Genomic DNA, 56,159 nt, shown 5'->3' on the forward strand with positions numbered 1-56,159 from the left:
GTGCCAGTCAAAGCCTTTGATGATGAGGGGTTGGTGATTCACTGCAGTTCCTTCTCAAAGTGCTTGGCACCTGGCTATCGGGTCGGTTGGGTAGCAGGCGGCCGCTATGCTCAAGCTATTTCGCGGCTGAAGCTAATGACCACTATTTCCCCTTCCGTGCCCGCACAGGCAGCGATTGCCGACTACCTACAACACGGCGGTTATGACCGCCATTTGCGAAAGCTCCGCCACGCTCTGGAAGCCCAGCAGGGCAGCATGCTGGCAGCGGCAGACCGCTACTTCCCTGCCCAAACTCGCATCACCCGCCCAGCTGGGGGCTACTTCCTATGGGTGGAGTTCCCCGAACAAGTGGATTCGCTTCAGCTCTTTAAGACAGCGCTGGACCAGGGCGTTAGCTTGGCGCCAGGGCCGATTTTTTCCGCGACTCAACAGTTTCGCCACTGTGTGCGCTTAAGCTATGGCCATCCCTGGACCCAACGCAGCGAACGCGGTATGGAAACGCTGGGCAAGTTACTGAGCCTGTTTTAACGACATGAAAAATCGCACGCTCAAAGAGGCGTGGCAACGGCTGATCCAACACAGAGGCTCTGTTTCAGTTACCGAGGCCGACGGTCGCCTTCCAAAAAGTTAGCCGTAAATACCGCCTTACCATGGGTCTCAAACGACCACTTCATCACATTACTTAACGCTGCCATTACCTCATCGAACTCGCCAAATACCTGAGTGCTCATGCGGTTCGGGTGCACTTCCAGCCCTGTTGCCTCCAGGCGTTTCACCACCTCTTTGACCACCGGTTTGAAGTCATCGGCCAGTGGGTAATAGCTAAGCTGTACGGAAAGATACATAACGCCTCCTTACGCTGTATGAAAAGCCTGACGGGCGCTGGCGATACGCTGCCAAGCAGCTAATATGGCGGCACGCGTTTCATCCGGCTGCTCCATCGGGAACATATGCGTGCCGGGAACCTCGCTCACCGATACCCCCTTGCGCCTCAAGCGTTTAATGCGCGATGCCGTCAGCAGGTGCGATTCGTTACCGGCCACCAGCTCAATCGGCACGCCCAGCCGCTGCGGCAGGCGCGAAAGGTGATCCGGCAGATGGCGGAAAATCTCCACCTCGATACGCGGGTCAAAGGTCAGCTCAGCGCTGCCGTCATCCAATAAACGTGTTCCTGCTTCAATGTAGTCGTTGAGTGCTTCCGGGGTAAAGCGGCGAAACAAGCCCCGACGACCCAGCGAATTAGCCATTGCCTCGCGGCTTGGCCACACGGTGCGCCGCCCCAGGGTTTTACCCGCAGGTGTTACCCGGTCCACAAAGCCGAACCGTTTGGCGGCTTTCATCGCCCAGGCATCTGTTCCCAGCATCAACGGCGGGTCTAGCATGATCACCCCGCAAAAGCGCTCGGGCTGTTTATCGGCCGCCATGGCCATCAGCGTGCCTCCCAACGAATGCCCCACGCCTAAAAGCGGCGCATCGCTCTGGGGCAGATAGCTCAACAGCTCATCGACCAAGTTGCCCCAGTTGTGATTGACGGGGTAATCCGGATGGTGGCCCAGTCGATCCAGCGGGTGCAGGTCAAACATCTCTGCCAGCGGATTGAGCAGGCTGCGGTAGCTAAGCCCAGGAAAACCATTGGCGTGGGCAAACACTAAACGGGGACGTTGGGCAGCATTAGCAGACATGGCGGGCTCGTGGGTAATCAAACGTGAGATACATACATCAGGCTATCATACGTCTGTTTTATCGCGGGCCTGGAGGAGCGTCAATCCATAAAAGGGTTAACCGGCTAATTAAAACAGCGACAGTTGATGCTCTTGGCTGTTTTCCGCCAGCCGATAGCCCACGCCCAGCAGGCGCACAGGGCGCTCGCCTCTGGCCCAGCCAACGTTCAGAAGCGTCTCGAATTGCTCCAGGTTAGGCGCCGGGTCGGCGTGTTCGACGGTGGTTTGGGCAAAGTCGCTGAACTTCACTTTGACGATCAGCCCGCGCACCGCCAGAGGCGGATCAAGCCTGGCGTAGCGGCGCTCCAGGTCTTCGATCAGCGCGGGCAGCTCTCGGCGGCAGGCGTCGAGGTTAGGCAAATCCTTGGCGTAGGTCTGCTCGGTGCTGACCGATTTTCGCTCGCGGTGAGTCTTCACCGGACGCTCGTCCCGCCCCCAGCTCAGCTCGTGTAGTCGCCGCCCAAAGCGGCCAAAGTGTTCGGCCAAGTCGGTCAGCGTGCGGGTACGTAGGTCAGCGCAGGTATGAATATCCAGCCCCGCCAGTTTCTCGGCCGTGCGCGGGCCGACGCCGTGGATTTTCTTGACCGGTAGCTGTTGCACGAAGCTATCAACCTTATCCGGCGTAATCACGCACAGGCCGTCGGGCTTGTTCCAATCACTGGCGATCTTGGCCAGAAACTTATTGGGTGCAACGCCCGCTGAAACGGTGATCCCCACTTCGCGGCTGACCCGTTCGCGGATCGCTTCAGCCATGAGCGTCGCGCTGCCGTGATGCACCGTGACTTCCGAGACATCCAAAAAGGCCTCATCCAGGGAGAGCGGTTCGATCAGTTCAGTCACATCACGATAAATCGCGAAGACCTGGCGGGCGACCTCTTTGTATTTGGCCATCTCACCGCGAATCACGGTGAGATGCGGGCAACGCTTGAGTGCCTGGGCCATGGGCATGGCCGAGTGAATGCCAAACTCGCGGGCGGGATAGTTACAGGTGGCCACCACCCCACGCTGCTCGACGCTGCCGCCAATCGCAATCGGGATATCCCGCAGCGCGGGGTTATCGCGCATTTCCACTGCTGCATAAAAGCAGTCACAGTCGCAGTGAATGATTTTGCGCACCGGCTACCCTTCTACCTGTAAAAAACCACAGTTTATCACAGGGGATGCGAGATGGATCATAACCTCTATTACACCCTAAATCGGCCGGAACAATCCTACACGGGGGCGCTGTGAACCCCTCCCTGGGCGCTACTTTCGCCATCCATGGCGAAAGACCCCCGCTACGGGTTGATTCCGTCCTCAGCGCAATGGCATTAGCTCGTTATGTTCCACAGAACGTTCTCAACACCTGTTCATTTTCCGTGGCAGGCGCCGCCAAACGGCGCGCTTCAACAGATTCATCGAAGGGCTGTGTTACCACCGCCAGTAGGGTATGAAAAGGCACAAAATCCCCCTCGTAAGCGGCATCAATGACCTCTTGAACCCGATGGTTGCGGGGAATGATCACCGGATTGGCGCTCCGCATGGCGGCCGAGCGCTGGCTGTCTTGACTGGCGACCTGCTCGGCTTGCCAATTCTCCAGCCACGCAGTCAACTCGTTAGGCTGAGTCGTCAGCGCCAGCAGCGCCTCGCGGTGCTCATCACTGGGTGCAAGGGCGTAGTGAGTGAGCGCATCAAAGGTCGCGGTCATATCCATTCGCCCCTGATGCATCTGGCTTTCCAGTGCTTCCATCAATGGCGCGGCTTGGGGGCTTTCCGAGGCCAAGCCGAGTTTATCGGCATGCAGGCGAAGCTGCTCGGCGCTGAACCGTGATTCAAACCGGCGAATGACGTCAGTGGCCTGCTGCACCAGCGCGTCGCCCTCTTCACGCATTAACGGCAGCAGCGTTTCAGCAAAGCGCGCCAGGTTCCACTGGGCAATCGCTGGCTGGTTGGCAAAGGCGTAGCGGCGGCCTTGGTCGATGGAGCTATACACCTTCTGCGGATCGAACTGCTCCATAAAAGCGCAGGGGCCGTAATCAATGGTTTCACCGGCAATGCTGCAGTTATCGGTATTCATCACACCGTGGATAAAGCCGACACTCATCCAGCGGGCGATCAGCACCGCCTGGCGGGCGACCACCGCTTCCAGCAGCGCCATATAGGGGTCTTCCGCGTTGGCGGCTTCAGGATAGTGGCGCGCAATCACATGGTCCGCCAGGGCTTTGAGCAAGGCGTCATCCCGCTGTGCAGCGGCAAACTGAAAGGTGCCCACGCGAATATGGCTGCTCGCCACGCGGGTAAAGACGGCGCCGGGCTCGGCCATTTGCCGCACTACGCGCTCGCCGCTGGTGACGGCCGCAAGGGCACGCGTGGTGGGAATGCCCATCGCCGCCATAAACTCGCTGACCAAGTACTCACGCAGCACCGGGCCTAGCGGTGAACGACCATCGCCACCGCGGGAAAACGGCGTGCGGCCGCTGCCTTTTAGCTGCACATCACGGCGTACGCCGTTCTGGTCGATCACTTCGCCCAGCAGCAACGCGCGGCCATCGCCTAATTGCGGCACAAAGTTACCGAACTGGTGGCCTGCATAACCTAATGCGCCCGGCTGAGAACCCGGCATGGTCTGGTTGCCGCTAAACCACTGAGCCAGCGTCGCAGCTTCTGGCACGTCGTTAGCCCCCAGTTCACGGGCAAGTGGCGCATTAAAAGCGATCAGCTCAGGGTGGGCCACGGGCGTTGCCTGGGTGGCGACCCAGAGGGGTTCAGGCAAGGTGGCATAAATATGTTCAAATGACAGCACGATACACTCCGCTTCAATTGGCTGTGGTTAGCTAATACCCTAGCACTCTACTCAAGTAAACGCCGAGGCGATGATGTTAAAACCGTGCCCAACTTTGCCTAATGTTAAAAGCAGCGCGCTAACGCCCCTCCCCCGCGACTTTTATAATCGCGACACACTCGAAGTGGCGAGATGCCTACTGGGCTGTTGGCTGGTGCGCGAGCATAACGGCGAGCAGATGGCGGCAAGAATTGTCGAAACCGAGGCTTATTGCGGCGCCGAAGACACCGCCTGCCATGCCCACCGGGGCAGATCACCACGCACCGAAGCGATGTTCGGCCCCGCTGGCCACGCCTATGTGTATCTCGTTTACGGCATGCACTGGCTACTAAACGTGGTGACCGAGCCGGAAGGCTCGCCCTGTGCGGTGTTGATTCGTGCGGTAGAGCCCACCGTTAACGAAACCGCCATGCGCGCTATTCGTCAGGCAACGGGCAAACAACTCAGCAATGGCCCCGGCAAGCTCACACGCGCTTTAACGATTGATAAAGCGCTGTATGGCCATGATATGACCCAAGCTGACAAACTGTGGATTAGCGCAGCAACCCACGATGCTTCAATCGTCAGTGGGCCTCGTGTAGGCATCGATTACGCCCAGCCCGAGCACCGCGATGCCCCCTGGCGGCTTTGGTTGGAAGATAATGCGTGGGTATCGAAAGTGCACTAGCAGCAGTCTTTAAGAGGGCTGCAAACAGCGAACGGCCTGCTCAAGCACCGGCGTTAACGGCGCGCGCCACTGGTGGGTCAATAGCGCATCCGCCCTGGTAACGCCGAGCGAAAGCGACGCCAGCGGTATGCCACGCTCGTGGGCGGCGCGGCAGAAACGGTAGCCGGAAAACACCATCAACGAGGTACCGACAGCCAGCACCGCATCCGCCTCGGCCAGCGCGACCTGCGCGGCCAGCCGCCGTTCGGCGGGTACCACATCGCCGTAGAACACCACATCGGGCTTTAAGATACCGCTACAGCGCGGGCAGTCGAAAATGCGGAAGCTGCTGAAGTCAGTCTCTAAATCGGCGTCGCCATCCGGAGCATGCCCTGCCTGCAAATCAGTAAAACTTGGATTCATGCGCGCCATTTCAGCATGCATGGCGTGGCGCATCATTTGGTAGTCGCACACCATGCATTTCACCATGTCCGCCCGGCCATGCAGGTCGATCACCCGGCGAGAACCAGCGCGCTGATGCAGGCGGTCAACGTTTTGAGTGACCAACTGCTGGATATAGCCCTGTGACTCCAGCGCGGCCAGCGCCCTGTGCGCACCACTCGCCTGGGCTTCGCGCAGGGCGCTAAAGCCGATCAGCGCGCGCGCCCAGTAGCGCTGGCGAACGTGGTGAGAACTCATAAAGTCGCCATGCTGCACCGGCGGCGGGCGCTTCCACTGGCCATCCGCATCGCGATAGTCCGGAATGCCGCTGTCGGTACTCACACCGGCACCGGTAATCACCCACAGTTTGGGGTGCTGTTGAATAAACGCTGCCAGTTCCTCACCCGCCTGGGTAACGTTATTTGCTATTTCCACGGCCTGCGTCAATCGTTCACCTCTAGGCAATCTTGCTCAAACTCAACGATACTGTATGACAAGCAACGCCTGCGCAATGCGCAAAAGCACCTCATTTTAAGGAGCATATGATGCAACAGTCTGAGCAACACGACCATGATGTCATCATTGTCGGCGGCGGCATGGTTGGCGCCGCACTGGCGGCGCGCTTGGGCCATACGGGCTTCTCCGTGGGTTTGGTTGAGCAAGGCGATGCCCCCACCCCACCTAGCGGCGATTATGACCTGCGCATCTCATCACTCAATGCGCGCTCGCTGGCATTTATCAAGGCAAGCGGCACCACCCTGCCGGAAGAGCGTTGCTGCCCGTTTCGCCATATCGATGTTTCCAACCAGGATGGCACCGGCCACTCGCTGTTCTCCGCTGAAGATAGCGGCATGAAAGACTTCGGCATCTTTATCGAAAACCGTGCCCTGCAGTATGCGTTATGGCAGCGCATAGAACAGCTGCCCAGCGTTACCTGCTACACCCAGTGTGCGCCGTTAAGCACAGTCTCGGCGACGAACCGCCGCCTACTGGAACTGGATAACGGCAAAACCCTAAGCGCCCGCCTGGTTGTAGGCGCCGATGGGGCTAGTTCGACGCTGCGTTCGCTGGCCGGCATTAGCGTGACCAGCTACGACTATCATCAGCGTGCAATGATCATTAACGTAGAAACCGAACTGCCCCAGCAGGACGTTAGCTGGCAGGTCTTTACCCCCACCGGCCCGCTGGCCATGCTGCCATTGCCCGGCCATAACGCCTCCTTGGTATGGTACGACAGAGAAGAGACCACCAGAGCGCGCGAGCAGTTGGACGACGATGCACTGAAAGCCGCCATCGAAATGGCCTTCCCCAAACGCCTGGGCAACCTCATCCGCATCGTGGCGCGGGCCAGTTTTCCCATCAAGCGTCAGCATGCTCACCGCTATATCAGCAAGCGTTTAGCGCTGATTGGCGATGCCGCCCATGTGGTACACCCACTGGCAGGCCAGGGGTTAAATATCGGCCTTCACGACGCTGACACCCTGGCCGAGATCATCGTTCAGGGCCGCGACCCAGGTGACTATGTCAACCTACTGCGCTTTGAGTGCCAGCGCCGCGCGGCTAACCAAGCGATGATCGCCGCTACCGACACGTTTCATCACCTGTTTACCGGATCCAAACCGCTGCGCCAGCTAGGCGATCTAAGCCTGCAGATTGCCGAGCGTTTCCCGTTCGCCAAACGCATGATGATGCAGCAAGCCAACGGCTTAAATCCGTTCAAAATGCGCTAGAGGCTGATAACCACCTTCTATTCCCGCAAATGGAAAAGCCAAACATGAGGCGGCAGCCATCATGGCCGCCGCCTCAAGGGAGCGTGAGTGTGTTTCAGCCGTTTAAGTTTTCAGGTGTTTATCCAGAAACTCACGCATCACCGGAATAATGACATCGCCATGGGTTTCCAGTGCAAAATGCCCAGTGTCGTAAAAGCGAATATCCGCCTGCGGTAGATCTCGCTTCCAGGCCTCTGCCCCTGGCGGCAGAAAGAACGGATCATGCTTCCCCCACACCGCGAGCAGCGGCGGTTGCTGCTCCCGAAAGTAGGCCTGGAATTCGGGATACTTCTCAACGTTGGTTGCGTAATCCAGCAGTAAGTCGAGCTGAATCTCCGCCATCCCAGGTTGAGAGATCTGAGCCCCTTCCAGCGTATAGGCATCCGGGGCTACGATACTTGTATCGCTTACGCCCTCCACGTACTGCCACTTGATCGACGCCGGTGTCGGAAAGTCGCTCAAAGCCTCACGATTCGCCTGAGAAGGTGTATTCCAATACGTTTGAATGGGCTCCCACCCTTTTGATAGCCCCTCCTTATAGGCATTGCCGTTTTGCGAAATGATAGCGGTGATTTTTGATGGATGGGTCACCGCCAAACGCCAACCAACAGGGGCACCATAGTCGTGAACGGCGATAGCATAACGGTCGAGCTTCAACTGCTCAGTAAACTGATCAATCGTCTTTGTCAGGTTGGCAAAGGTGTACTCATACTCACCGCGTGCCGGTGACTGGGTAAAGCCAAACGCTGGCAAATCCGGTGCCACGACGTGGTAGCTATCGGCAAGCGCCTCAATCACATCCCGCCACATATACGAGGAGGCAGCAAACCCGTGGAGTAGCAGCAGAGTCGGCGCCGCAGGATCCCCCGCTTCACGATAGAAGACCTCCACATCGCCCACTTTCTCGAAGCGATAATGAACCTGCCCAGCTTTCGAGCCAGAGGACTGCACAGTGTTGACCGCCGGTGTCTCCTGGGTAGTCGCAGAGACCGAGGTATTTTCAGATGTCATGGACACTCCTTAGTAACCGTTAATGAACATTTTTGAAGGTTAGTAAGAATAATAGTAACCTGTCAAATACAAAATTAAAGGTTACTAAATATGACATCAAAAGTTACGCCTCTATTTATCGCAAGCAATCTCGCTATCGATTTCATCAACACGCAGTTTGGCGTTGGGGAGGAGCGGCAAGAGTGTCTGGAGGACGACCGCAGTGTCATTGCGTGGCTTCAACAGGCGGGCGTGTTGATGGAGGAGTGTGAAAGCCCCCCATCTGGAATAGTCCACCTTGCGCGGGAACTGCGCGACAACATGCGGGATCTCCTGATCTCGGCCCAGCAAGGGCGGGCCGCGGATCCCGCAGTGGTGAATCACGTACTGGAACGGGGTTATCCCCTAGAGAAAATCGAATGGCAACCAACGGTGTCCGCGTTCCAGAAAAAAACCTATCAGCGCAACATGGAAAGCGAGAGCCTGTTGCAGCCAGTCGCTTCCGCGTTAGTCCAGTTGCTTACCGAGGAAGACCTGCAGCTCGTGAAAGAGTGCGAAGCCTCGGACTGCGTTCTACTGTTCCACGATCAAACAAAATCGCACCGACGCCGCTGGTGTAGCATGGCCTCCTGCGGAAACAGAATGAAAGCGGCAGCCCATCGGGCTAGGAAAAAAACGACCTAGTTGCTTCGACGTTAACTACCCAAGCGCTTCCACTGACTATGCTAAGAGGGATGACCACTGCTGGTGGCCAATAACAAGCACAATTAACCCTCGTATAAGGCAACCCTATGACCTTCACACGACAAACGGTGATTACGGTAACGCTATGTTCCGGCCTTGGCCTGCTCTTGGCCTCTCCTCTTTGGGCTTGGGATGGCGTCGTCGAGAAACAGACCTTCGAAATGGACAGCTTCACTACCCAGAGCGGCGAGACGATTCCCAACGTCACGGTGGGTTGGGAAGCCTACGGCGAGCTCAACGACGCCCGCGATAACGTCATTCTGATTACCCACTTCTTTTCAGGCACTAGCCATGCGGCAGGCCGCTATGAGGCAGATGGGCAGCCGACCGGCTACTGGGATGCGATCATTGGCCCCGGCAAACCACTCGATACCGATAAGTACTACATCATCTCCTCGGATACGCTGGTCAATCTCGGCGCTAATGATCCCAACGTCACCACCACTGGGCCCGCCTCCATCAACCCCGATACTGGCGAGCCCTGGGGCATGGACTTCCCGGTCGTTACCATCCGCGATTTTGTCGAGGTACAGCGCGAGCTACTGGAGAGCCAAGGCATTGAATCGCTGCATGCAGTAATGGGTGCTTCAATGGGCGCACTACAGGCCATCGAGTGGGCCAGCACCTACCCCGAACGAGTCGAACGGCTAATCTCAGTAATTGGCGGCGGCGTTGCCGACCCATGGCTGCTGGCCACCCTAAGCGCCTGGGCAGCGCCGATTCGGTTGGATGCCAACTGGAACGAGGGTAATTACTACGACGCCGAACCGCCCACCGACGGCCTAAAAGAAGCGCTGAAGCTGGTGACGCTCAACGCCAACCACTGGCAGTGGGCCAACGAGACATTTAACCGCGACTGGGCCGATGAAGCGCGCGACCCGGCTGAGGATATCAATGCCCGCTACGCCATCGAGCAAACCCTGGATGACGTTGCCGCCGCCCGTGCCGAGACGTCCGATGCCAATCACTTGCTCTATCTGGTGCGCGCCAACCAAACCTTTATGGCAGGCCACGGCGACTCGTTAGAGGCAGGACTTGCCGCCATCGAAGCACCGACTCTGATGCTGTACAGCGAAAACGATCTCGTCTTCGCGCCCCAAGGCGTGCGCCGCACCGCAGAGCTGATTGAAGCAGACGGCACTGACGTGACGCTTAAAACCTTGGAAGGTAATCGAGGCCACTTGGATGGTGTGCTATCCATTGACCAGGCGAGTGATACGTTGCGGGCGTTTTTGCAGTAAGGGGGGAGCGCTGGCTTTTAGACTAAAGCCAGCGCTATTTAGGCGGCTTCAAAATCCAAAGGGTGAAGATCGTCCAAATTAATTGTGCTGCGAGCCATCCATAAGTCATATGTATCCTGCATTGCCAGCCAGCTCTCCGGGGTACGTCCAAGAACCTTCGACAAACGCAAAGACATTTCGGGGCTAATGCCGCTACCCCCTTTCAGCAACCTTGAAAGCGTAGAGGGTGAAACACCCAAACTGGAAGCAAGCTGGCGGGAGCTAATGCCAAAGGGCGCTAGGTAAACCTCCCGAATAAATTCGCCGGGATGCGGTGGGTTATGCATCGTCATTAGTGGTAATCCTCATAATCAAGAATGTAAGCGTTGCCGTCCCGGAATTCGAACGTCATGCGCCAATTTCCATTGATCCAAATCGACCATCGCTCTTTGTCTTTCCCCTTCAACGGATGCAAACGAAAGCCGGGGATATCCATGTCTTCCACTGAAATAGCCGTATCCAGAGCAGCAAGCTGCATACGCAACTTCTTAGCGTGATCTGCCTGTATGCCAGCAGTGCTGCCACTAGCGTAGAACCGTTTCAGTCCTTTGTGACGAAATGATTTAATCATGAGGATATTGTAGCGCGTTGCGCATCGAGCACCAATAAAAATTTAAGCTCGTAATAAAAGCAAAGTTTTGAAATGAGACTTACCCTATCGAAGCACCAACACTGATGCTGTATAGCGAAAACTATCTTGTCTTCGCGCCCCAAGGCGTGCGCCGCACCGCCGAGTTGATTGAAGCAGACGGCACCGACGTGACGCTGGAAACCCTGGAAGGTAATCGAGGCCACTTGGATGGCGTGCTATCCATTGACCAGGCGAGTGATACGTTGCGGGCGTTTTTGCGTTAAGTGATATTCAGCGCTGGCGTTAGGTAAAAGCCAGCGCTCGATTCTGATGTCGTCTTAACCACTTAGTTCGCCCACTATTGGTTTTGAAAGGCACTTAAAGCTTCTGAAGAGTATTAACAATAATGTAAGCACCCAGAATCAGAAGTGAAATGAAGAATACCTTGCGGAACACCTTCTCGGATAAGCGTTCTCTAATTCGCTGGCCAATAACCATACCAGCGAGCGCGGGCAACACCGCCACTGCCGACATTACGCCCGTTTGGAGTGTCAAGAAATTGGCGTGTTGCAATGCTGCCGCGAGAGCCACCGTGGATACCATAAATAGCATGCCCATCGCTTGAATCAGCATGTTCTTCGGAAGGCCAATGGCCTGAAGAAACATCACGCCCGGCACCGCAAATGACCCCGTCATACCGGTAAGCACCCCATTCGCCGAGCCGATTAACGGCCCTGCCCAAACCTCATGGCGGCTGGGTACAACAATCTTGATCCCGGCCAGGTTCACGACAGCGTAAATAATCAGCAAACTGCCCAGGAGCGCCGTCAGATACGTGAGATTGACGCGAGTCAGTGCGGCCGCACCAATCCAGACAGTAAGAGTCGCCATCGCCAGAAATGGCCAAATGCGAGCCAAGATTGCTCTTGCGTTTCCGCCCACCGTTGACTGCCAAATGTTCGTAACAAATGAGGGAATAAGCATTAGCGCCATGGCCGTTGGCAGATCCAGCGCGACGGTAAGCAGCGCTAGGCTAACTGGCGGGAGTCCAAGGCCAATGACGCCCTTGACGCTTCCCGCAATCAAGAATGTGCCCGCCACTATTAGCAGGGATGCGAAATCAACCATGTCTGCCTCCGATACATTGCCACTAGCAATATATCGGATAGCCCACTCAGTCGCAGCAGATTAAAGGGTATGGGCCGTTAGCGCGCTAGTCGCTGGCATCTTTCTTGAGCATCGCCTCAGCATACTGCTGATGCCTTGTATTCGTGTACTCAACATCTGTCGCTCGCTGCAACTCTCCCGAATCAAATGCGTCCAGAATATCCTGCTCTTCTTTATTTAATCGACTCATTTTGAACGTTCCAAATAGGCTTTGGTTGCTTTCCGGGGTACGCCCGAGAGCCTTCCTACAAGCTCAACCTTAAAATCCCAAAAACAGCATATCCAACGCCGCAGAAATTTCGTCTTGCTGCTCAGCAAGGCTACCCGCCATAAAACGCAATTCGCTTTCAGGAACAGCAGCCATGTACTGAGTCGCCATGACAACCTCTTGGCCCTTAACGTTGAACACCGGGTTTAGCCTCTGAGCAGGAGACGGTGCCGAGGATTTGGGTAGCAGGGGCACGACCACTCGAGTGTTCAAGCCACTGAGAAGATCTGTCTGAACATCCAGCAGATAGCCATCCCCACCCTTGTTTTCAAAGAGATCGAAACGGGCCATTAGAACTGACGGTGCCGTGCAAGAGGCAATCCATTCGCTTCAACGTATGCATTCGAGCTTGCCAGGGCTGTGGCATTATCCTCCAACCACTGCTTCTGCTTATGCAGCTTCACCGCCTCCGCAATCCCTGCCTCTGCTGATCGTGAAACATTGATTCCCAGCGCTTTAGCCTCCTTTAGAAGAGCACTATCTAGCGATAGGTTCGTCGGCTTGCGCATGGATTTGTTTACTTCGGCGGCTTGCATGATTCACTCCTCGCACATAACAATGCACTTACTATATGCGCATACTTATAGCACATCAATTTGCTATTCTAGTGGCTGATGGAAAAGCAAAACTGCCTGGTAGTGAAATCAGGTGAAGGCTATTGCCGCGACTGACCTGCTCGGTGATCATTAAAGAGCGGCGGAACGTTAGCGGCTAGCGTTTTCCTCGGCCACCTGACGAAGCGCATCGACAAGCACGTCGGCAGGCTGGGCGCCCGAGATCAGGTAACGGCCATCTAGAATAAATGCGGGAACGGCGTTTACCCCTGCCTCCATGAATTGCTGTTCTGCCGCTCGAACTTCTTCAGCGTACTGATCAGAGCGGGCAATGGCCTCGACGGTATCACCGTCAAGCCCCACCTCAATGGCCTTCTCGCGAAGCACCGCTGGGTCGGCGGGTTTTTTCGCTTCCCCGAAGTAAGCCTCGAATAGTGCCAACTGCAGAGGCGTCTCTAAGTTTTGTGTTCCGGCCCACGCCAGCACGCGGTGAGCAGAGAAGGTATTGTTCGCCCGACGCTCCAGTGCACCACGGAAATTCAGCCCAAGCTCTTCGGCCACCGCCATAATCTCGCGCTGGGACTGCTCCATGCTGGCAGCATCCTTACCGTACTTGCGGCACAAGTGCTCAAGAATCGGCTCGCCCTCGGGCGGCATATCCCGGCTCAGCTCAAAAGGCTGCCAGAACAGCTCGACGTCGATCTCGCCATCAAGGGTTTCTAGCACTTGCTCAAAGCGCCGCTAGCCGATCGCTCACCACGGGCAGGCGACATTGGTACTAGGTCGACTCTTACCTTTTATGCCTTTTGGGTGGCCGGCGAAGATGTGCAGAAAACGATTCTCGCAAAAGCTGGGGGCAGCCGGGACATGCCTCAGCCTGGGAAGATGAAGCGGTTAATAAACCGGTATATGGCTTTTATCGTAATACATTAGCGACTCTTGAAAGAGCCTGGGTGCGGCCACGCCACAACGGCTACATGGACTTTCAAGCCGAAGGGTCAAGCATTTTGGCCACAGGGCTACAAGCCGGGCATCCCGCAAAGAGAATTATAAAACAGCTTAATGCAGCTTATGCCCAAAACAGGTAAGGCAATCGCAGACACTGGGATGGCGTGCTACCCATCGACCAAGCGAGTGATACGCTGCGGGCGTTTATGCAGAAAGGAAGAAACCCGACTAGAAATTAATAGGTAGCGCTATGTTTACGAAGGGAAAACTACCACGTCATCCCCCTCTTGCCATGGCTGAAACTTGGTCATGGCCTGCAGAAAGAAGGCGTGCTCCAACCAGTCTTCTAACCACCGCTGCAGGTGCGGGTAAGGTAGGCTATAAAAAACATCGCGATCTACATGGGCGAATTGGCGGATAAAAGGCATGATGCCAATATCAGCAATGGTCGCGTTATCCCCCAGAAGATAAGGCTTTTGAGTCAGATGCTCCTCTAAAACCTGTAAAAAAGTCTCACCCCGTTGCCGATATTCTGCCTGAGTCATTTCGAGATGTCGGTCGGCATATTTATAACGATCCAGCCAATGTTTAAATTCATTATCGTTTTGGTCGATCAGGGCATTGGCCTGATCCCTAACCTTCGCATCTAACAGCCCCTGCGGATCTTGTTGCTCAAGCGACCACACCATTATTTCTCGGCTCTCTTCGATCACGGTACCATCAAAAAGCTGTAAAACAGGCACAGTACCTTTCGGGCTAATCGCTAGCATCTGGGCCGGTTTGTTTTTCAATATGACCTCCCGCAGCTCCACCTTTAACTCAGCAAACAACGTGCCGAGACGGGCACGCATGGCATAGGGACAGCGACGAAAAGAGTAAAGGCGATGAAGTGATGTCGTCATGGGCATTTTTCACAGTTGAATTGAAATCAGTAGGCTCGGCGTCTCTGGTTTCAGTGGTTACCTCATTTTACGGTTAATCTCTGTTTAAGATTACCGATCAATGGGTCGGAACATGATCCGGTGTAGAAAGTCTATTTTTGGATCTCAGCAAAAACGAGTCGGCTCGGTGACCACTAAGGCTTGACGTTAGCCGTTCGCGCTTTCCTCAGCCACCTGACGAAGCGCATCGACCAGCACATTGGCGGGCTGGGCGCCAGAAATCAGGTAGCGGCCATCTAGGATTATGGCTGGCACGGCGCTTACCCCTGCGTCCATGAATCGCTGCTCTGCCGCTCGCACTTCGTCCGCGTACTGATCCGATCGGGCGATGGCCTCGGCGGTGTCGCCGTCAAGTCCCACCTTAGTGGCCTTCTCGCGAAGCACTTCTGGGTCGGTCGGGTTTTTCGCTTCACCAAAATAAGCCTCAAACAATGCCAACTGCAGGGCTGTCTCTTGATTTTGCGTTCCAGCCCACGCCAGCACGCGGTGGGCAGCGAAAGTATTGTTCGCCCGACGCTCAAGAGCACCCCTGAAATTCAGCCCAAGCTCTTCGGCGGCGGCCATAATCTCGCGCTGGGACTGCTCCATGGTAGCCGCGTCTTTGCCGTACTTGCGGCACAAATGCTCCAGAATCGGCTCGCCTTCCGGCGGCATATCGCGGTTTAGCTCAAAAGGCTGCCAGACCAGCTCAACGTCGATCTCGCCCTTGAGTGTCTCTAACGCCTGCTCTAAGCGCCGGTAGCCAATGGCGCACCACGGGCAGGCCACGTCGGATACCAGGTCGATTCTTACCTTTTGCATTTGTATATCCCTTTGACATATCCCAAAATTCGATCAAACTAAAGCAAGTATGTTACGCGTATAGATTGAGTAACGGCAGTTCTTAAAGGAGACAGCTATGGAAAAAGCAGCGGTGTTTAAAAGTAACCGTAGCCAAGCGGTGCGTATGCCGAAATCCCTCGCGCTGCCTGAGAACGTTACACGTGTTGATGTTATTGCCTTGGGTCGCGCGCGCTTAATTACCCCTGTAGGTGAAGCGTGGGACAGCTGGTTTGATGGCCAAAGTGTCACTGCAGACTTTATGAGTGAACGTGAGCAGCCAAACGAACAGGAACGAGAGGCGCTTTGATGCTTAAGTACATGCTTGACACCAATATCTGCATTTTCACCATCAAACATAAACCTCCCCATGTTCGTGAGACCTTTAACCAGCATAGCGACCAGCTCTGCATCAGCACCGTGACACTCATGGAGTTGGTGTATGGTGCTGAAAAGTCCGCTTCTCCCGAGAAAAACTTGAGCGTGATAGAAGGGTTTGCAGCTCGGCTGGAAGTGCTCGATTACGACCCCAGCGCCGCCTATCACAGTGGCCAGCTACGTAGCGAGCTGGCCAAAGCGGGCACACCCATCGGCCCATACGATCAGATGATTGCCGGGCATGCTCGTTCAAGAGGCCTGATTCTGGTAACCAATAATCTAGGTGAGTTTAGTCGCGTACCAGGGCTTCGAGTAGAGGATTGGATATAAGACGACTATTTATCCCCAACGGGTATCAATACCGATGATCAAAACAGCGTTAGCGTTAAGCACCCTCTTACTTATCAGCGGATGCGCCCAAAACAGCAACACCGCCGCATCAGGCGTGCCGGGCTCAGGTACGTCAACCGAACAAAGCGAGCCCCACCACCAGATGACCGACCAATGGGTCGGCCGATGGATTGGCGTTGAAGGGTTATTTCTGGACATCAGCAAAGACGAACCTGCAGGCCCCGGCCACTATCTACTTGAAATGCAGTATGGCCTGGATGCTGATCAAAGCGGCACCTTCGAAGGGCAGGCCACCGCCGAGGGCATTCGCTTCAACCGCGAGGGCGGCCCACAGCTGCTTCGCGCGGGCGACGGCGAAGCCACCGGTATGAAATGGCTATTGGAAAAGGAAGACTGCCTAATAGTTAAAACAGGTGAAGGCTATTGCCGCGACTGACCTACGCGAATGACTTGCACGGCATACACTCAAGGAACGGCGGGATGAAAGCAGTTATTCACCCGCCACTTCAGTAAACTGACCCGATTTATCCAGGGTGTATTCGCCAAAATCCCACGCCAGGTAAAGCGAGCCCGAATAGACGCTCTGGGCCTCTTTGCGGATATCTTCAATAGAAGGCGAGGCAAGGGGGTGGAGCTGGTAACGGGGGCTAAAGTGCGTCAGCACCAGATTGGGCAGCTGAACCGATTCGGCAAACGCGGCGACAAGCTTGGCGTAGCTATGCCCAACATCACCTGCTTTCTGGGCCATCTCTTCGGTGTAGGTGGCTTCATGCACCAGCACCTGCGCCCCCACGCAGGCATCCATCAACAAGTCAGGCTGGTCATTGTCCCCCGCGATCACCACTTTTCTCGGCTTGTGCTTGAAGATCAGGTAGTCATGGCTTTTTAACCGCTCACCCGCAAACTCAACATCAAACCCTTGCTTCAACTGCCCCCACAACGGCCCTCTCGGAATCCCCTTTTGCGCTAGCTTATCCACGTCCAAGGCAGCATCGACCTTTGTCTCCGTAAACCCATAAGCATAAGAAGGCGCCCGATGTGAAAGCCTGTGAGTGGTCACCGCAATACTCTCAAACTCAACGCTGGGCAGCTCGTCCGAGTCGACAAACTCCAGGGCAAAGGGCAAGCATAGCTGCGTAGCCTCACAGGTGGCCTCCAACCACGCCTTGATACCTACGGGCGCCACAATGGTAAGCGGCGCTTTCCGGCCACCCATTCCCGCACTCGCCAGTATGCCCGGCAGCCCATAGCAGTGGTCGCCGTGCACATGGGTAATCAAGATGGCTTTCAAAGAATGGAACGACAGCTTCGTGTGTAAGACCTGATGCTGAGTGCCCTCACCACAATCGATCAGGTACCAGCCTTTTCCCTTGCTCTCACGCAAAGCGACCCCGGAGACGTTTCTGCTTTTGGTGGGCACACCGGCTGATGTGCCGAGGAAGAGTAGGTTCATATCCTTTTCGTGTTCTCTTATGTACTCGCTTTGGAAAAAGACGATGAACTGCCAGCTAGCTAAGGTTTAAGGATTAGCGCTCCTAGCTCATAACACCTCAATCCACCGCAGCGTCAGCGATCGGTTGCATTGTTAGGCATTGTTTGGCTTTTATTCGAACCAGAGATCCAGATCTGGCTCGTTGCCTCTCTCATTATTCAGATTCACTAACGAAAGTGACAGGACCTCGTTTAGGTAGTCCTTGAAGAAATCCTCAAGATAGCGATTGAGGTCTGTAAGTCCCAATTGGCACCGAGTAAATACCTGCTGCGCAATGGAGGTAAGTTCATCGAAAATTTCGCCGATAAGGTGTCCGCGTGTGATCATGCTTCTCCATAAATATAACGCTGCCAACAGCGGTCGAGCGAAGCGAGGCCGATCGCCCGTAGGGTGCGATGCTGCTTGGCCTTGTTAAACACTACTTTCGCTGCAAGATAAGCCGTTCATTTTCATACGAAACTTGCTTATATTTTCGCAACTTATTTAGTGCTCCCACTCCACCGGCTGCCACCCCAATTGCAATCGCGGAATAAGTTACAGCGCCGCCCAGAATTGTCGTAGCAGTTGCCGCTGTAAAGCCAGCGGTAGTCGCAGTCACCGGAGCACTAGTTCCACCAGTCCCAACAGTTGCTACAACGCTATAAATAGCAACTCCTATTGCACCAATACATACCGCCCAGGCTACTTTTCCTGTAGCTCGAATTTTGATAGTTTTCTTGGCCAAGTCTCCTTCGATCTCTATCGATTCCTCATTATTCTTTAGCGCCTCGCCAAGTTCGGCCTCGGTTCTTACTTTCTTGACCATAATCAACTCTCTATCCTGTGTTTAACTATGATTATAAGGAAGGCTGCATAGCCTTAATAAACGTGTCGGCGCATTCATTGAGGTTATGTAGCCACCTCGTCCTACCGAAACCACTAATGTTTTTCCAGAAGTAGAGGAAAACTCTACATTTAAGCACCGCTACATTTTCGGAGGAATCATCCTTCAATCTGGCTCTTACTCACCTAGCCGTGCATAATTACCTGATATACATTCAAGCCTTTCAAAAAGTTGAGTTACGATGCTACCACCAACTGCCAAACCATTAAGGTTCATCGACGCCTTTGCTGGCTGCGGCGGCCTATCACTAGGTTTGATGCAAGCTGGGTTGAAAGGATGCTTTGCGATTGAGCGGGACAGATTCGCCTTTGCCACTCTCAGCGAAAATCTACTGGCTGAGCGTTCACCGTATAGTTACGAATGGCCATCCTGGCTTCCTAAAGAGCCGATCGGTATCGTCGAACTCATAAACGACTACCAAGACCAACTCGAAGAAATTTCGGGCAGCATTGATGTTCTAGTAGGTGGGCCACCATGCCAAGGGTTTTCAAGCGCTGGCCGACGGCAGCACGATGATCCGCGCAATCAGTTATTCGCCTCTTATTTAAATTTGGTCGAGATCATCAAACCTAAAGCTGTTTTGATTGAGAACGTCCGAGGATTCACACTCGACTTCAGCGTCGGTGACGAGATCAAAAATTTTTCGCAGCTTCTAAAGGAAGAATTATCTGACTCTTACACAGTACATGAACAACTGCTGAACCTTTCAATTTTCGGTGTACCGCAGGCACGTACACGCTACTTTGTTCTTGCTTTCCGCTCTGAATTAAATGTGCCAGATCCATTCGCACATCTTCAAAACAGTCTTCCTTCTTTTTTGCGCTCGTTGCGCCTAACCGCACCAGTCTCGTCGGGAGCAGCTATTTCCGATCTTGAGGTTGCTCCAAATGGCACGCAACCGTCCAGTGAGAGTAAAGGCTTCAAAGAAACGTGCTACTCAGGCCCACTCACTCACTACCAAAAGCTGATGAATGATGGATGCAAAACTCCTACGGACCTACGCCTAGCTCGGCATGCTGAGCACATCACTGAGCGTTTCAAAGAGATTATCGCGCTAAGCCATGCCAGTGGTCGTTTAAATATAAGCATTGGAGCGGAGATGCGAGCACGCTTCGGTCTTAAGAAACTGGCTCTACGGGTTCTTGACCCTGATCGTCCATCGCCAACGATCACAAGCATGCCTGACGATCTTTTGCATTACTCAGAGCCACGCACACTGACGGTTCGCGAGAACGCAAGACTGCAAAGTTTTCCTGATTGGTACTCGTTCCACGGGAAGTACACCTCAGGCGGCTATCTTCGAAAACAAGAAGTGCCTCGTTTCACTCAAGTGGCTAACGCGGTACCACCACTTGCCGCACGAGCCATTGGAGAAACGCTGACAGAGCTACTCTGGAGCGAGATTATGACTACGGGGTTGAGCGATCTAGAGGTCGACTCACGTTTGCATGGCATCCAGCAGAGATCGGAAGTCTGCACGTAATCTCAAAATCAATTTGCGAAGCTCTCGCATCTGCTCAATATCAACAACTTTGCCAGCGTCATCAACTACCGTGTTTGGCTTTTCCTTAGGGACCAAGACAACATGCCCGAGAGTATTGCGGTTACGGACAACGCCATCGCGATAGTCTTTAACTGTATCTACACCAGCCGCATGTGCTGCGAACTCGTCCATATCCAGAATACTCGACAGCATTCGCAGCCGATGATCTGACGTAAAAAGCATGTGAGCTTCGAACAAAGCCTCAACGCTAGGCGTGTCTTTTAGCTTTGCTCCCTGTTTAGTGATATTTTGTACCTGCCTGTCCACACGTTTTATCGCTCTCTCCATGAACTCAGCTTTGCCAGCGTCATTGAGCTTGCCATGAGCCAGGGCTAAGCATGTATTGACCATATGATCGATATCACTTGTGGCCCCCATGACGATGCCACGAGTATGATCAAGGTCGAGAACCTTCTTGATCAGCGATTCAAAGACGCCTATAACTTCATCAATAAGATCTGCACGCCCCGCGCAGTAGACTCCTTCAAGTTGTTTCTTATAGACTTTCTCCCGCAATTGTACGACTGTGGCTTGCCCAGAATAGAAGACTACATCTTTGTAATGAACGATTCGACGAATAAGCTCGATTGCATCCTCGCCGTGTTCATCATTCCCAAGATCCCAATCGACAAGGATTAGGTCAATTTCATCCGTGAATACATGCTCCGAGATAGCTTCGCTCATCTGATCAATCGTTGTGCAGTAATGAGGTTTGAATTCGAAGCCTTCAGTAGCCATTTGCATTTTAATGTTCGTACCCTGAGCGGCTACACGGTCGGGCTGGTCATCCACCCACAGCACGTTGAAATCTAATCTCACGCCTTTCTCCCTTTCGCGGCGATCTTGATGATAAAGCCAAGACCCTTTTCTACTTCTTCATCGAGTTCGATACTGCCACCCATTTCACCAAGGGCTTGCCGGATATGATAGAGACCCAGGCCTGAACCCAGCGTTGTCGTGTAGCCCATCTCAAAAATTTGCGAACGGTTAGTACCTGGAACCAGCCCACGTCCATTATCACTCACATGTATCGTAAGGCCGCCTTTATTCTCGTTCTTTAAGACAAATTGAATGCGCGATGCCCTAGCCTTTCTTGCATTGTTAATTAAATTATCAACAATAATAGATGCGTCAATTGGGTTAAAACGTAGTTTCATACCAGGATGAGTATTTTCTGCTGCGATCTGTAACCGGGCACTGCCTGTGGTGCGGGCAATCTGTTCAATGTAGTCATGAATGAAAGCGGCCAGATCGGTCTCAATTTTTTCGGAGTCGAGTTTAAAATTCGCTTTCGCCGCAAATTTTGTCACTGACATCACTTTTCTATTAAGGAAAGCCATCTGCTCTAACGTTTTAAGAACAGTATCACGTGGAATATATGTCTCGTCGGCAGTCTCGTTCAGGAAATTCTCTATCTGTTGCGCAATATCTACGGCATAGATGGTCACCTGATGATGCAGATTTAGTATCGTAGCAGAGTCTACGTTAACAAAAGACTCGATAAAGTGCGCACGCCGCCGCTCTGTCTCTACTTCCGCTTCTGCTGTTTCAGCACGGAGATTTGCAGCTTCGGCTGCCGCCATCGCCGTATCGGCAACACGGCGCGCATCAGCCTCGGACTTCTTCAAGTCATCGAAACGACGTTCGGCAGAGTCGAGTCGAGCCAGCATATCCGCATCGTCTGTTTTCTCGGCAATCGCACGCAAGCTAACCAGCGATGCTTCAAAATCGTGAGACCGCTCATTGATCAGATCAACAAGTCGCTTGCTGTACTCGATTAGCCGCACCTTTTTATTATCGACGAGATTAGCGACCGCTGCTGTTACACGAGCACGTCCAGGATCAGTCAATAGTCTGGAAAGGTCATCGGTGTTTGAATCTGGCTTATCAGCCCAAGACACAGGAACAACGTACTTCTCTAAACGCTTCAGACAGTGCTCCATAACCGCCTTTTGCAGCTGATCCACGGCTGGCGTTTCTATTAACCCCTGGTTGCGACTTGATGCTTCCTGAAAATCTTCATCCGATCCAGAAACATCTACACGCCCGATGATTTCACGGGTGCCCAAAAAGCGCGCATAACCTTGCTGCTTACGACGCCCAAAGCCAAACCAATCATTCCCATCTTCGCCAACCGGATAGACACGAAAATTATTCCTAAAAAGGAAGACAGACCCGAACTGAACCGAAGGTAAACCAACACGCCGAGCAAAAGTGACCTTCGCTGACTGGTTGAGATAGTAAATCTCGCACCTAAAATCAGCTGCCGAGAGATGCTGATATGGATTTGGCTCGACAATTCGATAGATGACCTCACCACGATCCGTAAGCGCTGAGTGTAACTCATCACCATCAATGGTTACCCGAATGAAAGTCGTCTTATCTTGCAACGTAGTGAAGATGAAATTACCGACCTGACCATTGACAAGATCTTTGGGTAGAGGCGCATTCGCTTCATCGCTATGTAAATTAGTAAGCCGCTTATCTTCCGCGGCCTCGGCCGGTGCGGTAATGTGAATGCCAAAGCCGTCAGTTTCTTCACCAAAGGGGTTGATCAACTTCGCAATTGACGCTTTCAAATCAAGGATGCGCTGCCGTGGCCAAGACCGTCTTAGCTGATGAATACTGACCACAGTGCCATTCTTCAAGGTTGACTCGAACTCACTCAACTCTTGTGGTAGCTGAAATGCATTCTGCTCGGCATAGCGAACAGGAATCTTCTCGAAATGCTCTTTGGCATTTTTCTCAAACAGTTCCCAGTCAACGGTTAGCCGATGGACAACCCTAGTCGAATCTTTTGGACAACTTTGTATAACTACTTCCGAGCCCAGTCGATCGGATGAAAAACGACCAATTCCCTTGCTACCAGCATAGTGTCGGCGCTCGGCGGCGATGTTGCGAAAATCATCTTCAGGACGATCGCTGCGCTTGGAGGAATAAGCAACGAACAGCCACTTGTCGGTAAGATCTTCATAGGACATACCCGAACCGTTATCCGCGATAACAATCATGTCGTCGCCGAAATACAGGTACACGCTATCTGCGCCAGCATCAAAAGAATTCTTAACGAGCTCGAAGATCGCGACTTCGTCATCAGTTATGAGTTCCCGGCCAAGTACACGCTTAAGGCCAGTGCTGACGTCAAAATGTAAGTTCCCCTTATCAGACAAGCTCGTCTTCCTCTTATGATTTTGTGCAACGAGGAGATTAACATCCCTCGTTGTTAAAGGCTTTCAGCCATACAGTATCATGAGCACAAACAACCATTCATTAAATTTAATATGTATCTGGATCGCGTACTACTTAGCATAAAAAGACCCTAATTAGATCTTTTAGGGCAGCAACGTGGCAGCGACTTCCAATATAAATAGGAAATATAGCCGACTACTACAGATGCTTTGATAAACGGATTGAATTGCCTCTAACTCAACTCCACACACCCAATCTCCCCACCAAACCACTGCTGCCTGAGCCCCCGCTGCTTTTCCAGTAGCAGCATTAGGTAGTCACGCAATGGATGGGCGGAAGGTAGCGCAGCAAGGTGCTTACGCAGCCTGCGCTGATAAGGAAACTGTTCAGCAGGCACGTGCAGCGGCGTGGCGTTTTGGGTGAGCCATTTGATGGTGGGCAGAAGCAAGTGGGTGGCGTTGCTGTCCAGCGCTAACGAGACGCCTTTTACGTCGAAATCACCGGCGTAGATATGTGGCCTGCGGGTTTTATGCCAAGCATTAGCTAGTAACGCAAAGCCGCCGCCGTAGTGGCTGTCGCCGCGGTAGACGACCAGCGGGTTAGCGTAGCTGTTTAGTGCTGGAAGGTCGGGTGAAAACTCATAGAAGCTGTCCAGGTTTTCGACCTGAATCAAGGCGCTAAACGCGCTCAGCTTTAGCCCCAGCACATCCACATCGCGAACGGCGCGGGGCTCGTTGGCAAGCCCCGTTGTTGGCTGCGGCGGAAAGCTGACGAGTACCCGCCGTGCACGGGGGCTTTCGCGAGTTGCTTTGTCTTCTTCTACGCCCTCTTTTGCCTGGGCGCTGCTGCTCAGGCCGCTGAGTGAGCGGCCTAGCGGTGCTATGCGGGCGCTCTCTAACACGTCATTAATCTGCGCCAGCAAGGCGGCGTCAAAGCGCAGCGCTTTACTGTTGATTCGCGTGGCCAGGTCAATGTCGTGCTGGTGGCACCAGGCCACTACGTCGTCTACCCACTGGCGGCGCGGCTTCTCCACCGCGGGCTGGCGGAGAAGTTCGCGGGCGACGCCGTTAAGGCCATTGCGTGCACGGCTGGGTAGGTTCATACGGCCAGCTGCAGTTCTACATCGTGGATCAGGCGCAGGTGATTGAATTGGCTGGCCTGGCTCTCCTGCTGTTTGAGCCGAAACGCCTTCTGGTCGCTGCGCGGCAGGCCCTGGTATTCGGAAATCACCTGGAAGAGCCATATTTCATCCGGCCATTCCAGCGGGCTTTCACGCAGGTATTCAAGGGCGCTGACCGGCTCCGCCTGAGGCTGGTCGATCACGCTCAAATAGAAGTGCTCCACATCCTGCTTGAGCGCCTGCTGGCGGGCGGCGGCGAGGCTGCTTTCTTGCGCTTGGGCAGGGGCGGCGGCTTCAACGGTTTGGGTGGTGTGGCGCGGCTGGGGGAGCTGGTGCAGCAGGTCGGCGAGCAAGCGGCACTCCAGGTTGCGATCCAGCGCTGGGGCGGCTGCGGCGCTTAGCGGTGCGGCTTGATTGACCATCCCTGGTACCTCGCTGCGCCGTGCGTAGTTGCCCGGCACAAAGCCTGGGTGTTCGCGCATAAAGGCGGCCATGCCGCTGATCAGGCGACTGCGCGCCTGCTGCTTACGAAAGCGCGCCATCAGTTCGATCAAGCGCCGCTGCACTTCGCGCAGGCCGGTGTAGTGATTACTTAACTGCTGTTGAAGCTGGCTGATCAATAGCTTGCGCAGACTGCCGTCGCTGCCTACCAGCTCGATCAACTCGTCGAAGTCGATCAGCGCCAGGCCATCCAGCAGCCTCGCGATCTGCTTCTGGGCGCGGTCGTTTTCGCGGATCTTGTCGTTGAGCTGACTGACGAAACCAAAATCGCTATTCAGCCGCTGCCATAAGCTGTCGATGGCATCGGCGAAGCGTCCATTCAGGTCGTCGACCTCCTGGCGCAGGCGCATTAGCTGCTGTTCCAGCCGCCAGTGCTCGCCGCGGCTACGCGCCTCCCGGTAGCTGTGTACCAGCGCGCGAATCAGCTCCAGGGTTTCCGCTACATCGGCGTTCACATGGCGGCGGGTCTCGTCGGCAAGCATTTCGGCGATCAGTTCGCGCACCTTGGGCGCCAGCTTCACACCGCTCTGCTCATCCGGTCGCCATAGAATGCGCGCCGCCAGCAGCTTGCGCAGCGCGCTGTCGCTGAGCGATTCCAGCGGCACTTCATCGCGGGTGTAGGCTTGCATCAGCACATCGGCGTGCTTGCCCAGCAGCGCCAGCCGTTCACTGCCGGTTTTGAGCAGGCGGCTTTCCAGTGCGTGTTCTCCATTAGACCCCATGCTCACAACAGGGCCTCCTGGGAACCGGAGCCCTCCTCGCTGCCATCTTCGATGGGCAGGTTCTCTTCGTCGCGAATAAAGCGCACCAGATCCACCAGGTAGTCGATCTTGCCGGTAACCACGAATACCTGCCGCTCTGAATGGGGCTGGAGCAGGTAGCCGTGCTCTTTCAGGCGCTTGAAGACCTGCTTTACCTGGGCATCGAGCTGGTCACTTTGCGAGCCGAAAAAGCTGTCGGTGGCAAGGCGTTCCAGGCGTTCCCGCAGGCTTTGGTTGTCTTCGCACTTGGCGCTGAATTCGGCGGGTTTGAGCACGTCGCCGGGGGCGGCCAGGGTATCGCGGCCCAGCGCTTCCTGAACCAGCTGTAGCCACTCCAGCAGCGGCAGCAGACTATTGAGCGTATCGCCGAGCTGACGGGACAGCTGATCCCGAGCGTTGTCATTGAGCTGACGCCAGGCCAAAAAATAGACGCTGCCATCTTCGTTGCTGGCCAAGCGCCGGTTAAGCGGCCGCAGGTAGGTGTCGATCTCTTCCCGGGTCTCTTCATTGGTGAGATGGCGATAGCCGCTCTCATCGCTGATCGGGCAAATAAACTCACCGGCCAGCAGGCGCTCTAGCAGTGGGCCATGTTCGATCATACCGTCACCTCCTGCTGACGTTCCTGAAGCCGTTCGGCCAGGCGGCTTAGCCGTGGCTCGATGCGTTTTAACACCCGCTTGTTGGGGTTGGCCTCATCGCGATCGATCAGATAGCGATTGGCGAACAGCAGCAGCACATCGGATTCGGGGTTGGGAAACGCACCGACGATATGAATGCGGTTGCTGTCGCAGGCGTCGAACAGTTTTTCGACGTTGTGGTACGCCAGGGTGCCGATCTCATCGATGGGCCAGTGGATGGCGATTTCCGCATCGCCGCGCAGCAGGCGGGTAAAGGCGAGCAGGAACTTGCACAGAATCAAATACGCCATGCCGTGGCTGGAGGACTCCAGCAGCTGGCGGTCGTTCCTGATCACCAGGTCGGTGCCGCCTTCGTTGAGGTGCAACTCCAGGCGCAGCAGGCTTTCGAAGCTGTACTGCTGGTCGCTGCGCAGCAGATCGACCACGTCCGCCAGGGCATTGAGGTAGTCGTCGCTGGGTAGCGTCTGGCCGGATTCGCGCCACTCTTTATAGCGCTGGGCGAACAGCTTCAGCGGCTCCCAGAAGCCCAGTTCATCGATGGTGGACTGGATGCGCACTTCGGCCTTGGTGATGCCTTCCAGGCGCAGGTCATCGGCGACTTCTTCAGAGAGCCTACGGCTCTGGGCGCTGATGCGGCGGTTCAAATCGCGGAACACGGTGAAGAACTTATCCAGGTCGTCGCTTAGGTTGCGCCCTTCCTGAATCAGTTGCTGCTGTTGATCTTCGAGCAGTTTGAGCATGTCGCGCAGTAGCGGCAGCTGTAGGCGCGGGTTGTCACTTTGTAGCTTGCTACGCTCGCTCTCCAGCGCTTCGGCGAAGCCACTGCTGGCGTCTTTGATCAGTTGGCTTTCCACTTCCAGGCAGCCACGGCGCAGCTGCTCGATGAGCTGGTGGCGATTGCCCAGCGCTTGGCGGGCGCGCTCGATGCGCTCGTCCACATCGCCCAGCGGCGCACCGGGCGTTTGGCCGTCGGGCTCGATGGCTAGGCTTTCCAGTTGGGTAAGTAGCGGCTTCAAGGCTTCCAGGCAGGCGTACTCACTCTCCCGCTGGGTTTTCAGCGTGCTGACCGTGCTTTGGTAGGTTTTGCGCGCCGCCTGGAAGTCGTTCTTCAGGTGCTCTTTATCCCGCTGCAGCTTTTGTTCGGCTTGCTCCAGCTCTGCCTCCTGGGCGACCAGCTGCGGCTTATGCTGGCCCCATTCGACGCGCATAAAGCGGGTGTATTCGGTGAGTTCATCCTGACGGGCGGCGGTGACGCGGATGCGTTCATCCTGGCTGGCCAGCCGCTCCTTGGTATCTTTTAGCTTGGCGGGGTCGACGCCCTGCTCGGCCAGTTCCTGGCTAAAGGCTTCTTCCAGTTCCCCACGCTGACGCTGGTGCTCGCTGTTGGCGTCGCTCAACTGCTGTTTATACTGGCGCAGTTGGGCATCCAGGCTATCTACCTGGCTCTGGCCGTCGGCTTTTAGTTCCAGCAGTTGGCTTTGGTGAGTCTCGCTAAGGGCGGCGAGCGCCTGCTGCTTCTCTTCGCGCAGCTCTTTTTGCGTCTGCTCCTGGGTGGCTAACGCGGTTTGATGGGCGGCGCGGCGCTCCTGCTGGCGCTTGGTATGGCGCTCCTGCTGCTGGCGGCGGGCCTCTATCGCAAACTCGACTTCCTGCTCGGCGCGCTTGTGGGCCATGCGGCCCTGGTCTTGGGCTTCATCGGCCTGCTGCACCCGCTCGTTATGCTGCTTGAGCGATTTCTCGGCGGCTTGGCTCTCGGTTTGCACCCGGCGTTTGGCGGTGTCCGCTTCTTCAATGGCGGCAAGCAGGCTGGCTTCATCCTGGGCGTAATCCGGCAGGGCAATGGCGGAAAGGTCCAGCGCCAGCCCGAACAGGTCATCGCTAGCGCCTTCTGCTAGCTGTGGGGCGAGATCACGCCGCTCCAGCAGCTCCGGCGCAATCACCTTGCCCAGCTGCTGCTCCCAGCCGGGGCGATGGTAGCGCAGGAAGTGGCGCAGGCTGCCCTGCTCCGGGTCGCGCTGCTGATAGAGCGCGAAGCATCGCTGCTCGGCGCGCTCCAACTGCTGGCGAAGTTGCACCAACTGCTGTTCGGCACTGTCGCGTTCGCGTTTGCGGCTTTCAAACTCCCGGCGTAGGCCATCCAGAGTAGCGGCCGATGCATTGCGCTCCTGCTGGGCCTGATCCAGGCGTGCCTGGGCAAGCTCCGCCTCGGAAGCCTCTTCAGCAGTCTGGGTCGAGAGCGAGAGCTGTGCTTTTAGCTCGGCGAGCTGTTCGACACCGAGCTCCAGCTGCGCCTGGTACTCGCCCTCAAGGCGTTGGCGCTCCTGCTGGTAGCGCTCGTTGAGCTGCTGTTCGGACTCCCACTGCTGCTCCCGGCGCAGGGCTTTCTCTTCGACCAGGGCGTCGATCAGTTCCTGGGATTCACGGGTTTGGCGGGCCAGTGCTTCGGAAAGCTCGCGCAGCCGCCCGTCCAGACGCGCCTGGCTCTCTTTTACCGCGTCCTGCATCACGTTCAAGTGAGTGCGCAGCTGGTCGCGCTGCTCCCGCCACTGGGGCAGCGCGTTGATGTCACGCTCCAGGGCGGGCATATCCGCATCAGCGTATTGCTCGTACTGGGTTTGCAGGTCGTTGAGGCGGCGCTGGGTCTGCTGCAAATCGCTGACCACTTCGCTGTGGCGGTCGTTCAGCTTATCCCGCGCTTCTGCGTAGTCGCTCTCACGCTGCTGGAATTCGCGCTGGTGGCGGGCAAGCTCAGCATCCACATCGGCCATACGGCGCTCTGCTTTCTGGCGGTCGTCTTCTAGCTGTGGTTTCAGTTGCCACAGCGTGGCATCCAGGTCGGCGAGTTCACGGTCGATACCGGCAAGTCGGGCCAGCGAGGCCTGCAGCGGTTCCAGGCGCATGGATTGGCGCATCTGGGCGATCCACTCCCGCGCCTTGGTGTTGCGAATCCGGGTCACCGGGAGTTCAACGCCATCCTCTTCGAAAATCGCCGCCAGCATGGTTTTGAGGGTGTCCATCTTGCCCTCTTTGGCATGCACCGCAGAAACCAGCTTTTCGATATGGCGGATGCGCCGCTCGGGTTTGACCAGGCTGAACTGCGACGCGATCTGGCGCAGCTTGAGGCCATCGCGGCTGTTGCCGTGCAGTTGGGTAAAGTCGTTCTGGATCACCGAGCGGAATTCAGAGGTGGCGCCCAGCTTGGGCGACACCGGCGTGCCGTTGCGCCGCAGGCCGCTGGCCCACTGGGTGTAGTCCAGCGCCGCCACGCCCGCGTCGCTCTCCACCAAATAATCCTCCGGCTGGTAGGGCGCGCCGACAAAGCGGTATTCCACCCCGCCCTCGGCCTTGCGGGTCAGCACCGCTTGGCAGATGTTGCCCGCTTCGCGGCGGTATTCGTACACCAGGTAGCTGTTGCGGTGGGGCAAATAAAACGCGTCGAACTTCATGCGCGTCTTGGGCACGACCTTGTTGGGTAATTCGCCATAGAACACCGGCACCAGGCGTTGTAGCGTGGTTTTACCGGAGGCGTTGGTGCCGCAAATATTGGTGTGGCCGTCCACACTCAGTTCCACCACCCCTTCCAGGTGGCCGTGAATCATCACGATGCGTAGCAGGTGGGCCATGCCGTGTCCTTGATCGATAGAGATTCGAAAACGACTATCTTGCCAGACACTTTGATGGCTTGTCTTACTGATTACGCCTTACCCACCAACCCCTCAAAAAAACTCACTGCATTTGCTTCCAACCCTTCCAGGTAGTAGCCGCCCTCCTGCACCACCAGCGTGGGTACGTTCAGGCCCGCTACCCTGCGGCCAAGCTCAGCAAACCCGGCGGTGGAGACGGCAACCTTGGCTTGGGGGTCAAGTTCGTAGATATCGAACCCCAGCGCCAGCACGATGGCGTCAGGCTCGAATAGGCGAATGGCTTGGCAGGCTTGCTCCAGGCGGTCAAAGAATACCGCTTCATCTGAGCCATGGGGCATTGGCAGGTTGAGGTTATAGCCCAGCCCTGCGCCTTGCCCGCGCTCATCTTCAAAGCCGGTTACTGCGGGATAGAAGTTGGTGGTATCGCCGTGGATCGAGATATACATCACATCATCGCGCTGGTAGAAAATCTCCTGAATGCCCTGGCCGTGATGCATATCGGGGTCTAATACGACGATGCGGGGGTAGCGCGAGGTGAGGTGCTGCGCGGCAATGGCGGCATTATTGAGAAAGCAGAAGCCACCGGCGGAATCGATGCCCGCGTGATGTCCCGGCGGGCGTGATAGCGCATAAGCAAAATGCTCACCGGCTAATAAAGCCTCAGCCCCGGCGACCGCACTTTGCGCGGACCAATAAGCAGACTGCCAAGTGTACTGGCCCACCGGGGCGCTACCGTCGGCCAGATAACGCCCAGCTTCTGCCAAGATGCCGCGCAGGGCGTTGGGTGAACGCACGAAGATATTGGAGATCACCTCTTCACCCCAGTCCTCCCCAAGGGCATGCCAGCGCCGGTGGGCACTTTCGAGAAAGCGCAGATAGGGCAGCGAATGAACCGCTCTTAGCGGCGCTACGCCATGATCCGCAGGTGCTTGAATATCAAACCCTAGCTGATTGGCCGCTGCCAGCAGGTGCGTGGCGCGCTCCGGCACTTCCTGGGGCGTGCGCATCTTGCCGCGGGAGAAGTAGGTTTGCGGCTGATGAAGCAATTGATCATCGTGAAAGAACGTCTTCATCGGCACTCTATTCATCAGAACTATCTTCATCAGAACTATCTCCGGTTTCGCCCACACCCTTCACCACAAATTTGCGAGCAACGCCTATGTGGTAATCAATCGCCTCACGGCAGGCGGCTGGGCTGCCACTATCCAGCGCGTCGAGCAGCTTATAGTGGCTGGTAGCGATCGTGTCGGGGGCTTCATGGGTTTTGGTAATTAGCGTGATGCAGAGGCGCAGTTCATGAGTGAGGTCGTCGAAGGCACGTAGCAGCCGCTCATTGCCTGCGTAGTGCAACAGTAGGCGATGAAACTGCAAATCTTCCTCAATACGGCGGGTGCCATCGTCCCCCGCTGCCGCCTCACAAAGTACGTCTACCTGCTGTTTTAAAGCACGTTGGGCTTCTGGGTTATAGCTCTCGACCAGACGCTGAATAGCGTGACGTTCCAGGCACAGTCGCAAATCAAAGACATCTTCGAGTTCAACGGCATTCAACGCGCGGACAAAGAAGCCGCGGCGAGGTTTGGAGATCAATAAGCCACGGCTTTCCAGCAAGCGCGCGGCCTCACGAACCGGTGCGCGGCTAACGCCCAAGTCACGGGAAAGCTGTACTTCCGAAAGCCGTTCGCCGGGTAAAAAGTGTTGCTGAATAATCGCTTGGGTCAAATAGTCAGCCACCTGCTCGACAAGGTTCTGCTGCTGGATAAAGGGCCTGGGAGCCGCCGTTGATAAGGCCATAAAATTTACTCGTGGGGTGTGGCGCGTTTCCTTAAGTATGACGAAAAATAACCACTTGTCGACGAACGATTGCCGACTGTCGACAGTTTTGCCACATGCTGCTAAGTTCAAAGTGCAAGGTTCAAAAAGGCCCCCAACAACCCACACAACTGGGCCTAACACGCCACGCCTCGCTCGCCTAACGACTACGTAAACCCATTACGTGCTAATAACCGAGGAGCAGGAAACATGAAAAAACCTTTAGCTTTGGCTATTTCCGCTGCAGCACTTGCTTTCACCTCCGCCGCCCTGGCCGATGACCCCAAAGAGGGCGGTGTGGTTAACACCATTATCCAGCCGGAGCCGCCCGGCCTAGTGCTAGGCATGGTTCAGAACGCCCCTACACGCACCGTCTCGGGCAACATCTACGAAGGCCTGTTGCGCTACTCCACCGACCTTGAACCCATGCCGCAACTGGCGGAGTCGTGGGAGGTCAGTGACGATGGCCGCACCTACACCTTTCACCTGCGTGAAGGCGTTACCTGGCACGATGGTGAAGCCTTTACCGCCGATGACGTGGTGTTCTCCGCCGATGTCTTCCACCGCGAGTTGAACCCCAGCGCCCGCGCCGTGCTACAGCACGTGGAAAGCATCGAAGCTACTGACGATCACACCGTGGTGTTTACCCTGACCCAGCCTTTTGGCCCTTTCCTGCTCTCGTTTGAAGCAGGCACCTTTACCATGGTGCCCGAACACCTTTACGCGGGTACCGATTTCCGCAATAACGAACATAACGACCACCCCATTGGCACCGGCCCGTTCAAATTCGACAACTGGGAACGCGGCACCGTTATCGAGCTGGTCAAGAACGAAGAGTATTACGAAGACGGCCTCCCCTATCTAGATGGCGTGAACTGGCACGTTATTCCTGATGGCGCTTCCCGTGCAGTGGCGTTCGAGAACGAGACCATTGATGTACTGCCCAGCGGCACCGTCGAGAACTTCGATATTCCTCGCCTGGCCGAAATGGATAACGTGTGCATGACCGAAGAGGGCCACGAATACTTCAGCCCCTTTGCCATGCTGTGGATGAACAATCGCGAAGGCCCCACCGCGGATAAACGCTTCCGCCAGGCGGTGATGTACGCCATGGATCGCGAGTTCGCCAAAAATGTGCTGTGGAACGGCCTGGGCAATGTCCCGCTCTCCGCCTTTGGTTCCAATGCGCGCTTCCAGAACGATGACCTGGAACCCTACGACTACAACCCAGACCGCGCCCGCGAGTTGCTGGATGAAATGGGCTACGACGGCGAAGAGATCACCATCCTGCCCCTGCCCTACGGCGAAACCTGGACCCGCTGGGCCGAAGCCGTGCAGCAGAACCTGCGCGAAGTGGGTATTAACGTTGAAACCCAAGCCACCGACGTAGGGGGCTGGAACCAGCGCCTGGGCGATTGGGATTACGATCTGGCCTTTACCTATCTCTACCAGTACGGCGATCCGGCGCTGGGTATTTCACGCACCTACCTTTCCGACAATATTGCCAAGGGCTCGCCCTGGAATAACGTGGAAGGCTATGAAAACGAGCGTGTGGACGAGCTCTTCAACGAGGCCGCCACGGCTTATCCTGACGAAGAGCGCGAAAAACTTTACCGCGAAGTACAGGAAATCCTGCACGAAGACGTGCCGGTTGGCTGGTTGATGGAGCTGGGCTTCCCGACCCTGTACCGCTGTGATGTTCAAAACCTAGTCACCTCCGGCGTGGGTGTTAACGACGGCTTTAAAGATGCTTGGCTAGACCGCTAAACCCAAGCCACCCAGGTAGCGCGAGCTACCTGGGTTTTCCAGCCATGTCTTGAAGGTATTAGCCAGGAAACGACTTATGGTTTACGCGCGCCTCATCTTAATGCGGCTGTTAAAAGCCGTCATTGTGCTGTTTTTAATCGTTATTTTTAACTTTCTGCTGATTCAGCTGGCCCCCGGTGACCCGGCTGCCATTCTGGCCGGTGAAGCGGGTGCCGCGGATCAGGAGTTTCTCAACCAGTTGCGCGAGCGCTTTGGGCTCGATCAGCCGATGTACGTGCAGCTGTGGCGCTATATATCAGGTATCGCCGTACTCGATTTTGGCTACTCCTATCGATTGGGCGTTCCTGTCTTTGATCTGATTATGGATCGCTTGCCCGCCACCCTGCTGCTCACCGGCACCGCTTTCGTGCTCTCACTGGTACTGGGCATTGTGGCAGGCTCCATGGCGGCCGCGCGGGTCAAAAAGCCTTCCGGCTCGCTGATCATGGCATTAGCGCTTGTGTTCTACGCCACGCCGCTGTTCTGGGTCGCGCTGATGTCGGTGGTGGTGTTTTCCGTCTACCTGGGCTGGCTGCCCGCTTACGGGCTGTACACCGTGGGGGCAGGCCATACGGGGTTGGCGTTGGTGCTCGATGTCGCCCAGCACTTAGTGCTCCCGGCGACCACCCTGGCTCTATTTTTCATGGCGATTTACACCCGCATGACACGCACATCGATGCTCGATGCCGCGCAGCAGGATTACGTCAAAACCGCACGCGCCAAGGGCTTGAAGCCAGGCATTATTCAGCGTCGCCATGTGTTGCGTAACGCCCTGCTGCCGATCATCACCTTAGCGGGCTTACAGGCGGGGCAAATGGTCGGCGGGGCGATCCTTACTGAAACCGTGTTTGCCTGGCCCGGCATTGGTCGGTTGATGTTCGAAGCGCTGCAGCAGCGCGACTACAACCTGCTGCTGGGCATTTTCTTCTTCTCGGCAGCCTTGGTTATCGTCTTCAATATCATCACCGATTTGGTGTACAGCCTCGCTGATCCACGCATCAAGAAGGGGGCCGCATGAGCTTTTTCGCACGCTTCGCGCAAAACCGTGGCGCCCTTGTCGGGCTGATCATCCTGCTGCTGATTATCGCCATGGCGATACTGGCGCCGCTGCTGTTTCCTGAATCTCCCTGGCGCATGGTGCAACGGCCCTTTTTGCCGCCGCTCTCGCAAGATGGCTTTCCCCTGGGCACCGACACCATGGGCCGCAACGTGGCCTCAGGCCTGATGCATGGCGCCTGGGTATCGCTGCTGATTGGCTTGGTCTCCACCTGCGTGGCGCTCTTGATCGGCGTGCCGCTGGGCGCCATTGCCGGTTACTACGGCGGCTTGGTGGACGACATCCTGATGCGCTTTACCGAGTTCTTCCAGACCATTCCCAACTTCGCCCTGGCGATCGTGCTGGTGGCCATTATGCAGCCGAGCATCACCTCGATTGTGCTGGCGATTGCAATTGTCAGTTGGCCACCGGTAGCGCGTTTAGTGCGCGCCGAGTTTATGTCGCTGCGCAACCGGGAATACGTGGAAGCGGCGCGCCTGGTCGGCCAGTCCAACACCACGATTATTCTGCGTCAGATCCTACCCAATACCCTCTCGCCGATTATCGTGCTGGCATCGCTCATGGTGGCCACCGCGATTTTGCTGGAGTCGGCGCTGTCGTTTCTGGGTTTGGGCGATCCTAACGTGATGTCCTGGGGCTATATGATCGGCGCGGCGCGCACGGTGATTCGTCAGGCGTGGTGGCTGAGCTTTTTCCCTGGCGTGGCGATTTTGCTCACCGTACTGGCGTTAAACCTGGTGGGTGAAGGGTTAGACGACGCACTGAACCCCAAACTATCACGCGAGCGCTAAGGACTTTATATGCCTATTACAGAGAATCCATCGGCTGACACCGTCCTCAGCATTCGCGATCTGAACATTGCGCTCCCCAAAGGGGCGGATCGCGCCCTGGCGGTGGAGGACGTGAGCTACGAGGTGAAGCGCGGCGAAATCATGTGCGTGGTGGGCGAGTCCGGTTCCGGTAAATCAATGGCCGCCAACGCCGTGATGGGGCTGCTGCCCAAGGGCGTGAACGCCACCCATGGCGAGATACTGTTCGAGGGGCAGGACCTGCTCGCCCTGACGGAAAAGCAGCACCGCGCCCTGCGCGGGCTAAAAATTGGCATGATCTTCCAGGAGCCAATGACCGCCCTTAACCCCCTGATGCGGGTAGGCGCGCAAATTGCCGAGGTGTTCGAAGCTCACGGTCAGTTCACTCCCAAAGAGCGCCAGGCCCGCGCGCTGGAGCTGTTGATCGAAGTGGGCATTCCCCAGCCTGAAAAGGCCATTCGTGCCTACCCCTTCGAGCTTTCCGGCGGTCAGCGCCAGCGGGTCATGATCGCCATGGCCCTGGCGCTGGAGCCCATTCTACTGATTGCCGATGAGCCCACTACCGCGTTGGATGTCACCACCCAGGCGCAGATTCTGGAGCTGATTCGCGACCTTCAGCAGCGGCGCGGCATGTCGGTGATGTTTATCACCCACGACTTTGGCGTGGTGGCCGAAATCGCCAATCGCGTCTGCGTTATGCGCCACGGCAAGATCGTCGAGCTGGGTGACGCCAAGTCGGTACTTGAGAAACCACAAGACGCCTACACTCAAGCGCTGATTGCAGCGATTCCCAGCAATGCGGTGCCGCCCCACCGTGAAACCAGCCAAGTTGCCCCACTGCTGGAGATCAAGCAGCTCAATAAAGTCTTTCGCTCCCGGGGCGGCTGGTTTAAACCTTCCCGCGAAGTGCATGCGCTTAACGATGTTTCGCTCACGCTGGCCCGGGGTGAAACGGTGGGGATTGTCGGTGAGTCTGGTTCGGGCAAATCCACCCTTGGGCGCTGTGTGGTGCGTTTGGAGCACCCCGACAGCGGTGAACTGCTGCTCGATGGGGTGAACCTTTCCCAACTCAAAGGCGATGCGCTGCGCCGGGAACGCCACCGGGTGCAGATGATCTTCCAAGACCCTTACGCCTCGCTCAACCCACGCACCAAAGTGGGTATGGCGATCGCCCAGGGGCCAATTGCCAACGGCACGCCCAAAGCCGCGGCGCTCAAGCAGGCAGGCGAGCTGCTCGATATGGTCGGTTTGGGCGCCAGCGCCGTGGAGCGCTTTCCCCACGAGTTTTCCGGCGGCCAGCGCCAGCGGATCGGCATTGCCAGGGCGTTAGCGCTTAACCCCGAACTGATCGTCGCAGACGAAGCCGTCTCGGCGTTAGATGTGTCGATTCAGGCCCAGGTACTGGAGCTACTGGAGGAGTTAAAGCAGCGCCTTTCACTCTCGCTGCTATTCATTACCCACGACCTGCGCGTCGCCGCGCATATTTGCGACCGCATTGTGGTGATGCAGCACGGCCGCATTGTCGAACAAGGCAGCGCCGAGCAGATCTTCCTCGCCCCAAAAGAGGCGTATACCCAGGATCTGCTCAAGGCGATTCCCGGCCGCGAAGCGCCGGTGGCGGCGACAGCATGATTTACCGAACGGACAAGATAGGCTAAGGAAAACACATGCAAATAACCCTGGAAGCGCTGCGCGCCATTGTAGGCCCGGCCCACGTATTGACCGGCGACGATGTGCATAGCCGCCGCGTGGACTGGATGACCGGCGCGCCCTGCCAGGCCGGTGCGATTGTTCGCCCGGCGGATACCGAACAAGTCGCTGCCGTGATGCGTGCCTGCCATGAGGTGCAGCAGCCGGTAGTGACGCACGGCGGCCTCACCGGTCTGGTTCATGGTGCAGAAGCGAGCCCGGATGAGCTGGTGATTTCCCTGGAACGCATGACCGCAATCGAAGAGATCGACCAAGTAGGCGGCACCCTCACCGTGCAGGCCGGGGCACCGCTGCAGCGGGTTCAAGAGGCGGCTAAAGAGGTTGGCCTGCAGTTCCCTCTGGACCTGGGTGCCCGGGGTAGTTGCACCATTGGTGGCAATATCGCCACCAACGCCGGTGGCGTGCGGGTAATTCGCTACGGCATGATGCGCCAGCAGATACTTGGCCTGGAGGCCGTGATGGCGGATGGCCGGGTGGTCAGTTCCCTGAACCGCATGCTGAAAAACAACGCCGGTTTCGATTTAAAACAGCTGTTTATCGGCAGCGAAGGCACCCTGGGCATTGTGACCCGCGCGGTACTGCGCCTGCAGCCGCCGACACCCAGTGAGCAAACGGCGATGGTAGCCTGCCCTTCGTTTGAGGCACTCACCGGGCTACTCAGCCATATGGGCAAAGCGCTCGGCGGCAGCCTGGGTGCTTTTGAGGTGATGTGGCAAAACCACTACCGGCTACTCACCGAAATCCTGGGCCGCCACACCCCACCGATTGCCACCGAGCACCCATTTTATGTGATCATTGACTCTCTGGGCAGCGATGCCGAGCGCAATGCCACTCAGTTCAGCGAAGCATTAGAAAGTGCATTAGAGAACGAGCTGATTGTCGATGCGGTGATTGCGCAGTCGACTACCCAACGCGATGGGCTATGGGCCATTCGTGAAGATATTGAGGGGCTGATCAAGGGGCTCGCACCAGTGCTTACTTTCGATGTCAGCCTGCCGATTGCCGATATGCAGCGCTACACCGATGCCTTGGAAGCGCAGCTAACCCAGCGCTGGCCCGAGGCGCGCCTGGTAGTGTTTGGCCATCTGGGCGATGGCAATCTGCATATTTCCGTTAGCGTCGGAAGTGCTGAGATGTCGGTGCGCCGTGAAGTGGAAGCGATGGTCTATCAACCACTGGCAGCACTGGGTGGTTCAGTCTCTGCCGAGCACGGCATTGGCCTGGAGAAACGCCCCTGGCTGAGCACCTGTCGCTCCAGCGCCGAGATCGCGCTGATGCAGTCGCTCAAGCAGGCGCTCGATCCGCTTAATCTGTTAAATCCCGGTAAAGTACTTTAAATAAGTGTGTTTTAAATAAAAGTGCTTTAAATAAACGCGCTACGTTGATCGTTACTACTGATTTGAAAATCGTTTTTAGGAATCGTTATGCCTTCTCAAAGCACGCCCCCTTATCCCAACCACTTACTGAGTGAAGGCCCCGTTAATCCGTTTCCGGGCATCAAGGTGCTGGAGCGTCGACTTGGCCGGGAAATACCCCATCGGCTGGGCTCTAACGAAGGCCTGGACATGCCCCACCACGCCCTGCGCGACCACTTTGGCGATGCCCTGGCCGAACACGTTTACTGCTACGGCGATTCCGAAGCGCTGGGGGTGCGCCAACGCTTGAGCGCGCAGCAGGGGATTGCGCTGGAAACGATGCTGGTAGACGCCGGTGCCGATAGTTTAATCGCCCTGGCCCTGCGAACCACCTGCGAACCGGGCGACACCGTGGTGAGCACCGCCGGCACCTACCCCACCTTGGGCTATTTCGCCAAAGGCCAGGGCTGCCGCCTGATTGAGCCCAGCTATTTTGAGGCACCCGGCGTGCTGGCTCCCGATCTGGAAGCGCTGATCGCAGCGGCGCATCAGGAAAATGCGCGGCTGGTGTACCTGGCCAACCCGGATAACCCCAGCGGCCACTTACATAGCGACAGCGCCATCCTTAAGCTGCGCGAGGCGCTGCCCGACACCTGCTGGCTATTGTTAGACGAAGCCTATGGGGATTTTCGCGATGACGCGGGTAGCGAGTTTGCTGCCAAAGCCATACCGGGAGTGATTCGCCTGCGCACGCTCTCCAAGGCTCACGGCCTGGCGGGTCTGCGCATTGGCTACGCCATCGCCGACCCTGAAGTGCTGGCGATGATGATGAAGGTGCGCATTCACTACGCGGTATCGTCATTGACCCTGGCCGCCGCCGAAGTAGTGCTCGACCACCCTGACGAGGTGAACCAACATGTTACCGATGTAAAAGCCCGCCGTGAGCAGTTGGCTGAGCACTTTCGCACACTGGGTGCCGACGTGCTTCCCAGCGCCACAAACTTTATCGGCATTCGCCTACCCAGCGCCGAACTCGCCGCCGAGGTACATAAGCAGCTGCTCGACGAAGGCGTATTAGTCACGCGCCTAACGCACCCAGAGCTTGCCAATGTGATCCGTATTACGGCGGTACAAGCAGCGCTGGAGCCGGGAAGGTTGGCGGCGCTAGAACAGGCGATTAAGGCTTAAGCCTGCGTTAACCAATGCCTGAAATCGTCCAACTCGCCGCGCACCGCCTGGCGATATAGACCCTGCAGTTGAGCCGTCACGCTATCTGGGCTGATGGGTTCGTTGACGGGTGGTGCGCCCGCGCGACCGCCAATGCGGCGGCCATCCAGCTCGCGAAGCGGCAATATTTCGGCGGCGGTGCCGGTTAAGAACGCCTCATCGGCGGTGTAGAGCTCATCACGAGTGATCCGCCGCTCGCGCACTTCAATACCCAGCACCTTTTGCGCTAGCTGAATCACGCTGTCCCGGGTGATGCCTTGCAGGCACGAGGTCACTTCTGGGGTGTGCAGCACGCCATCGCGCAGTAAGAAGATGTTAGCCGCCGAGGCTTCAGCCACATAGCCCTCCGGGTCGAGCATGATGGTTTCATCGAACCCGGCCTTGATCGCTGTATTCAGTGCCAGTATCGAGTTGACGTAGTGGCCATTGGTTTTCGCCCGGCAGAGGCTGATATTGACGTGGTGGCGCGCCCAGGAAGAGGTCAGCGCTCGCAAACCGTGGGTAGCGGCCTGGGGCGAAATGTAGGGGCCTAGATCCCAGGCGGCGACCATCACATGGGTCGTTAGCCCCTGAGCGCGCAGCCCCAAGCCTTCCGCACCAAAAAACACGGTAGGCTTCAGGTAGGCATTGCTCAGGCCGTTTTTGGTCAGGCACTCGCGCTGGGCATTGATCAACTCCGCTTCACTAAATGGCAGCGGCATATCCAGCGAATGAGCACTTTCTGCCAAGCGACGGGTATGTTCAGCAGCACGAAATAGATGCGTGCCCGAAGGGCCAGCGTAAGCGCGTACGCCCTCAAAACAGCCCATGCCGTAGTGCAGCGTGTGGGTGAAGACATGCACCTTGGCCTCGCGCCACTCCAGCCATTCGCCATCGTGCCAAATCCAGCCATCGCGATCATAAAGCGGTGTCATTGTTTGCGTTGCTCCCACTGTTGGCACCAGTCATCAATCAGCGTCTGCTGGTGCGGTTGCAGGGCCTGATAGCCCCAAGCGGCAATTTCATCGTTCTGTGGGTCGGGCACGGCAATCTGACTACCTGCCAGCGTCTGGATCACTGCGTGGCCGCAGAGCGGTACATAGCCTTCTGAATAACCGCCTTCATGGACGAACACCAGCTTGCCCTCGCAGCAGCGCTCGGCCAGGGCTTTTAGCTGGGCGGTCATGGTGGAGAACGCTTGGCTGTTGAGCAACATCTTGCCTAAGGGATCTTTGGCGCAGGCATCGTAACCGCAGGCCACCACGATCAAATCAGGTTTGAACGCCTCAAGCGCGGGGAGCACCAGTTTTTCCATGGCGTACACGTAGGCACCCAGACCGCAGCCGGGCGGTAGCGGCAGGTTGAGATTGGCACCCAGGCCTGCGCCTTCGCCCTGCTCGTCAAATCCACCGGTTTCCAGCGGGTAGTTGGCCGCTTGATGCATAGAAACGGTCAACACATCAGGCTCATTATAAAACGCTGCCTGCTGACCGTTGCCGTGGTGAACATCCCAATCAAGTATCGCCACGCGGTTAGCCTGCCCCAAGGCCCGGGCGCGCATGACCGCCACCGGGATGTTGCCCAGCAGGCAGAACCCGCGGCCTTGATCGGCTTCAGCATGATGCCCCGGCGGGCGGCACAGGGCATAAGCATTGCTCACCTCGCCCAACGCCACGGCTTCGACTGCGGCGACGGCAAGCCCTGCGGACTGCGTGGCGGCTGCCCAACTGCCGGGCATGTAAGGGGCGCAGTCGCCACCATTGCCACCCCGCGCTTTATCTCCCGCCTGCAGCTCATCCAGGTAACGCGGCGTGTGAAAACGCAGCAGGTCAGTAAGTGAAGCGGCGGCTGGCTTCACCACGTGAAGCTCATCGATCAGCCCGCTGACTTCGAGAATGTTTTTCAGACGTCGTTTGCTTTCTGGGCTTTCCGAAGCGGCCTGGGGCTGTAGGAATTCGCCCGGTGCGGAGAACACCCCAATTGCACCCTGGTCGTGCCAAAAGCAGCGCTCGTGCCAGTAGAAACCAGTTTTGCTCATGCCGTAAAACCCTGCATAAAGGCGGTCAGGTTGGCGCTTAGGTGTTCAGTGGGGTAACCGCCTTCTTGGACAATCACCATGGGCAGCGAAAGCGCCGCCAGGCGTTTACCTACTTCAATGAACGCCTCGGTTTCCACCTTGAGACCCGCCAACGGATCATCCTTATGGGCATCCAGCCCTAACGCCACCACCACGGCACCCGGCTCATAACGTTGCAGGTGATCAATCAGGATCGCCAGGGCATCGAGATAAACGTCGCCATCACTGCCCACCGGCAGGGGCAGATTGACATTGGTTCCAACGCCTTCATCGCTGCCCTCTTCCTCTGCACCACCCCAGAAAAACGGATAAAAGTCGCTAGGATCAGCATGCAGTGAGCCGGTCCACACATCGCTACGATAATAAAAAATATCCTGGGTGCCGTTGCCGTGATGCAGATCCACATCGATGATCGCAACTTTGCCGTAGCGCTCACGCAAGACGGTGGCCACCAGCGCAGAATTGTTCAGCAGGCAAAAACCGCCGGCGCGTTCCGGCCCGGCATGGTGACCCGGCGGGCGACACAGCGCGTAGGCTGTAGGGGCGCCATTAAGCACTTCTTCTGCGGCCGCTTCCGCCGTTGCCGCCGAGGCCAGCGCGCCTTGAAAGCTCGTCGCACTCAGCGGGCAGGCCATATCGTGCAAATGCCAGCCCGCTTGCCCAATGGGGTGGCGCGGGTAGTGGTAGCCACCGCCGCAGGGGTGAATATTGGGCGCCACAAACTCCGACGCGTTGGGCAACGCCTGCCAGCGAGCGTAAATAGTGTCCAGGAACGTTAGGTAGCGCGGCGTATGTATCTGTTCCAGGCGCTTACGCAGCGTAGGCGAATCGGCCTTGCTAGGCGCGGTCAAGGTAAGTCCTGCACTCGCCAAGCCTTGAGTAAGCAATTCAGCGCGCACCGGGCCCTCCGGCGAGGGCACGGGCTGACCGCGCAGCAGGAAGGTCGGCGGCGCGTGGTACGCTTGGTCGGGATGGTAAAAGCATTTCATGGGACGCATTCCTTAGCGAAGCTATGATGCAGTAGATTCAGGCAATGACTCCCACACTTCAATGGCAGCGGCCAGATCTTCAAGCGAAGCGCCTACCGATTTGAAGAGCGTGATGGCCTCCGGCCCAGAGCGCCCCGATTTCGTCCCTGCTAGCACCTCTGCAAGCTCCGCCTGAATCTGGTCGAACTGAAATTCTCCCTCTTCAATGGCTTGCAGAATATCGCCCGCTTCGCCTTTGGCTCCGGCGTAGGTATCCACAAATACCTCTGAGCGGCGCAGGCACAGCGCATCGGTTTCGCGCATCTGTGGCCGAAACGCGCCGATCAAATCCAGGTGAGTGCCAGGCGTTAGCCACTCGCCCTTGATCAGCGGCTGGGTAGAGAGCGTCACGCAACTGACGATATCCGCGTCTGCCACGGCAACCGCCAAGTCTTCCACCACGTGGGTCTCAAAGCGTTCGGCGTATTCATCGGCGATGGCGGCTGCTTTACCGGGATTGCGCCCCCAGATCAGCACGCGCTTGATGGGGCGCACACTGGCGTGAGCCTCGATCACCATGGGCGCCAACTTACCGGTACCCACCACTAGCAGCGTTTCCGCGTCATCCTTCGCCAACGCCTGGGCGGCCAGCGCGGAGGCCGCCGCGGTGCGGCGCCGGGTTAACTCGCTGCCATCGATACAGGCCAACGGCTGACCGTGCTTACCTTCGCTGAGCAGATAAAGCCCGGAGATCGCCGGGATACCGTGGTCGGCGTTTTGCGGAAACACGTTGACCATTTTCACGCCGATGTAACCCGCCGCTTCCCAGGCGGGCATGAGCAGCATGGTGGCTTCGCCATCTGGTCGGTGCATCGCATGGTGATGGCGAGGAGGAGACTCTACGCCGTTCACGAACGTTGTGTGTAGCCGCTTGATCAAACCATCCCACGTTAGGTGGCGAGTGACCTCTTCGGCAGTAACAACCCGCATATCAGGCCTCCGGCAGCGCGGCTACCACCATGATCTCAACTTTCCACTCAGGCTTGGCTAGCTGGGCTTCAAGCGCTGCACGCACCGGCGGGCGACCGGGCACGACCCAGGCATCCCAGGCAGCGTTCATTTGATCGAATTCCGCCATGCTGGTGACCCAGATTTGCGCTGAAATCAGTTGCTCTTTCGAGGTACCCGCTTGGGCTAGCAGTTGATCGATACGTGCCAGCACCTGCTCGGTTTGGCCGCGCATATCCGCTGTGGCATCAGGTGGAACCTGGCCTGCGAGGTAAACGGTGCCGTTGTGAATCGCCACTTGGCTCATACGTGCATTGCTGTCTTGATAGGTAACGCCCATGGTGTTGCTCCTTGAAAACGGTCTGCTGATATAAAGGGTGCTGATATAAAGGGTGCTGATATAAATGGATTACTCAAAGACTAAAGCGCTAGCAGGCAAATTACTTGCCCGAAGCTGAGGTAGTTTTGCCCGCAAGTCATGCAGGCAAAATCTTATCACTAACGGTCAGACGTGGGACTAGCGATCTGAAGAAGGGGAAAGCTCGAAATAACGCCGATAGGCGCGGGAAAAACTGCCTTGATCGCGAAAGCCGACCAGCATGGCGATATGCCCCAAGCTGAGCGTGCTATGGCGAACCAAAGTGCGGGCATGCTCTAAGCGTCTGCGCTGCACATAGGCCAGCGGCGTTACGCCGGTCAGCTCGCGAAAGCAGCTGTGAAAATGCCCGGGGCTCAACGCACACAAAGCAGCTAACTGCTCCACACGGATCTCATCGGCAAGATGCTGATCCAACCAGGCATCCAAACGAGCAAGATCCAGGCGTTCGCTAATACAGTGTTGGCCCAACTGCCCAACCGCTGTAGGAGAGGCATCATGCAGGTACATGGTCAGCGCCCGTAACAGCAGAATCGCGATTTCATTCTGCAGTGCGGGGCACTGCTCAAGCTGATTCGCCAGGGCGTGGGTCAGTTGGTTTAGCGCGGGAGGTACGCTGAAAAAGCGTGGCTTATCAAACAGGCGCTCAATCTCACTGCCCTTTTCAAGCGACGCCAACTGCGCAACGGGAATATCCAACACCAAGGTGCGGTTACTGCCATCGCCCTGGTACTCGTGATGGCGCGACGAGGGAATCAAACACCCGCGGCGAGCGGTAACCCGCTCGCCCTGGCCTTCCATCGAAAGCTCTGTCACGCCACAAGTGGCCAGAATCAGTTGATGGAAGTCGTGAGTATGGGCCACCTGCTCATGGGCTAAGTTGCGGCTATGTAGCTCAAAAAGGGCCATGGAGGGGTACCGTCTGTACGTCGAATGCTATTTCAGCACTATAAAACGGCCCAGCAACAAAAAGCGAGGAAGCGGCCAACTGTGCGTTAACGCTCTTCCGGAAAGGTGGACAGGCAGGTGCTAAGGCGCTGGCTGTCATCCGCCAGTCATGGACTCAAGATAGCGTGTTCGTAAGCTGCTATAAGAGTCTAAACAACATGTCACAGCGCAGACGCTATCCTCTTAACGAATCAGAAATCGCGGCGCTCACACAGCTAGCCCACGGCAACGCCATAACCCAGCAGCGCGAAGCAGAGCGTGAAGCGCGACTGGCATCAGCATTAACGCTGTTCCACTCAATGGCATCCGCAACTGCGATGCCGCTGGGAGGCATGAAAGTGCTCATGATTTCGGATGTTTACTTTCCTCGCGTCAACGGCGTGTCCACTTCCATCGCCAGTTTTCGCGGTGCACTTGAGCGTTTGGGCCACTCGGTCACGCTGATCTGCCCCGACTACCCGGTGGGCCAAGTGGATGAGCCTGGTGTGCTGCGTATCCCGTCACGCGGCGTACCCGGCGACCCTGAAGACCGCATGATGCGCTACCGTGATCTGCTCGCCCTAGCACCTTCGCTGGCAGGTGAGGCCTTTGATCTGATTCATGTGCATACGCCTTTTACCGCCCACTATGCTGGTGTAGCGCTGGGGCATCGGCTTAGGCTACCGGTGGTGGCGACCTATCACACGCTTTTTGAGGAGTATATTCACCATTATATTCGCTGGCTTCCGCGGCGATGGCTGCGCTTTGCTGCACGCCGGCTTTCGGTGCACCAGTGCCAGCAGCTCGACGCCTTGGTAGCTCCTTCACGGGCAATGCAGCAGGCACTCACCCACTACGGCGTGACGACGCCCATCACGGTCATAGCCACAGGTTTAGCGCTTGAAGCGTTTTGCCACCCCCAAGGAGCCCAGGATGCCAGCGACTTTCGTGCTCACTACGACCTGCCGCAAGAAGCGCGGCTGCTGCTCTATGTCGGCCGCGCCGCCTTTGAGAAGAACATCGATTTCCTGATCGATATGCTGCCCCAGGTATTAGCCGAACATCCAACCACCCGGCTCATCATTACCGGCGAAGGCCCGGCCCACGAAACACTCGTCAAACGCGCCCAAGAAGTGGGCGTGGCAGACGCCGTACTGTTCCTCGGCTATCTCGACCGCAACGGCCCACTGCAAGCCGCCTACCGCGCCGCCGACATATTCGTGTTTGCATCACGCACGGAAACCCAGGGGCTGGTCCTGCTGGAAGCGATGGCAATCGGCACGCCGGTGGTTTCCACCGCCATGATGGGCACGCTGGATGTATTAAAAGAGGGAGAAGGCTGCCTGATCGCCGAGGATACCCATGACGACTTCGCCGCCAAGGTTAACCACCTGCTAAGCGATAACACCCTGCGCCAACAGCTCGCCGAACGCGCTCCAGTTTACGCCGCTAGCTGGCACGAGGATGCCAAGAGCGCGGAGCTGGTGAGTCTTTATCGAAAGCTTGTAGCGGAGCGTTTGGTGATGGCGAGAAAGTAAGCGCCGAACTCTCCGTTGACACTTTGTGGACACATTCAGTCATTTATGGGGAAGAAAAACACAAATCACAGGCACAAAAAAAGGCACCTAAGTGCCTGATTTTAAATGTGGTGCCGGTAGCCAGACTCGAACTGGCACACCCGTAAAGGCGGCGGATTTTGAATCCGCTTTTCGACAATTCGAGGCCGCGCTTGCTACGGGCTTTTGTCGATAAATCAACAGCTTGAGGTTTTACATTGGTTACACACAACACATGGATTCGCTACGATCTGCGACCAAATTGCGACCACATCGCGACATCCTACGCTGCGGGCGAGCATCCGCTGCAACTTTGGCAGCCGGTGGCCTTGTGAGCTTTCTCTCATTTGCCTGCCAGCAAAGTTAGTGATGAGAGACGGGGCCTCACATTGGAGCCGGATCTAGGCTAACGGGCAAGAATAGGGCACGCCGTCACCGAGATGGTCTGTTGGGCGTCCAAGTGCAGCGCCCTTCCTCCAGCAGTAACGATTTGGGCTCACGCATGGGCTCGGTTCGGAGAAAAAGCGTCAACTTGGTCGTTATCGTCGTCTTTTGTATGATCACTCGTGTCGCTGTGATCACTAGAATGATTATCTGTAATATCGGTAAAAACTGGCCAAAATATGAAGAGCATAGCGTATTCAGCGGTCGAGCCTTTCAGGAATTCGATAAGATGTATCTAATATTGAGCGAAGAAAATAAAATAAAATAAATAAAAACAGCGCCTTATTAAACATTAATAGAAGATTAAATTATTCTACTACCCAATCTACTCCCCACATTGCCAAAACATAAATCTCAAGATGAAGCAGGCTGCCCTACATCAAACCTTCGCATTTCCGGCAATGACGGCTTGAAAACCAGCCTTGGTGATCGGCTGTTGCGCCGCATCCACCACGGTGCCGCCCAGGCGTGCCAACTTTTTTGATAGTGACACTAGCTTGGCAAGCTGGAGTTTGCTGGGAGCAAGCATCTGGTTGCTTTTGGTAATTTTAATGCTCACACCTTTAATAGGGGGAAGTTCGTTGCTGCTTTCGGTTAAAGATGGCAGCTGCCCCGAAGAATTAACATTCTCAATTTGAATCGGTGTACGGGAGGAGTCGCCCGCTACCTTATACGCCTTCGCGCTAGGCTCATAAACCGCATCCAAAGAAGCAAGCGCCAGGCTCAAGCGTTCATTCAAAGCAGGCGAAGGGCTCTTGAATAACACTGTCACTTCCCAGGAAGCATGTTCGTTATTGAATAAGATAGGCGCTTCTGGCGTTGTCGCGGTAGCTCTCTTGGGGGTAGTGGCACCACTTGGGGCAAACGTCCATCCTTGCCTGCTCAACAATAAATAGATAGCAATACAACCGCAGGTAATGCACATCCAGAGTGCGCATATCGCAGCGACTAGAAAGAGAGTGGGGGTGTCCATATCCTTATCTCATGGTTATGAGCAATTTACGTAACTGCTCGACACACGGAAATATTGGCTGAACCGCACAAGCTTTGCAAGCTAACAAAAAGTGGCAGCTAGCGAGATAGTAACCCCTGGGTATGCTCCCGCTGCTGCTTATTGGCACCATCCAAAATATCCAGCAGCTTTTCGTAATCCCCCGGCATTTGCTCATCCATGCTGGTGGTTTCAAAACGCCTGAGCGTTTGCTGGGTGTCGTCAATCAACGCCTGTAGTTCGTCTATAACGCGCTGGTGCTCATTAGTGGTCATATAACCCTTGGGTTTGTAATGCCTGTACTCGCTGGTAAAGCACTCTAGCGCTATCAACGGCCACGCTTTCGTGTTGGTTTAGGGTGAGCAGTACATCATGTCGCGGATCGTTCATCGCTGCTTCCAGCTCGGTATGGTAGCGTTTCAGCAAATGTTCCAAATTCATACGAATCATCGCAAGTTCTAGCTGAAACTCCGCTTGTAACTTAGTGTAGCGTTCTATGGGTACAGCGGTTGGGCTGCTTTCCAGCACGGTACAGATCGTCAGCTCAATCTGTTTTTCAACAACGTTAAGCTGAGGGACAAGTTCGGTAACAACTTCCAGAGCAGGGATGGTGGCGTTGTGCGGCTTCACGGTGCTCCTAAATAGCGCTGGGTCATGGGCTTGAATACTAAGGCTACCACCACCGCTTACAGGGCTAAGGGTTAATTAACCCTATTGAGTAACTGTATATTGCCATCTGTATGGCCTCATGATTTTGCCCACGATGAGTGCTTGAAAGGCCGCAATAGAAACTGGCTAACACATAATAGGTAAAATAAGTTCAGGCCACACTTCTAGTAGTGTGCTGCGTCAAATAACGGCTTCTAGCCCCTTACGCTGCTACACCGCATCATTACCGCTTGGTATAGGTCGGTCTCATAAAAGAAATGCTCCCGAATCGGAAGCATGTTGTTGTGGGTGGAGCCGAAGCCCAACCTTACTGCATTTACTACTACATTCGAACACGGCGTAAGATTAATAGGATGCATACAGATGGCTAACACAGACCCCGCATACCACTCGACCAATGTCAGCACACTTTTTTCTAGCCTGCTCTTCATTTAGACAAGCAAATTTATTTTCTGAGCTATCTTTTTTATTCATTTTTTGACAGATAGATTTATTTTGGGGCATGCACTTTCTTTCTGGCTGATCTTGAGTTAATTCAGCTTGAAAAAGGTGATACTCTTCCGAATCTCCATGCTTTTTAAGAGTATAAACAGTTTTGCTCACTTAAATGCTCCCATTATAAAAACGGGGCCTTTCGGCCCCGTTATATCTATCAATTAGCTTTAGAGCTAACCAATTAACCCAGCAGAGAAAGAACGTTCTGCGGAATCTGGTTGGCCTGGGCTAGTACAGAAGTACCCGCCTGCTGCAGAATCTGTGCACGCGTCATGCTGGCTACTTCAGTTGCGTAGTCGGCATCTTCAATACGTGAACGAGCAGAAGACAGGTTAGTTTCGTTGGTCTGCAGGTTAGTGATGGCAGACTCGAAACGGTTCTGAATGGCACCAAGGTCAGAGCGCAGAGTGTCCACCATACTTAGAGCTGAATCAAGTTTGTCCATCGGATTACGCGATGCTTCTACTGCATCGGTCTGGGAGATGAGCCCTTGGCTAGCCTGCCCTGCATCTTTGATGTAAACGACATCGCCTGCGGCAATGTCATCTCCAGCAACACCATCAAGGTTGTAGGCCGCATCAGCAGTGACTTGGCCACCGGTATCAACACTATAGGCATTGCCGTCAACTTCTATAGAAGCACCGTCGTAGGTAGCGCCTGCGCTCTCCAGATCAGTTTGACGAGCATCTTCATTGGTGCCATAGGTAGTGAAATTGGTGCCGGCGCCGAAAGTGCTACCAGTAACAAGGGTACTGGCATCAAGGTTCAGAGAGCCTGAGTCTACAGTCAAGGTACCGCCTGTACCACCAGTGGCGCCTGACAAGGTCACTGTCACCTCCTGACCCTCGATGGTCGCCGAGTAAGTACCATTACCGTCGGTTGCTGTCGCAGCTGTATCGCGGGTCCAGGAAACGCCACCTACTGTAGCACTATCGCCCTGAGCGGAAGTAGTAAGCGCAACACCGAAAGCATCTGCGACATCGGCGGTAACGCCTGCATCAGTTGCAGCTACGTTAGCACCTTGATCGGTAATTGCCCCAGTTGTTTGACTTACATATAGCTGGGCGTCAGCGGCGTCAGTGACTTTTCCACTTAGAAGATCAACTTTAACAGCAGTAGCCGGGGCTGCACCATTATTATCAGCGACATTTACAGTGTAATCTGAATTACCCGAAGCGCCGAAGTCGCTCATCAATGTTTGCAGATCGGCGGCTTTATCACCGCTAACGGTGAAGTTGTTTAGGCCAAGTGATGTAGCATCGATTTTTTGTAAATCAATACTAATTGTTTCGTTGTCGTTGGCCCCTACCTGAATTTTTAGAGCTCCATCTTGTTGTAGGACTTTAGTCCCGTTGAAATCAGTCTGCTCAGAAATACGGTTAATCTCATTAAGACGCTGATCAATTTCATTTTGAATGGAGGTCAAGTCATTCTGAGAGTTGGTGCCATTTTGCGCCTGTACAGATAGCTCACGCACACGCTGTAAGTTATCGTTAACTTGATTCAAGGCACCTTCAGCCGTCTGGGCAACCGAGATACCATCGTTAGCGTTACGCTGTGCAGTCGACAGACCGGTGATCTGTGAAGACATGCGGTTGGCGATGGCCTGACCGGCCGCATCATCCTTGGCACTGTTGATACGCAGGCCAGAGGACAGCCTTTCCATGCTTGTGGTTAAGTCGTTTTGGGACTTGCTCAGGTTTTGCTGGCCGATCATTGATGTGATGTTGGTATTGATCACTGACATGGTGTGATTCTCCTTGCTTTGGACACTGGCCCTGAGGCCTGCTTTCGGCCACTGTTTGTGCCGTTATATTGATTAACGGCACCGCGAGGAGAATCTTTAGCTTTACCACCAAAAAATAATGTAAAAATTAGTAAAGATGAAGTGGCTGCTGACTATTTTGAGCATACCTGCGTGTGTTGCAGGCAGTATATTGTGACGAGTGCGCTCCGAAATTAGCCGTTTACAGAAGCTTATAAAAGTGCGGCGAGTGCTTGAGCGGTGGTTGGAGCAGCAGCAGCTTCTTGCCCACTAGGTTCCTCAGCTAGTTGGTAAGCTGAATAAAAACGTGCGGGTATGGCACCTAGTAACACCTGTTGTGTGTACACCCCTTGGCAGGCAGGCGCACCGGAAGGGCGGGGGATGCGCGGTTCCAATAAGGTTATCAAAACATCATCATCTGGATGACGAATCGCCCGCCCCAGCCCTTGACGCAGCTTATGTAGCGTACGCACGGTGCTTTTACGCATAAGCGTGCCCTTAGCAATATGGGTGGCTTCCGAGTGACTGACATTGCGGTTTATTAACATCTGCTCGACAAGGTGCTGTTCCACTTGGCTGACCATCGGGCGGGGATTACGCAATACCACCACATGCTGCCAGTACGCTTGGTTCCCTTCACGGTTTGGCGATAACCCCTCCCACCCGGCGGGGGTGAGCAAAATCGAATCGTTTTCTAGGCGGGCAACCAGCTCGTTTAACCCTGTACCTGCATAGTGGGCAACCAGCCTGTGTGAATGAGCAGCCGGCCCTGCAGCCACTAGCGCGGCGACATCTGCATAACTAGCGCATAGCACCAAGGTGCGCCCTGGCTGGTCAGTTAGATAAGGAAGCACCTGCTGGCAATACTGTGGGGCAAGCTGGTAACGGTCATCCGCTTGTTGCAACAGCGGATGTGGCAACCAACGCGGTAAACGAAACCGTAAGGTGCCAAACTGCTGGGCCTGAAAGCTACGCTGTAGTCCGCTGCGTGGATGAGTGACCGGCAGCTGTAAGCGGCTACGCATATAGCGAAAATGCGGTATTTCGCCTGGCGCATGGTTCAAGTCTGACAGCGTCGCGGAGGTCATCAACGTGACCCGATTATTAGCACCGGCTTTTAAACTAGAAGCGGCGCTAGGGGCGTGGGCAACCACCCCTGGCAATCCACGCACCGGGGAATAATCCAACACTAAGTAGCGGCTAGCTTCGCGTAAGCGAAGGGCAATGCTCTCCACGCTCTGGCGTAAATGCTGCCACTCCTGCCATAGTGCTGGCGTATGGCTTGGCTCGCGCAAGCGCAGTTTTAATAACGCTTTCACAGCGCTTTGCAGAGCCTCGCCTTGGTAAGGCGTTAAACTGTGGGCGCGTCCCGCCCGCCCACGGTCGGTCATGTTATCCAGCAAGGTTTGCCACTGTTTAGCCACGCGATGCTGCTTTAGCTGATTAAGTAGATAAGTGGTGGATTGCAGCGATACGCGGTCACTTAGCAGTTCTTCAGCGATTTCCGGGTAGTGCTCCGCTTCATCCAGTAATAATACATAGGGCGCTTCTGCATGAGTGATTTTCCCTTGGGTAACCAGGTCTACCGCTAACAGTGCGTGATTAATAATGAGCACATCGCTTTGTTGGGCGGCCTGCTGTTGTGCCTCTAGATTTTCCGATAAGGGGTCGTTGGGCCGCAGGGCAATATCGGCTAACTGCCAGCCATCAGGTAACAGCGCAGCATCCAGATCAAGCAGGCAGCCATCGCTTTTCAGCCCCCAACGCGCTAAACGGCGGTGCGTGTCGGGTAATCGAGTGCTTTCCGCTGCGGCATCTAAACTCGGCACACCCAAAAGTAGCGCTAACCGTTCGGGATTCAGGTAATTATCCCGGCCCATGCGCAGCGCAAAACTAAGTTGCGGCAACTGGGCATGTGTTAAGTAGTCACGCACGATCGCGAGGTTATCTGGCTGGAGCAGCTGCCGCTGCAATGCCCTGGAATGGGTAGAGATCAATGCTCGGCGCGCTGCCTGCTTACCGCCCATTAGCTTGCCTTTGGCAACCCAATCGGCCAGGGCTAACTGGTAAGCGAGTGACTTCCCGATCCCGGTATCACCCTCTACAAAGTGCAGCTTTCCTTTCTGAGCTAGGCCATCCAAAAGGGCTTCGGCATACGCAATTTGCACCGGGTTACGCTGAAAGCCTGGGCGTTTAGGCAGTATGTCGCTGAGGTAATGGAGTACCGGGTGCATAGGGGCATTATCTAGGTAGGAGAGCGAATGCCCCAGCAAAACTGGGGCACTGTTTCCGCAAAGGGAATTCCCGCAAAGGCGAGAGGTTCAAACGTTCCATCGAAGTCTGCAATTCATTGCAAACACTTCCGCTGAGGCGGAACGGCGTAATGATAGCAATAATTGTGAGCGACAACCTAACAGGGGCAAAGCATGCCCATGCCGTAAGTACGTAGGCGAGACACCCCTTGAAACCATGCGGTGGCCGCCAGTGGCGTGTCAATGACGGTTGCTTCAGCGCAAACCCTTACCACCGGGTGTTGCACCGATATTTTATGCTGCTGAGGCCAACGCCCCAGTGGATAAAAGCTAACGCTACCAACATTTATTGCCCACCCTTGGCGCTGCATACGCTCAATAATAAGACTAGCCCACCGTTCACGCGGTGCCGGTATATGCTGGCTACGGGGCAGCCTTTCGCCGCTGGACGATAACCGCGTGGCGACGGTAGGCACCCAGTGCCACTCCAGCTGCAGCGTGGTTCCTTCGTTAAGCGTCAGTACACGCTTTTCTGCATGGGGGAAATCACGCGCTGAGCGCACGCTAAACAAGTGTTGCTCTTGGGTTAACCACTGGGCACGAAAAATAAACGGTCGCTCGCGCTGGGGGGAGTGGGTATCACCTGAAAAGAGGTGCCACGCAGTGCAGTGGTAATCATCGAGTGTGACTGGGTGCCCTGACGTGTTCCCAGGGTGGCATAGCGCGCTGGCTTCGTAGTAATGCACCTGCATAGCGTGGGATTTATCCCCTCTCGTCTTTCGGGTTAAAACAGGTTGCCCTGTTCAGGCTCAACTTGCGCGCCTTCATTCGATGGCTTGGATGCCACCGGCGGTTGTGTTGATGACTGAGCTGATAAAAACGTAGCTGGTGAAGACTGGATCTTTGTTTGGCAGTAAGGCAACAACTTGTCCAAGTGTGGCATTACCCATCCCAATACGGCAGGTAGTCTTAAGCGGTCGTAGGGATCTGTTGGAATCGCCTGCAAAAGCGCGGCGGGGTCTGGCACGTTCTCCAACCACTGGGCAAACGCTTTGTCATCACGCTGCCCTTTGGCTGCATCAAGAATCGGTTTCCAGAAAGCAAAGCGGCCTGCTTGGCTGTCCAACCCCTGATCACGCATCACTTGGGCTGTGGTGATTATCGCGTGTAAGTCCAATACGCTGGCACCGTTCTCACTGTTACACCAGAGTTCATGCAGCGATGTGGTGGGCATCAGTTGGCGCATTAGGCCATCCACTTTACGCCCCCAGTTTTCGATGTAAACAAAGCCGTCTTCAATCGGGTCAAGCGTCCCCTGTATTAATAGACTTATCAAGCGCACAAAAGGCTTTTCAATGCTTAAGCGTCCTTGCTGGCCCCACTCGCCATCTCGGTATTTTTCAAACAATTTGGGCGGCAGGGTCAGGTATAGCTCTGCTTCTGGCGTAATAATGCCGCCCGACCCCACCAGCATGCCCAACTTGCCGTAAATAGGGGTTTGGGTCTTCCCTGTAACATTCATGCGTTCTAAGCCGAGTATGTCCTGGCTGGGTATGCGCGGGGTGTAGCAGGTTAAACAGACGTATTCTGCCTCACCACACTTACCATAGTGGTATTCAACGGCTTTAAAAGGTGCTTCGACCTCTGCCCATCTTCGATCACAACATGCGCAGTTGAGAGTGGTAGGCGTCAGCGTTGCTGCAAAGCTCCCACGCCTTAACGCGCTCGTAGCTTGGTAAAGAAGTTGGTAGCCCATGTGCTGAGGCCGCACTGGGGCAGGTGCAGCGCCGTATACTGTCATTGCATTACCTCACGCAGAATGCGCGGTGGCCGATAAACCGGCTCATCGCTGCCCGCTGGCGTCAGGCGTAGGCAGTCTGTCAGGGGTGTATAAGGCATACCGGTATGCATTTCGGGTACACGCCAGCTACGTTGCCGCCACCGTTCTTCATGATCTGGAACGGTGCTCATAATACTGACCGCCCCCTGCCCACGTGCATAAGCAATGCCGATATGTGGTATCTCACTCAACAGGTCAGTACAGGCGCTTGGATCACCCTCTGCATAAAATATTAAGTACGGGCATAGCCGCCCTTTGTGGAGGGTGAGTTTCGGTGCCCAATCACCACCATCAAAGCGCAGCGGTGCCCGCACGTTGCGCGCCGCTAATAAAGGCAGCTTATATAGGTGGGCCACCATGCCTACCTCATGCGCCTCCAGACCAAACTGCGGCGTTACCCCAAAGATCAGCTGCGAGGCGCGAAAAGCGCCCTGCTCATGGTCATAAGTAAGCGGCAGCGAAGGGGGGTGTCCCCAGTCTAAGGCGCGGCGGCAAGCCGCTTCGTGTAATAAGGTGTCTAAACGCGGCACTACTCGTGGCAGTATCAGCGGCGTATGTAATTGTAGGATGAGCTTAAAGGGCTGCATTAAAGCTGGGTCGCCCCCTTGCGATGGCACTGCCATGGCTAGCGCTGTTTCCAACGTTGACGGGCTTCTTGGCGGCTGAATAGAGTGAAGTCGTAGCTAGGCAGCGTCACTTTAAAGGCCTGCCACGCCTGTTCCAATGGCTCCCCTTCTAATGTCATTCCCATGTCGTCTATCCTCACCATGCCTATCGCCTCTGCTTGACGCTCACCCGGCGAACGCTGCATTACTTGCCACTCAGCGCTAATGGCTCCGAAACCATTAGCTAAGTGGCC

General features: G+C 55.8%; 59 protein-coding genes (2 of these 59 running past the window's edge). 17 read left to right on the plus strand and 42 right to left on the minus strand.

The genetic code is table 11. From position 1 onward, the window contains the following. Positions 1–528, plus strand: partial view of a GntR family transcriptional regulator MpaR gene (gene mapR / locus V8L71_RS04980; RefSeq protein ID WP_336273360.1) — the 3' portion only. 882 nt of this gene lie to the left of the window's left edge; only the last 528 of its 1,410 coding nucleotides appear in the window; its start codon lies beyond the left edge, outside the window; its stop codon occupies positions 526–528. Between the two features lie 68 nt (positions 529–596). Here mapR and V8L71_RS04985 read toward each other — a convergent pair whose 3' ends face one another. The 4 genes from V8L71_RS04985 to V8L71_RS05000 form a co-directional block, all read right to left on the minus strand. Then, positions 597–845, minus strand: a complete 249-nt coding sequence (locus V8L71_RS04985) for a YkoF family thiamine/hydroxymethylpyrimidine-binding protein (RefSeq protein ID WP_336273361.1) — start codon at positions 843–845, stop codon at positions 597–599. 9 nt (positions 846–854) lie between these two features. After that, entirely contained in the window at positions 855–1,682 is an 828-nt protein-coding gene (locus V8L71_RS04990; protein ID WP_336273362.1) for an alpha/beta fold hydrolase, read from the minus strand. A gap of 108 nt (positions 1,683–1,790) precedes the next feature. Further along, on the minus strand, positions 1,791–2,837 hold the full coding sequence (gene dinB / locus V8L71_RS04995) for a DNA polymerase IV (RefSeq protein ID WP_336273363.1): 1,047 nt from the start codon (positions 2,835–2,837) through the stop codon (positions 1,791–1,793). Between the two features lie 202 nt (positions 2,838–3,039). Then, entirely contained in the window at positions 3,040–4,503 is a 1,464-nt protein-coding gene (locus tag V8L71_RS05000; RefSeq protein ID WP_336273364.1) for a protein adenylyltransferase SelO, read from the minus strand. Between the two features lie 94 nt (positions 4,504–4,597). Between V8L71_RS05000 and V8L71_RS05005 the strand changes: the two genes are divergently transcribed. Beyond that, complete coding sequence (locus V8L71_RS05005; protein WP_336273365.1) at positions 4,598–5,209, plus strand: DNA-3-methyladenine glycosylase; 612 nt, start codon at positions 4,598–4,600, stop codon at positions 5,207–5,209. Between the two features lie 9 nt (positions 5,210–5,218). Here the strand turns inward: V8L71_RS05005 and V8L71_RS05010 are convergent, their stop codons facing one another. Then, positions 5,219–6,076: an NAD-dependent protein deacetylase gene (locus V8L71_RS05010; protein ID WP_336273366.1), complete on the minus strand. Its 858-nt coding sequence runs from the start codon at positions 6,074–6,076 to the stop codon at positions 5,219–5,221. A 98-nt stretch (positions 6,077–6,174) separates the two neighbouring features. Between V8L71_RS05010 and V8L71_RS05015 the strand changes: the two genes are divergently transcribed. Beyond that, positions 6,175–7,359 carry a UbiH/UbiF/VisC/COQ6 family ubiquinone biosynthesis hydroxylase gene (locus V8L71_RS05015; RefSeq protein ID WP_335597675.1) on the plus strand — a complete coding sequence of 395 codons (1,185 nt, stop codon included), beginning with the start codon at positions 6,175–6,177 and terminating at the stop codon, positions 7,357–7,359. A 102-nt stretch (positions 7,360–7,461) separates the two neighbouring features. Here V8L71_RS05015 and V8L71_RS05020 read toward each other — a convergent pair whose 3' ends face one another. Then, the gene (locus tag V8L71_RS05020; RefSeq protein ID WP_336273367.1) at positions 7,462–8,409 is read right to left on the minus strand and encodes an alpha/beta fold hydrolase; all 948 of its coding nucleotides are present in this window, start codon (positions 8,407–8,409) and stop codon (positions 7,462–7,464) included. Positions 8,410–8,499: 90 nt separating this feature from the next. Here V8L71_RS05020 and V8L71_RS05025 point away from each other — a divergent pair, with 90 nt between their 5' ends. Both V8L71_RS05025 and V8L71_RS05030 read left to right on the plus strand, forming a co-directional pair. After that, a complete protein-coding gene (locus V8L71_RS05025; RefSeq protein ID WP_336273368.1) occupies positions 8,500–9,072 on the plus strand; it encodes a CGNR zinc finger domain-containing protein in 573 nt (190 codons plus the stop codon). Between the two features lie 107 nt (positions 9,073–9,179). After that, a complete protein-coding gene (locus tag V8L71_RS05030; RefSeq protein WP_336273369.1) occupies positions 9,180–10,373 on the plus strand; it encodes an E22 family MetX-like putative esterase in 1,194 nt (397 codons plus the stop codon). A 38-nt stretch (positions 10,374–10,411) separates the two neighbouring features. Here the strand turns inward: V8L71_RS05030 and V8L71_RS05035 are convergent, their stop codons facing one another. Further along, positions 10,412–10,705, minus strand: a complete 294-nt coding sequence (locus V8L71_RS05035) for a HigA family addiction module antitoxin (RefSeq protein ID WP_336273371.1) — start codon at positions 10,703–10,705, stop codon at positions 10,412–10,414. Then, the gene (locus V8L71_RS05040) at positions 10,705–10,983 is read right to left on the minus strand and encodes a type II toxin-antitoxin system RelE/ParE family toxin (RefSeq protein ID WP_126981786.1); all 279 of its coding nucleotides are present in this window, start codon (positions 10,981–10,983) and stop codon (positions 10,705–10,707) included. The genes V8L71_RS05035 and V8L71_RS05040 overlap by 1 nt, the downstream gene beginning before the upstream one ends. Positions 10,984–11,087: 104 nt before the next feature. Between V8L71_RS05040 and V8L71_RS05045 the strand changes: the two genes are divergently transcribed. Next, positions 11,088–11,267: a hypothetical protein gene (locus V8L71_RS05045; RefSeq protein ID WP_336273372.1), complete on the plus strand. Its 180-nt coding sequence runs from the start codon at positions 11,088–11,090 to the stop codon at positions 11,265–11,267. Between the two features lie 94 nt (positions 11,268–11,361). Here V8L71_RS05045 and V8L71_RS05050 read toward each other — a convergent pair whose 3' ends face one another. The 7 genes from V8L71_RS05050 to V8L71_RS05080 form a co-directional block, all read right to left on the minus strand. Beyond that, entirely contained in the window at positions 11,362–12,111 is a 750-nt protein-coding gene (locus tag V8L71_RS05050) for a sulfite exporter TauE/SafE family protein (RefSeq protein ID WP_336273373.1), read from the minus strand. Positions 12,112–12,196: 85 nt separating this feature from the next. Further along, positions 12,197–12,340 carry a hypothetical protein gene (locus V8L71_RS05055; RefSeq protein ID WP_336273374.1) on the minus strand — a complete coding sequence of 48 codons (144 nt, stop codon included), beginning with the start codon at positions 12,338–12,340 and terminating at the stop codon, positions 12,197–12,199. Positions 12,341–12,409: 69 nt separating this feature from the next. After that, positions 12,410–12,709, minus strand: coding sequence for a CcdB family protein (locus V8L71_RS05060; RefSeq protein WP_336273375.1), 300 nt, complete (start codon positions 12,707–12,709; stop codon positions 12,410–12,412). Next, positions 12,709–12,954: a type II toxin-antitoxin system CcdA family antitoxin gene (locus tag V8L71_RS05065; protein WP_336273376.1), complete on the minus strand. Its 246-nt coding sequence runs from the start codon at positions 12,952–12,954 to the stop codon at positions 12,709–12,711. The genes V8L71_RS05060 and V8L71_RS05065 overlap by 1 nt, the downstream gene beginning before the upstream one ends. 168 nt (positions 12,955–13,122) lie before the next feature. Next, a complete protein-coding gene (locus V8L71_RS05070) occupies positions 13,123–13,698 on the minus strand; it encodes a DsbA family oxidoreductase (RefSeq protein ID WP_336273377.1) in 576 nt (191 codons plus the stop codon). A gap of 476 nt (positions 13,699–14,174) precedes the next feature. Beyond that, on the minus strand, positions 14,175–14,822 hold the full coding sequence (locus tag V8L71_RS05075) for a glutathione S-transferase (protein ID WP_101145771.1): 648 nt from the start codon (positions 14,820–14,822) through the stop codon (positions 14,175–14,177). Between the two features lie 186 nt (positions 14,823–15,008). Beyond that, the gene (locus tag V8L71_RS05080; protein WP_336273379.1) at positions 15,009–15,662 is read right to left on the minus strand and encodes a DsbA family oxidoreductase; all 654 of its coding nucleotides are present in this window, start codon (positions 15,660–15,662) and stop codon (positions 15,009–15,011) included. Between the two features lie 97 nt (positions 15,663–15,759). Between V8L71_RS05080 and vapB the strand changes: the two genes are divergently transcribed. Genes vapB through V8L71_RS05095 form a run of 3 tightly spaced genes read left to right on the plus strand, consistent with a single transcriptional unit; the run spans position 15,760 to position 16,845 of the window. Then, positions 15,760–15,990, plus strand: a complete 231-nt coding sequence (gene vapB / locus V8L71_RS05085) for a type II toxin-antitoxin system VapB family antitoxin (protein ID WP_008958832.1) — start codon at positions 15,760–15,762, stop codon at positions 15,988–15,990. Continuing rightward, the gene (gene vapC / locus V8L71_RS05090) at positions 15,990–16,388 is read left to right on the plus strand and encodes a type II toxin-antitoxin system tRNA(fMet)-specific endonuclease VapC (RefSeq protein ID WP_336273380.1); all 399 of its coding nucleotides are present in this window, start codon (positions 15,990–15,992) and stop codon (positions 16,386–16,388) included. Before vapB ends, vapC begins: the two co-directional genes overlap by 1 nt. Positions 16,389–16,422: 34 nt before the next feature. Further along, positions 16,423–16,845, plus strand: coding sequence for a hypothetical protein (locus V8L71_RS05095; protein ID WP_336273381.1), 423 nt, complete (start codon positions 16,423–16,425; stop codon positions 16,843–16,845). Between the two features lie 54 nt (positions 16,846–16,899). On the opposite strand, the gene V8L71_RS05100 is transcribed toward V8L71_RS05095, so the two are convergent. The 3 genes from V8L71_RS05100 to V8L71_RS05110 form a co-directional block, all read right to left on the minus strand. Further along, complete coding sequence (locus tag V8L71_RS05100; protein WP_336273382.1) at positions 16,900–17,862, minus strand: ribonuclease Z; 963 nt, start codon at positions 17,860–17,862, stop codon at positions 16,900–16,902. Positions 17,863–18,012: 150 nt separating this feature from the next. Then, positions 18,013–18,228, minus strand: coding sequence for an SMEK domain-containing protein (locus tag V8L71_RS05105; RefSeq protein WP_336273383.1), 216 nt, complete (start codon positions 18,226–18,228; stop codon positions 18,013–18,015). Positions 18,229–18,319: 91 nt separating this feature from the next. After that, entirely contained in the window at positions 18,320–18,706 is a 387-nt protein-coding gene (locus V8L71_RS05110; RefSeq protein ID WP_336273384.1) for a hypothetical protein, read from the minus strand. A gap of 259 nt (positions 18,707–18,965) precedes the next feature. Between V8L71_RS05110 and V8L71_RS05115 the strand changes: the two genes are divergently transcribed. Continuing rightward, positions 18,966–20,267 (plus strand): DNA cytosine methyltransferase, encoded by a 1,302-nt coding sequence (locus V8L71_RS05115; RefSeq protein ID WP_336273385.1) that lies wholly within the window; start codon positions 18,966–18,968, stop codon positions 20,265–20,267. Here the strand turns inward: V8L71_RS05115 and V8L71_RS05120 are convergent. The 8 genes from V8L71_RS05120 to V8L71_RS05155 all read right to left on the minus strand — a co-directional run bounded on the left by V8L71_RS05120 (position 20,223) and on the right by V8L71_RS05155 (position 31,971). Then, positions 20,223–21,146, minus strand: a complete 924-nt coding sequence (locus V8L71_RS05120; RefSeq protein WP_336273386.1) for a hypothetical protein — start codon at positions 21,144–21,146, stop codon at positions 20,223–20,225. The genes V8L71_RS05115 and V8L71_RS05120 overlap by 45 nt on opposite strands. Then, a complete protein-coding gene (locus tag V8L71_RS05125; RefSeq protein ID WP_336273387.1) occupies positions 21,143–23,497 on the minus strand; it encodes a sensor histidine kinase in 2,355 nt (784 codons plus the stop codon). Before V8L71_RS05125 ends, V8L71_RS05120 begins: the two co-directional genes overlap by 4 nt. Before the next feature lie 251 nt (positions 23,498–23,748). Continuing rightward, the gene (locus V8L71_RS05130; protein ID WP_336273388.1) at positions 23,749–24,618 is read right to left on the minus strand and encodes a DUF7281 domain-containing protein; all 870 of its coding nucleotides are present in this window, start codon (positions 24,616–24,618) and stop codon (positions 23,749–23,751) included. Then, a complete protein-coding gene (locus V8L71_RS05135) occupies positions 24,615–25,859 on the minus strand; it encodes a hypothetical protein (protein ID WP_336273427.1) in 1,245 nt (414 codons plus the stop codon). The genes V8L71_RS05130 and V8L71_RS05135 overlap by 4 nt, the downstream gene beginning before the upstream one ends. Before the next feature lie 2 nt (positions 25,860–25,861). Then, complete coding sequence (locus V8L71_RS05140) at positions 25,862–26,497, minus strand: condensin complex protein MksE (RefSeq protein ID WP_336273389.1); 636 nt, start codon at positions 26,495–26,497, stop codon at positions 25,862–25,864. After that, complete coding sequence (locus V8L71_RS05145) at positions 26,494–30,159, minus strand: ATP-binding protein (RefSeq protein ID WP_336273390.1); 3,666 nt, start codon at positions 30,157–30,159, stop codon at positions 26,494–26,496. The genes V8L71_RS05140 and V8L71_RS05145 overlap by 4 nt, the downstream gene beginning before the upstream one ends. 71 nt (positions 30,160–30,230) lie before the next feature. Beyond that, positions 30,231–31,253 carry a histone deacetylase family protein gene (locus V8L71_RS05150; RefSeq protein WP_336273391.1) on the minus strand — a complete coding sequence of 341 codons (1,023 nt, stop codon included), beginning with the start codon at positions 31,251–31,253 and terminating at the stop codon, positions 30,231–30,233. A gap of 7 nt (positions 31,254–31,260) precedes the next feature. Further along, complete coding sequence (locus tag V8L71_RS05155; RefSeq protein WP_336273392.1) at positions 31,261–31,971, minus strand: GntR family transcriptional regulator; 711 nt, start codon at positions 31,969–31,971, stop codon at positions 31,261–31,263. 228 nt (positions 31,972–32,199) lie between these two features. Between V8L71_RS05155 and V8L71_RS05160 the strand changes: the two genes are divergently transcribed. The 6 genes from V8L71_RS05160 to V8L71_RS05185 all read left to right on the plus strand — a co-directional run bounded on the left by V8L71_RS05160 (position 32,200) and on the right by V8L71_RS05185 (position 39,914). Further along, positions 32,200–33,756 carry an ABC transporter substrate-binding protein gene (locus tag V8L71_RS05160; protein ID WP_336273393.1) on the plus strand — a complete coding sequence of 519 codons (1,557 nt, stop codon included), beginning with the start codon at positions 32,200–32,202 and terminating at the stop codon, positions 33,754–33,756. Between the two features lie 76 nt (positions 33,757–33,832). Next, positions 33,833–34,813: an ABC transporter permease gene (locus V8L71_RS05165; protein ID WP_336273394.1), complete on the plus strand. Its 981-nt coding sequence runs from the start codon at positions 33,833–33,835 to the stop codon at positions 34,811–34,813. Further along, positions 34,810–35,643 (plus strand): ABC transporter permease, encoded by an 834-nt coding sequence (locus tag V8L71_RS05170; RefSeq protein ID WP_336273395.1) that lies wholly within the window; start codon positions 34,810–34,812, stop codon positions 35,641–35,643. Before V8L71_RS05165 ends, V8L71_RS05170 begins: the two co-directional genes overlap by 4 nt. Before the next feature lie 9 nt (positions 35,644–35,652). Beyond that, complete coding sequence (locus V8L71_RS05175) at positions 35,653–37,293, plus strand: ABC transporter ATP-binding protein (protein WP_336273396.1); 1,641 nt, start codon at positions 35,653–35,655, stop codon at positions 37,291–37,293. 35 nt (positions 37,294–37,328) lie between these two features. Further along, positions 37,329–38,708, plus strand: coding sequence for an FAD-binding oxidoreductase (locus V8L71_RS05180; protein ID WP_336273397.1), 1,380 nt, complete (start codon positions 37,329–37,331; stop codon positions 38,706–38,708). A gap of 87 nt (positions 38,709–38,795) precedes the next feature. Continuing rightward, positions 38,796–39,914, plus strand: coding sequence for a pyridoxal phosphate-dependent aminotransferase (locus V8L71_RS05185; protein ID WP_336273398.1), 1,119 nt, complete (start codon positions 38,796–38,798; stop codon positions 39,912–39,914). Here the strand turns inward: V8L71_RS05185 and V8L71_RS05190 are convergent. The 6 genes from V8L71_RS05190 to V8L71_RS05215 form a co-directional block, all read right to left on the minus strand. Then, positions 39,911–40,867, minus strand: coding sequence for a branched-chain amino acid transaminase (locus V8L71_RS05190; protein WP_336273399.1), 957 nt, complete (start codon positions 40,865–40,867; stop codon positions 39,911–39,913). The genes V8L71_RS05185 and V8L71_RS05190 overlap by 4 nt on opposite strands. Beyond that, positions 40,864–41,970 (minus strand): class II histone deacetylase, encoded by a 1,107-nt coding sequence (locus V8L71_RS05195; RefSeq protein ID WP_336273400.1) that lies wholly within the window; start codon positions 41,968–41,970, stop codon positions 40,864–40,866. The genes V8L71_RS05190 and V8L71_RS05195 overlap by 4 nt, the downstream gene beginning before the upstream one ends. Next, complete coding sequence (locus tag V8L71_RS05200; protein ID WP_336273401.1) at positions 41,967–42,998, minus strand: histone deacetylase family protein; 1,032 nt, start codon at positions 42,996–42,998, stop codon at positions 41,967–41,969. The genes V8L71_RS05195 and V8L71_RS05200 overlap by 4 nt, the downstream gene beginning before the upstream one ends. A gap of 21 nt (positions 42,999–43,019) precedes the next feature. After that, on the minus strand, positions 43,020–43,967 hold the full coding sequence (gene lhpI / locus V8L71_RS05205) for a bifunctional Delta(1)-pyrroline-2-carboxylate/Delta(1)-piperideine-2-carboxylate reductase (protein WP_336273402.1): 948 nt from the start codon (positions 43,965–43,967) through the stop codon (positions 43,020–43,022). 1 nt (position 43,968) lies between these two features. Further along, positions 43,969–44,325 carry a RidA family protein gene (locus V8L71_RS05210; RefSeq protein ID WP_336273403.1) on the minus strand — a complete coding sequence of 119 codons (357 nt, stop codon included), beginning with the start codon at positions 44,323–44,325 and terminating at the stop codon, positions 43,969–43,971. Between the two features lie 177 nt (positions 44,326–44,502). Further along, positions 44,503–45,270, minus strand: a complete 768-nt coding sequence (locus V8L71_RS05215) for a helix-turn-helix transcriptional regulator (protein WP_336273404.1) — start codon at positions 45,268–45,270, stop codon at positions 44,503–44,505. A gap of 197 nt (positions 45,271–45,467) precedes the next feature. Between V8L71_RS05215 and V8L71_RS05220 the strand changes: the two genes are divergently transcribed. After that, positions 45,468–46,826, plus strand: coding sequence for a glycosyltransferase (locus V8L71_RS05220; protein WP_336273405.1), 1,359 nt, complete (start codon positions 45,468–45,470; stop codon positions 46,824–46,826). Between the two features lie 841 nt (positions 46,827–47,667). Here V8L71_RS05220 and V8L71_RS05225 read toward each other — a convergent pair. From V8L71_RS05225 to V8L71_RS05270, 10 genes are all read right to left on the minus strand, one after another. Next, positions 47,668–48,027 carry a hypothetical protein gene (locus V8L71_RS05225; RefSeq protein WP_336273406.1) on the minus strand — a complete coding sequence of 120 codons (360 nt, stop codon included), beginning with the start codon at positions 48,025–48,027 and terminating at the stop codon, positions 47,668–47,670. Between the two features lie 332 nt (positions 48,028–48,359). Further along, positions 48,360–48,554, minus strand: coding sequence for a hypothetical protein (locus V8L71_RS05230; RefSeq protein ID WP_336273407.1), 195 nt, complete (start codon positions 48,552–48,554; stop codon positions 48,360–48,362). After that, positions 48,544–48,909: a hypothetical protein gene (locus V8L71_RS05235; RefSeq protein WP_336273408.1), complete on the minus strand. Its 366-nt coding sequence runs from the start codon at positions 48,907–48,909 to the stop codon at positions 48,544–48,546. Before V8L71_RS05235 ends, V8L71_RS05230 begins: the two co-directional genes overlap by 11 nt. Positions 48,910–49,293: 384 nt before the next feature. Further along, positions 49,294–49,551 (minus strand): hypothetical protein, encoded by a 258-nt coding sequence (locus V8L71_RS05240; protein ID WP_336273409.1) that lies wholly within the window; start codon positions 49,549–49,551, stop codon positions 49,294–49,296. 73 nt (positions 49,552–49,624) lie between these two features. Beyond that, positions 49,625–51,190, minus strand: coding sequence for a flagellin N-terminal helical domain-containing protein (locus V8L71_RS05245; RefSeq protein ID WP_336273410.1), 1,566 nt, complete (start codon positions 51,188–51,190; stop codon positions 49,625–49,627). Between the two features lie 230 nt (positions 51,191–51,420). Continuing rightward, positions 51,421–53,442, minus strand: a complete 2,022-nt coding sequence (locus tag V8L71_RS05250) for a helicase C-terminal domain-containing protein (protein WP_336273411.1) — start codon at positions 53,440–53,442, stop codon at positions 51,421–51,423. Positions 53,443–53,618: 176 nt separating this feature from the next. Next, complete coding sequence (locus tag V8L71_RS05255) at positions 53,619–54,212, minus strand: hypothetical protein (RefSeq protein WP_336273412.1); 594 nt, start codon at positions 54,210–54,212, stop codon at positions 53,619–53,621. A 32-nt stretch (positions 54,213–54,244) separates the two neighbouring features. Then, positions 54,245–54,982, minus strand: coding sequence for a hypothetical protein (locus V8L71_RS05260; RefSeq protein WP_336273413.1), 738 nt, complete (start codon positions 54,980–54,982; stop codon positions 54,245–54,247). Positions 54,983–55,257: 275 nt separating this feature from the next. Continuing rightward, positions 55,258–55,923 (minus strand): hypothetical protein, encoded by a 666-nt coding sequence (locus V8L71_RS05265; RefSeq protein WP_336273414.1) that lies wholly within the window; start codon positions 55,921–55,923, stop codon positions 55,258–55,260. 2 nt (positions 55,924–55,925) lie between these two features. Next, positions 55,926–56,159 carry the 3' end of a hypothetical protein gene (locus V8L71_RS05270; RefSeq protein ID WP_336273415.1) on the minus strand. It continues 846 nt past the right edge of the window, so 234 of the gene's 1,080 nt are visible here — the last part of the coding sequence; its start codon lies off the right edge, out of view — the gene reads right to left on this strand; it ends in the stop codon at positions 55,926–55,928.

This window comes from Vreelandella indica (genome assembly GCF_037070225.1).
GTDB classification, from domain to species: domain Bacteria; phylum Pseudomonadota; class Gammaproteobacteria; order Pseudomonadales; family Halomonadaceae; genus Vreelandella; species Vreelandella arctica.

What these genes read in the sequence shown, in the direction of transcription:
- V8L71_RS04985 (WP_336273361.1), bottom strand. Translation starts at nt 845, where the DNA reads ATGTATCTTTCCGTACAGCTTAGCTATTACCCACTGGCCGATGACTTC.
- V8L71_RS04990 (WP_336273362.1), bottom strand. Translation starts at nt 1,682, where the DNA reads ATGTCTGCTAATGCTGCCCAACGTCCCCGTTTAGTGTTTGCCCACGCC.
- V8L71_RS05015 (WP_335597675.1), top strand. Translation starts at nt 6,175, where the DNA reads ATGCAACAGTCTGAGCAACACGACCATGATGTCATCATTGTCGGCGGC.
- V8L71_RS05020 (WP_336273367.1), bottom strand. Translation starts at nt 8,409, where the DNA reads ATGACATCTGAAAATACCTCGGTCTCTGCGACTACCCAGGAGACACCG.
- V8L71_RS05025 (WP_336273368.1), top strand. Translation starts at nt 8,500, where the DNA reads ATGACATCAAAAGTTACGCCTCTATTTATCGCAAGCAATCTCGCTATC.
- V8L71_RS05030 (WP_336273369.1), top strand. Translation starts at nt 9,180, where the DNA reads ATGACCTTCACACGACAAACGGTGATTACGGTAACGCTATGTTCCGGC.
- V8L71_RS05035 (WP_336273371.1), bottom strand. Translation starts at nt 10,705, where the DNA reads ATGACGATGCATAACCCACCGCATCCCGGCGAATTTATTCGGGAGGTT.
- V8L71_RS05040 (WP_126981786.1), bottom strand. Translation starts at nt 10,983, where the DNA reads ATGATTAAATCATTTCGTCACAAAGGACTGAAACGGTTCTACGCTAGT.
- V8L71_RS05045 (WP_336273372.1), top strand. Translation starts at nt 11,088, where the DNA reads ATGCTGTATAGCGAAAACTATCTTGTCTTCGCGCCCCAAGGCGTGCGC.
- V8L71_RS05050 (WP_336273373.1), bottom strand. Translation starts at nt 12,111, where the DNA reads ATGGTTGATTTCGCATCCCTGCTAATAGTGGCGGGCACATTCTTGATT.
- V8L71_RS05055 (WP_336273374.1), bottom strand. Translation starts at nt 12,340, where the DNA reads ATGAGTCGATTAAATAAAGAAGAGCAGGATATTCTGGACGCATTTGAT.
- V8L71_RS05060 (WP_336273375.1), bottom strand. Translation starts at nt 12,709, where the DNA reads ATGGCCCGTTTCGATCTCTTTGAAAACAAGGGTGGGGATGGCTATCTG.
- V8L71_RS05065 (WP_336273376.1), bottom strand. Translation starts at nt 12,954, where the DNA reads ATGCAAGCCGCCGAAGTAAACAAATCCATGCGCAAGCCGACGAACCTA.
- V8L71_RS05075 (WP_101145771.1), bottom strand. Translation starts at nt 14,822, where the DNA reads ATGACGACATCACTTCATCGCCTTTACTCTTTTCGTCGCTGTCCCTAT.
- V8L71_RS05080 (WP_336273379.1), bottom strand. Translation starts at nt 15,662, where the DNA reads ATGCAAAAGGTAAGAATCGACCTGGTATCCGACGTGGCCTGCCCGTGG.
- vapB (WP_008958832.1), top strand. Translation starts at nt 15,760, where the DNA reads ATGGAAAAAGCAGCGGTGTTTAAAAGTAACCGTAGCCAAGCGGTGCGT.
- vapC (WP_336273380.1), top strand. Translation starts at nt 15,990, where the DNA reads ATGCTTAAGTACATGCTTGACACCAATATCTGCATTTTCACCATCAAA.
- V8L71_RS05095 (WP_336273381.1), top strand. Translation starts at nt 16,423, where the DNA reads ATGATCAAAACAGCGTTAGCGTTAAGCACCCTCTTACTTATCAGCGGA.
- V8L71_RS05100 (WP_336273382.1), bottom strand. Translation starts at nt 17,862, where the DNA reads ATGAACCTACTCTTCCTCGGCACATCAGCCGGTGTGCCCACCAAAAGC.
- V8L71_RS05105 (WP_336273383.1), bottom strand. Translation starts at nt 18,228, where the DNA reads ATGATCACACGCGGACACCTTATCGGCGAAATTTTCGATGAACTTACC.
- V8L71_RS05110 (WP_336273384.1), bottom strand. Translation starts at nt 18,706, where the DNA reads ATGGTCAAGAAAGTAAGAACCGAGGCCGAACTTGGCGAGGCGCTAAAG.
- V8L71_RS05115 (WP_336273385.1), top strand. Translation starts at nt 18,966, where the DNA reads ATGCTACCACCAACTGCCAAACCATTAAGGTTCATCGACGCCTTTGCT.
- V8L71_RS05130 (WP_336273388.1), bottom strand. Translation starts at nt 24,618, where the DNA reads ATGAACCTACCCAGCCGTGCACGCAATGGCCTTAACGGCGTCGCCCGC.
- V8L71_RS05135 (WP_336273427.1), bottom strand. Translation starts at nt 25,859, where the DNA reads ATGGGGTCTAATGGAGAACACGCACTGGAAAGCCGCCTGCTCAAAACC.
- V8L71_RS05140 (WP_336273389.1), bottom strand. Translation starts at nt 26,497, where the DNA reads ATGATCGAACATGGCCCACTGCTAGAGCGCCTGCTGGCCGGTGAGTTT.
- V8L71_RS05145 (WP_336273390.1), bottom strand. Translation starts at nt 30,159, where the DNA reads ATGGCCCACCTGCTACGCATCGTGATGATTCACGGCCACCTGGAAGGG.
- V8L71_RS05150 (WP_336273391.1), bottom strand. Translation starts at nt 31,253, where the DNA reads ATGAAGACGTTCTTTCACGATGATCAATTGCTTCATCAGCCGCAAACC.
- V8L71_RS05155 (WP_336273392.1), bottom strand. Translation starts at nt 31,971, where the DNA reads ATGGCCTTATCAACGGCGGCTCCCAGGCCCTTTATCCAGCAGCAGAAC.
- V8L71_RS05160 (WP_336273393.1), top strand. Translation starts at nt 32,200, where the DNA reads ATGAAAAAACCTTTAGCTTTGGCTATTTCCGCTGCAGCACTTGCTTTC.
- V8L71_RS05165 (WP_336273394.1), top strand. Translation starts at nt 33,833, where the DNA reads ATGGTTTACGCGCGCCTCATCTTAATGCGGCTGTTAAAAGCCGTCATT.
- V8L71_RS05170 (WP_336273395.1), top strand. Translation starts at nt 34,810, where the DNA reads ATGAGCTTTTTCGCACGCTTCGCGCAAAACCGTGGCGCCCTTGTCGGG.
- V8L71_RS05175 (WP_336273396.1), top strand. Translation starts at nt 35,653, where the DNA reads ATGCCTATTACAGAGAATCCATCGGCTGACACCGTCCTCAGCATTCGC.
- V8L71_RS05180 (WP_336273397.1), top strand. Translation starts at nt 37,329, where the DNA reads ATGCAAATAACCCTGGAAGCGCTGCGCGCCATTGTAGGCCCGGCCCAC.
- V8L71_RS05185 (WP_336273398.1), top strand. Translation starts at nt 38,796, where the DNA reads ATGCCTTCTCAAAGCACGCCCCCTTATCCCAACCACTTACTGAGTGAA.
- V8L71_RS05190 (WP_336273399.1), bottom strand. Translation starts at nt 40,867, where the DNA reads ATGACACCGCTTTATGATCGCGATGGCTGGATTTGGCACGATGGCGAA.
- V8L71_RS05195 (WP_336273400.1), bottom strand. Translation starts at nt 41,970, where the DNA reads ATGAGCAAAACTGGTTTCTACTGGCACGAGCGCTGCTTTTGGCACGAC.
- V8L71_RS05200 (WP_336273401.1), bottom strand. Translation starts at nt 42,998, where the DNA reads ATGAAATGCTTTTACCATCCCGACCAAGCGTACCACGCGCCGCCGACC.
- lhpI (WP_336273402.1), bottom strand. Translation starts at nt 43,967, where the DNA reads ATGCGGGTTGTTACTGCCGAAGAGGTCACTCGCCACCTAACGTGGGAT.
- V8L71_RS05210 (WP_336273403.1), bottom strand. Translation starts at nt 44,325, where the DNA reads ATGGGCGTTACCTATCAAGACAGCAATGCACGTATGAGCCAAGTGGCG.
- V8L71_RS05215 (WP_336273404.1), bottom strand. Translation starts at nt 45,270, where the DNA reads ATGGCCCTTTTTGAGCTACATAGCCGCAACTTAGCCCATGAGCAGGTG.
- V8L71_RS05220 (WP_336273405.1), top strand. Translation starts at nt 45,468, where the DNA reads ATGTCACAGCGCAGACGCTATCCTCTTAACGAATCAGAAATCGCGGCG.
- V8L71_RS05230 (WP_336273407.1), bottom strand. Translation starts at nt 48,554, where the DNA reads ATGACCACTAATGAGCACCAGCGCGTTATAGACGAACTACAGGCGTTG.
- V8L71_RS05245 (WP_336273410.1), bottom strand. Translation starts at nt 51,190, where the DNA reads ATGTCAGTGATCAATACCAACATCACATCAATGATCGGCCAGCAAAAC.
- V8L71_RS05250 (WP_336273411.1), bottom strand. Translation starts at nt 53,442, where the DNA reads ATGCACCCGGTACTCCATTACCTCAGCGACATACTGCCTAAACGCCCA.
- V8L71_RS05255 (WP_336273412.1), bottom strand. Translation starts at nt 54,212, where the DNA reads ATGCAGGTGCATTACTACGAAGCCAGCGCGCTATGCCACCCTGGGAAC.
- V8L71_RS05260 (WP_336273413.1), bottom strand. Translation starts at nt 54,982, where the DNA reads ATGAATGTTACAGGGAAGACCCAAACCCCTATTTACGGCAAGTTGGGC.
- V8L71_RS05265 (WP_336273414.1), bottom strand. Translation starts at nt 55,923, where the DNA reads ATGGCAGTGCCATCGCAAGGGGGCGACCCAGCTTTAATGCAGCCCTTT.